The 52,942-nt window shown below is 70.2% G+C and carries 62 protein-coding genes, 2 tRNA genes and 2 pseudogenes (2 of these 66 cut by a window edge); 25 read left to right on the top strand and 41 right to left on the bottom strand.

Annotated features, from left to right (window positions below; genetic code table 11):
- Together ACWC2B_RS06390 and ACWC2B_RS06395 are read left to right on the top strand one after the other, a co-directional pair.
- Positions 1–186, top strand: partial view of a flavin reductase family protein gene (locus ACWC2B_RS06390; RefSeq protein WP_450715293.1) — the final stretch only. Its footprint begins 279 nt before the window's first position; the window shows 186 of its 465 coding nt (coding positions 280–465); the start codon falls outside the window, past its left edge; the stop codon is at positions 184–186.
- A gap of 5 nt (positions 187–191) precedes the next feature.
- Positions 192–1,166: a VlmB-like protein gene (locus ACWC2B_RS06395; RefSeq protein WP_450715294.1), complete on the top strand. Its 975-nt coding sequence runs from the start codon at positions 192–194 to the stop codon at positions 1,164–1,166.
- Between the two features lie 171 nt (positions 1,167–1,337).
- Here ACWC2B_RS06395 and ACWC2B_RS06400 read toward each other — a convergent pair whose 3' ends face one another.
- The 3 genes from ACWC2B_RS06400 to ACWC2B_RS06410 are packed head-to-tail and all read right to left on the bottom strand — an operon-like array spanning position 1,338 to position 5,793.
- Positions 1,338–2,108, bottom strand: a complete 771-nt coding sequence (locus tag ACWC2B_RS06400) for a hypothetical protein (protein WP_450715295.1) — start codon at positions 2,106–2,108, stop codon at positions 1,338–1,340.
- 41 nt (positions 2,109–2,149) lie between these two features.
- Positions 2,150–4,204, bottom strand: coding sequence for an MmgE/PrpD family protein (locus tag ACWC2B_RS06405; RefSeq protein ID WP_450715296.1), 2,055 nt, complete (start codon positions 4,202–4,204; stop codon positions 2,150–2,152).
- Positions 4,201–5,793 (bottom strand): MFS transporter, encoded by a 1,593-nt coding sequence (locus tag ACWC2B_RS06410; RefSeq protein ID WP_450715297.1) that lies wholly within the window; start codon positions 5,791–5,793, stop codon positions 4,201–4,203. Before ACWC2B_RS06410 ends, ACWC2B_RS06405 begins: the two co-directional genes overlap by 4 nt.
- Before the next feature lie 119 nt (positions 5,794–5,912).
- Between ACWC2B_RS06410 and ACWC2B_RS06415 the strand changes: the two genes are divergently transcribed.
- The 3 genes from ACWC2B_RS06415 (at position 5,913) to ACWC2B_RS06425 (ending at position 7,720) form a co-directional block, all read left to right on the top strand.
- Positions 5,913–6,575 (top strand): TetR/AcrR family transcriptional regulator, encoded by a 663-nt coding sequence (locus ACWC2B_RS06415; protein WP_450715298.1) that lies wholly within the window; start codon positions 5,913–5,915, stop codon positions 6,573–6,575.
- A 100-nt stretch (positions 6,576–6,675) separates the two neighbouring features.
- Positions 6,676–6,767: transfer RNA gene (locus ACWC2B_RS06420), tRNA-OTHER, on the top strand.
- A 38-nt stretch (positions 6,768–6,805) separates the two neighbouring features.
- Complete coding sequence (locus ACWC2B_RS06425; RefSeq protein ID WP_450715299.1) at positions 6,806–7,720, top strand: diacylglycerol/lipid kinase family protein; 915 nt, start codon at positions 6,806–6,808, stop codon at positions 7,718–7,720.
- Between the two features lie 66 nt (positions 7,721–7,786).
- Here the strand turns inward: ACWC2B_RS06425 and ACWC2B_RS06430 are convergent, their stop codons facing one another.
- Positions 7,787–8,740: a helix-turn-helix transcriptional regulator gene (locus ACWC2B_RS06430; protein ID WP_450715300.1), complete on the bottom strand. Its 954-nt coding sequence runs from the start codon at positions 8,738–8,740 to the stop codon at positions 7,787–7,789.
- Between the two features lie 90 nt (positions 8,741–8,830).
- Between ACWC2B_RS06430 and ACWC2B_RS06435 the strand changes: the two genes are divergently transcribed.
- Positions 8,831–9,550, top strand: coding sequence for an NADPH-dependent F420 reductase (locus tag ACWC2B_RS06435; RefSeq protein WP_450715301.1), 720 nt, complete (start codon positions 8,831–8,833; stop codon positions 9,548–9,550).
- 40 nt (positions 9,551–9,590) lie between these two features.
- Positions 9,591–9,995 carry a VOC family protein gene (locus ACWC2B_RS06440; RefSeq protein WP_450715302.1) on the top strand — a complete coding sequence of 135 codons (405 nt, stop codon included), beginning with the start codon at positions 9,591–9,593 and terminating at the stop codon, positions 9,993–9,995.
- Positions 9,996–10,167: 172 nt separating this feature from the next.
- Here ACWC2B_RS06440 and ACWC2B_RS06445 read toward each other — a convergent pair.
- Positions 10,168–10,241, bottom strand: a tRNA-Pro gene (locus tag ACWC2B_RS06445).
- Between the two features lie 224 nt (positions 10,242–10,465).
- Positions 10,466–11,659 (bottom strand): Gfo/Idh/MocA family protein, encoded by a 1,194-nt coding sequence (locus ACWC2B_RS06450; RefSeq protein ID WP_450715303.1) that lies wholly within the window; start codon positions 11,657–11,659, stop codon positions 10,466–10,468.
- A gap of 1,263 nt (positions 11,660–12,922) precedes the next feature.
- Here ACWC2B_RS06450 and ACWC2B_RS06455 point away from each other — a divergent pair.
- On the top strand, positions 12,923–14,128 hold the full coding sequence (locus ACWC2B_RS06455; protein WP_450715304.1) for an acyl-CoA dehydrogenase family protein: 1,206 nt from the start codon (positions 12,923–12,925) through the stop codon (positions 14,126–14,128).
- A gap of 22 nt (positions 14,129–14,150) precedes the next feature.
- Here ACWC2B_RS06455 and ACWC2B_RS06460 read toward each other — a convergent pair whose 3' ends face one another.
- The 8 genes from ACWC2B_RS06460 to ACWC2B_RS06495 form a co-directional block, all read right to left on the bottom strand.
- Entirely contained in the window at positions 14,151–14,714 is a 564-nt protein-coding gene (locus tag ACWC2B_RS06460; RefSeq protein WP_450715305.1) for a GAF domain-containing protein, read from the bottom strand.
- 1 nt (position 14,715) lies between these two features.
- A complete protein-coding gene (locus ACWC2B_RS06465; protein ID WP_450715306.1) occupies positions 14,716–15,333 on the bottom strand; it encodes a GTP-binding protein in 618 nt (205 codons plus the stop codon).
- Positions 15,311–15,682, bottom strand: coding sequence for a DUF742 domain-containing protein (locus ACWC2B_RS06470; protein ID WP_450715307.1), 372 nt, complete (start codon positions 15,680–15,682; stop codon positions 15,311–15,313). The genes ACWC2B_RS06465 and ACWC2B_RS06470 overlap by 23 nt, the downstream gene beginning before the upstream one ends.
- 2 nt (positions 15,683–15,684) lie before the next feature.
- The gene (locus ACWC2B_RS06475) at positions 15,685–16,119 is read right to left on the bottom strand and encodes a roadblock/LC7 domain-containing protein (RefSeq protein ID WP_053730984.1); all 435 of its coding nucleotides are present in this window, start codon (positions 16,117–16,119) and stop codon (positions 15,685–15,687) included.
- A gap of 7 nt (positions 16,120–16,126) precedes the next feature.
- Positions 16,127–18,046, bottom strand: coding sequence for an ATP-binding protein (locus tag ACWC2B_RS06480; RefSeq protein WP_450715308.1), 1,920 nt, complete (start codon positions 18,044–18,046; stop codon positions 16,127–16,129).
- 331 nt (positions 18,047–18,377) lie between these two features.
- Positions 18,378–20,450: a UvrD-helicase domain-containing protein gene (locus tag ACWC2B_RS06485; RefSeq protein WP_450715309.1), complete on the bottom strand. Its 2,073-nt coding sequence runs from the start codon at positions 20,448–20,450 to the stop codon at positions 18,378–18,380.
- A 91-nt stretch (positions 20,451–20,541) separates the two neighbouring features.
- Positions 20,542–20,700, bottom strand: a complete 159-nt coding sequence (locus tag ACWC2B_RS06490; RefSeq protein ID WP_450715310.1) for a hypothetical protein — start codon at positions 20,698–20,700, stop codon at positions 20,542–20,544.
- Positions 20,701–20,782: 82 nt separating this feature from the next.
- Positions 20,783–21,211 carry a hypothetical protein gene (locus tag ACWC2B_RS06495; protein WP_450715311.1) on the bottom strand — a complete coding sequence of 143 codons (429 nt, stop codon included), beginning with the start codon at positions 21,209–21,211 and terminating at the stop codon, positions 20,783–20,785.
- A 247-nt stretch (positions 21,212–21,458) separates the two neighbouring features.
- Here ACWC2B_RS06495 and ACWC2B_RS06500 point away from each other — a divergent pair, with 247 nt between their 5' ends.
- Both ACWC2B_RS06500 and ACWC2B_RS06505 read left to right on the top strand, forming a co-directional pair.
- Entirely contained in the window at positions 21,459–22,718 is a 1,260-nt protein-coding gene (locus ACWC2B_RS06500; protein ID WP_450715312.1) for a sensor histidine kinase, read from the top strand.
- A complete protein-coding gene (locus ACWC2B_RS06505) occupies positions 22,703–23,350 on the top strand; it encodes a response regulator transcription factor (RefSeq protein WP_450715313.1) in 648 nt (215 codons plus the stop codon). Before ACWC2B_RS06500 ends, ACWC2B_RS06505 begins: the two co-directional genes overlap by 16 nt.
- Positions 23,351–23,352: 2 nt before the next feature.
- On the opposite strand, the gene ACWC2B_RS06510 is transcribed toward ACWC2B_RS06505, so the two are convergent.
- The 6 genes from ACWC2B_RS06510 to ACWC2B_RS06535 all read right to left on the bottom strand — a co-directional run bounded on the left by ACWC2B_RS06510 (position 23,353) and on the right by ACWC2B_RS06535 (position 29,706).
- Positions 23,353–25,422, bottom strand: coding sequence for a transglycosylase domain-containing protein (locus ACWC2B_RS06510; protein WP_450715314.1), 2,070 nt, complete (start codon positions 25,420–25,422; stop codon positions 23,353–23,355).
- Positions 25,423–25,542: 120 nt separating this feature from the next.
- Positions 25,543–26,148, bottom strand: coding sequence for a nitroreductase family protein (locus tag ACWC2B_RS06515; protein ID WP_450715315.1), 606 nt, complete (start codon positions 26,146–26,148; stop codon positions 25,543–25,545).
- Positions 26,149–26,211: 63 nt separating this feature from the next.
- Entirely contained in the window at positions 26,212–27,288 is a 1,077-nt protein-coding gene (locus ACWC2B_RS06520) for a Leu/Phe/Val dehydrogenase (protein ID WP_450715316.1), read from the bottom strand.
- An 83-nt stretch (positions 27,289–27,371) separates the two neighbouring features.
- A complete protein-coding gene (locus ACWC2B_RS06525) occupies positions 27,372–28,166 on the bottom strand; it encodes a hypothetical protein (RefSeq protein WP_450715317.1) in 795 nt (264 codons plus the stop codon).
- 94 nt (positions 28,167–28,260) lie between these two features.
- On the bottom strand, positions 28,261–28,998 hold the full coding sequence (locus ACWC2B_RS06530) for a Phenylacetic acid catabolic protein (protein ID WP_450715318.1): 738 nt from the start codon (positions 28,996–28,998) through the stop codon (positions 28,261–28,263).
- Between the two features lie 294 nt (positions 28,999–29,292).
- Positions 29,293–29,706 (bottom strand): PaaI family thioesterase, encoded by a 414-nt coding sequence (locus ACWC2B_RS06535; protein WP_450715319.1) that lies wholly within the window; start codon positions 29,704–29,706, stop codon positions 29,293–29,295.
- Positions 29,707–29,730: 24 nt separating this feature from the next.
- Here ACWC2B_RS06535 and ACWC2B_RS06540 point away from each other — a divergent pair, with 24 nt between their 5' ends.
- Positions 29,731–30,345, top strand: coding sequence for a TetR/AcrR family transcriptional regulator (locus ACWC2B_RS06540; RefSeq protein WP_450715320.1), 615 nt, complete (start codon positions 29,731–29,733; stop codon positions 30,343–30,345).
- Positions 30,346–30,352: 7 nt separating this feature from the next.
- Here ACWC2B_RS06540 and ACWC2B_RS06545 read toward each other — a convergent pair whose 3' ends face one another.
- Positions 30,353–30,991: a response regulator transcription factor gene (locus ACWC2B_RS06545; RefSeq protein WP_450715321.1), complete on the bottom strand. Its 639-nt coding sequence runs from the start codon at positions 30,989–30,991 to the stop codon at positions 30,353–30,355.
- A gap of 653 nt (positions 30,992–31,644) precedes the next feature.
- Here ACWC2B_RS06545 and ACWC2B_RS06550 point away from each other — a divergent pair.
- Positions 31,645–32,667: an alpha/beta hydrolase gene (locus tag ACWC2B_RS06550; protein WP_450715322.1), complete on the top strand. Its 1,023-nt coding sequence runs from the start codon at positions 31,645–31,647 to the stop codon at positions 32,665–32,667.
- Positions 32,668–32,696: 29 nt separating this feature from the next.
- Here ACWC2B_RS06550 and ACWC2B_RS06555 read toward each other — a convergent pair whose 3' ends face one another.
- A complete protein-coding gene (locus ACWC2B_RS06555; protein ID WP_450715323.1) occupies positions 32,697–33,107 on the bottom strand; it encodes a hypothetical protein in 411 nt (136 codons plus the stop codon).
- Positions 33,108–33,340: 233 nt separating this feature from the next.
- Here ACWC2B_RS06555 and ACWC2B_RS06560 point away from each other — a divergent pair, with 233 nt between their 5' ends.
- Entirely contained in the window at positions 33,341–33,637 is a 297-nt protein-coding gene (locus ACWC2B_RS06560; RefSeq protein ID WP_450715324.1) for a hypothetical protein, read from the top strand.
- A 25-nt stretch (positions 33,638–33,662) separates the two neighbouring features.
- On the opposite strand, the gene ACWC2B_RS06565 is transcribed toward ACWC2B_RS06560, so the two are convergent.
- Positions 33,663–34,145 (bottom strand): cupin domain-containing protein, encoded by a 483-nt coding sequence (locus ACWC2B_RS06565; protein ID WP_450715325.1) that lies wholly within the window; start codon positions 34,143–34,145, stop codon positions 33,663–33,665.
- A gap of 280 nt (positions 34,146–34,425) precedes the next feature.
- Between ACWC2B_RS06565 and ACWC2B_RS06570 the strand changes: the two are divergent.
- The 4 genes and pseudogenes from ACWC2B_RS06570 to narI all read left to right on the top strand — a co-directional run.
- Positions 34,426–34,953 (top strand): annotated as a pseudogene (locus tag ACWC2B_RS06570) (nitrate reductase subunit alpha); the annotation flags it as partial.
- Between the two features lie 20 nt (positions 34,954–34,973).
- Positions 34,974–35,141, top strand: a complete 168-nt coding sequence (locus tag ACWC2B_RS06575) for a hypothetical protein (protein WP_450715581.1) — start codon at positions 34,974–34,976, stop codon at positions 35,139–35,141.
- Positions 35,138–35,761 carry a nitrate reductase molybdenum cofactor assembly chaperone gene (gene narJ, locus ACWC2B_RS06580; protein ID WP_450715326.1) on the top strand — a complete coding sequence of 208 codons (624 nt, stop codon included), beginning with the start codon at positions 35,138–35,140 and terminating at the stop codon, positions 35,759–35,761. The genes ACWC2B_RS06575 and narJ overlap by 4 nt, the downstream gene beginning before the upstream one ends.
- Positions 35,758–36,498 carry a respiratory nitrate reductase subunit gamma gene (gene narI, locus ACWC2B_RS06585; RefSeq protein WP_450715327.1) on the top strand — a complete coding sequence of 247 codons (741 nt, stop codon included), beginning with the start codon at positions 35,758–35,760 and terminating at the stop codon, positions 36,496–36,498. Before narJ ends, narI begins: the two co-directional genes overlap by 4 nt.
- A 7-nt stretch (positions 36,499–36,505) precedes the next feature.
- Here narI and ACWC2B_RS06590 read toward each other — a convergent pair whose 3' ends face one another.
- Together ACWC2B_RS06590 and ACWC2B_RS06595 are read right to left on the bottom strand one after the other, a co-directional pair.
- A complete protein-coding gene (locus ACWC2B_RS06590; protein WP_450715328.1) occupies positions 36,506–37,363 on the bottom strand; it encodes an SDR family oxidoreductase in 858 nt (285 codons plus the stop codon).
- 28 nt (positions 37,364–37,391) lie between these two features.
- Positions 37,392–38,003 carry a MarR family winged helix-turn-helix transcriptional regulator gene (locus ACWC2B_RS06595; protein WP_450715329.1) on the bottom strand — a complete coding sequence of 204 codons (612 nt, stop codon included), beginning with the start codon at positions 38,001–38,003 and terminating at the stop codon, positions 37,392–37,394.
- Between the two features lie 146 nt (positions 38,004–38,149).
- Between ACWC2B_RS06595 and ACWC2B_RS06600 the strand changes: the two genes are divergently transcribed.
- The 6 genes from ACWC2B_RS06600 (at position 38,150) to ACWC2B_RS06625 (ending at position 44,101) form a co-directional block, all read left to right on the top strand.
- On the top strand, positions 38,150–38,395 hold the full coding sequence (locus ACWC2B_RS06600; protein WP_450715330.1) for a hypothetical protein: 246 nt from the start codon (positions 38,150–38,152) through the stop codon (positions 38,393–38,395).
- A gap of 241 nt (positions 38,396–38,636) precedes the next feature.
- Positions 38,637–40,559: a chloride channel protein gene (locus ACWC2B_RS06605; RefSeq protein ID WP_450715331.1), complete on the top strand. Its 1,923-nt coding sequence runs from the start codon at positions 38,637–38,639 to the stop codon at positions 40,557–40,559.
- Positions 40,560–40,866: 307 nt separating this feature from the next.
- Positions 40,867–41,679: an SDR family NAD(P)-dependent oxidoreductase gene (locus ACWC2B_RS06610; RefSeq protein ID WP_450715332.1), complete on the top strand. Its 813-nt coding sequence runs from the start codon at positions 40,867–40,869 to the stop codon at positions 41,677–41,679.
- 46 nt (positions 41,680–41,725) lie between these two features.
- Entirely contained in the window at positions 41,726–41,800 is a 75-nt protein-coding gene (locus ACWC2B_RS06615; RefSeq protein ID WP_373300991.1) for a 50S ribosomal protein bL37, read from the top strand.
- Positions 41,801–42,474: 674 nt separating this feature from the next.
- Complete coding sequence (locus ACWC2B_RS06620) at positions 42,475–42,840, top strand: DUF4190 domain-containing protein (RefSeq protein ID WP_450715333.1); 366 nt, start codon at positions 42,475–42,477, stop codon at positions 42,838–42,840.
- Between the two features lie 406 nt (positions 42,841–43,246).
- Positions 43,247–44,101, top strand: a complete 855-nt coding sequence (locus tag ACWC2B_RS06625) for a poly-gamma-glutamate hydrolase family protein (protein WP_450715334.1) — start codon at positions 43,247–43,249, stop codon at positions 44,099–44,101.
- Here ACWC2B_RS06625 and ACWC2B_RS06630 read toward each other — a convergent pair.
- From ACWC2B_RS06630 to ACWC2B_RS06650, 5 genes are all read right to left on the bottom strand, one after another.
- Positions 44,091–44,594, bottom strand: coding sequence for an integrase core domain-containing protein (locus ACWC2B_RS06630; protein WP_450715335.1), 504 nt, complete (start codon positions 44,592–44,594; stop codon positions 44,091–44,093). The two genes, ACWC2B_RS06625 and ACWC2B_RS06630, sit on opposite strands and share 11 nt — an antisense overlap.
- A gap of 393 nt (positions 44,595–44,987) precedes the next feature.
- Complete coding sequence (locus ACWC2B_RS06635) at positions 44,988–45,149, bottom strand: hypothetical protein (RefSeq protein WP_450715336.1); 162 nt, start codon at positions 45,147–45,149, stop codon at positions 44,988–44,990.
- Between the two features lie 48 nt (positions 45,150–45,197).
- Positions 45,198–45,377, bottom strand: a complete 180-nt coding sequence (locus ACWC2B_RS06640) for a hypothetical protein (RefSeq protein ID WP_450715337.1) — start codon at positions 45,375–45,377, stop codon at positions 45,198–45,200.
- Positions 45,378–45,437: 60 nt separating this feature from the next.
- Positions 45,438–46,262: a protein transporter Sec31 gene (locus ACWC2B_RS06645; RefSeq protein ID WP_450715338.1), complete on the bottom strand. Its 825-nt coding sequence runs from the start codon at positions 46,260–46,262 to the stop codon at positions 45,438–45,440.
- Between the two features lie 37 nt (positions 46,263–46,299).
- Positions 46,300–46,533 carry a hypothetical protein gene (locus ACWC2B_RS06650; RefSeq protein WP_450715339.1) on the bottom strand — a complete coding sequence of 78 codons (234 nt, stop codon included), beginning with the start codon at positions 46,531–46,533 and terminating at the stop codon, positions 46,300–46,302.
- Between the two features lie 71 nt (positions 46,534–46,604).
- Here ACWC2B_RS06650 and ACWC2B_RS06655 point away from each other — a divergent pair, with 71 nt between their 5' ends.
- Positions 46,605–47,123, top strand: a complete 519-nt coding sequence (locus tag ACWC2B_RS06655; RefSeq protein ID WP_450715340.1) for a GIY-YIG nuclease family protein — start codon at positions 46,605–46,607, stop codon at positions 47,121–47,123.
- Between the two features lie 616 nt (positions 47,124–47,739).
- Here the strand turns inward: ACWC2B_RS06655 and ACWC2B_RS06660 are convergent.
- The 9 genes and pseudogenes from ACWC2B_RS06660 to ACWC2B_RS06700 all read right to left on the bottom strand — a co-directional run.
- Positions 47,740–48,426 (bottom strand): annotated as a pseudogene (locus ACWC2B_RS06660) (eCIS core domain-containing protein); the annotation flags it as partial.
- 236 nt (positions 48,427–48,662) lie between these two features.
- A complete protein-coding gene (locus ACWC2B_RS06665; protein ID WP_450715341.1) occupies positions 48,663–48,890 on the bottom strand; it encodes a hypothetical protein in 228 nt (75 codons plus the stop codon).
- 49 nt (positions 48,891–48,939) lie between these two features.
- Positions 48,940–49,233 carry a hypothetical protein gene (locus ACWC2B_RS06670; protein ID WP_450715342.1) on the bottom strand — a complete coding sequence of 98 codons (294 nt, stop codon included), beginning with the start codon at positions 49,231–49,233 and terminating at the stop codon, positions 48,940–48,942.
- Complete coding sequence (locus ACWC2B_RS06675) at positions 49,230–49,376, bottom strand: hypothetical protein (protein WP_450715343.1); 147 nt, start codon at positions 49,374–49,376, stop codon at positions 49,230–49,232. The genes ACWC2B_RS06670 and ACWC2B_RS06675 overlap by 4 nt, the downstream gene beginning before the upstream one ends.
- Positions 49,377–49,386: 10 nt before the next feature.
- The gene (locus ACWC2B_RS06680) at positions 49,387–49,725 is read right to left on the bottom strand and encodes a hypothetical protein (RefSeq protein WP_450715344.1); all 339 of its coding nucleotides are present in this window, start codon (positions 49,723–49,725) and stop codon (positions 49,387–49,389) included.
- Between the two features lie 90 nt (positions 49,726–49,815).
- Entirely contained in the window at positions 49,816–49,968 is a 153-nt protein-coding gene (locus ACWC2B_RS06685; protein ID WP_450715345.1) for a hypothetical protein, read from the bottom strand.
- Positions 49,969–50,406: 438 nt separating this feature from the next.
- Positions 50,407–50,628 (bottom strand): hypothetical protein, encoded by a 222-nt coding sequence (locus ACWC2B_RS06690; protein WP_450715346.1) that lies wholly within the window; start codon positions 50,626–50,628, stop codon positions 50,407–50,409.
- Between the two features lie 113 nt (positions 50,629–50,741).
- Positions 50,742–51,164 carry an IS3 family transposase gene (locus ACWC2B_RS06695; protein WP_450715347.1) on the bottom strand — a complete coding sequence of 141 codons (423 nt, stop codon included), beginning with the start codon at positions 51,162–51,164 and terminating at the stop codon, positions 50,742–50,744.
- Positions 51,165–51,217: 53 nt separating this feature from the next.
- Positions 51,218–51,493: a transposase gene (locus ACWC2B_RS06700; RefSeq protein WP_450715348.1), complete on the bottom strand. Its 276-nt coding sequence runs from the start codon at positions 51,491–51,493 to the stop codon at positions 51,218–51,220.
- Between the two features lie 210 nt (positions 51,494–51,703).
- On the opposite strand from ACWC2B_RS06700, the gene ACWC2B_RS06705 reads away from it, so the two are divergent.
- A complete protein-coding gene (locus ACWC2B_RS06705; protein ID WP_450715349.1) occupies positions 51,704–51,958 on the top strand; it encodes a peptidoglycan-binding protein in 255 nt (84 codons plus the stop codon).
- Between the two features lie 25 nt (positions 51,959–51,983).
- Here the strand turns inward: ACWC2B_RS06705 and ACWC2B_RS06710 are convergent, their stop codons facing one another.
- The gene (locus tag ACWC2B_RS06710) at positions 51,984–52,124 is read right to left on the bottom strand and encodes a hypothetical protein (RefSeq protein ID WP_450715350.1); all 141 of its coding nucleotides are present in this window, start codon (positions 52,122–52,124) and stop codon (positions 51,984–51,986) included.
- A 540-nt stretch (positions 52,125–52,664) separates the two neighbouring features.
- Positions 52,665–52,942, bottom strand: partial view of a hypothetical protein gene (locus ACWC2B_RS06715; RefSeq protein ID WP_450715351.1) — the 3' portion only. 10 nt of this gene lie beyond the right edge of the window; the window shows 278 of its 288 coding nt (coding positions 11–288); its start codon lies off the right edge, out of view; its stop codon occupies positions 52,665–52,667.

Raw genomic sequence — 52,942 nt, forward strand, 5'->3', positions numbered from 1 at the left:
GCCGAGTCGGCGTGGGAGACGTACACCGCCGACGGGGTGCCGCTGCTCACCGGAACCGTCGGCCGTCTGGAGTGCCGGATCGAGCGGACCGTGCCCGTCGGCGACCACGAACTGCTCATCGCCCGCGTGCTCGGCTCCCACCTCGGCTGCGGCACTCCCCTGCTCAACATCGACACCAGGAGCTGAATCCGATGACCGACACCGAGAGCGCTCTCAGCGCGTTTCCCACCGAGGCCGACCGGGAACGGGCGCCGTCCCTCGTGGACGGGGCGATGCGCCTTGAGCTGACGGCCGCCGACTGCGATCTGCGGTACTGGCTGCGGGCCGTCCCGCAGGGCACCCTGCGCGGCCAGGTACTGGGCCACGCCGACGACGTGCGTCCACTGGCGGTGACCAGCGAGCCGGGGCCGCTGAACGACGCCCTCACCCAGGAGCTGGCGTTCCGCTCGATCGCCGAGGAGAAGGCGACCCGCGCGATCTCGTATCTCGTGGCGCTGGCACCCGACATCGCCGTCATGGAGTTCTACGCCACCCAACTCCTCGACGAGGCACGGCACTCGATGGTGTTCCGCTCGCATCTGACGTCCCTCGGCGTGGCCGAGCGCGAGCTGTGGCCGACGGTGGAACGGCTGGCCGGCGCGGACCGCGAGCTCGTTCTGGCGCCGCTGGAGGAGCTCGGGCTGCGGGTGCTGCGCGACGAGAGCGACTTCATCGGGGGCGTGGTCGTCCTGACCATCCTGGTGGAGGGGGTGCTCGCACCGGCGGCGGAACTCAGCGAGCGCAAATGGCGGATCTTCGACCCGGCGGCCGCCGACATCGAGCGGGGCGCGGCCATCGACGAGATCCGGCATCTCACGGTGGGCAGCTCCATCGCCCGCGAGCACCTCTTGGCCCACCCCGAGGACAAGCCCCGCATCCTCGAACTGATCGCACAGGGCAGGGAGTTGTGGGGTTCACTGCCCGCCACGGACATGATCTTCCGTCGCGAGTCCCTGTTCCAGGAGGGGCTGCGCAAGCACGCCGAACTGGCCGGCGACTACGAGATCTGGCCGGGCCGACGCCTGGTGGACACCGATGTCGAGGAGCGCATGACGACCGCGCTGGGCTGGGCGGACACCATGCAGCGCCGCCGCCTGGAGTACATGGGCCTGGAGGGGGCACTGTGACGACCAGGCCACCGTTCCGGCCCGACCGGGACGCTGGACGAGGTCCCCCGCCGGACGGTCGCCCGCCGGAACGTCTCCGGATGCCTGGGCGCCATCAGCGCGGAGGTCGCCGAGCAGGAGGGGACGGCGACCTCCGCCACACCGCCGCCGCACTCAGGCCCGCTCTTCACCTCACCGGATTCGGGCCTGTTCAGCCAGGGCACGCACGACTGCCGCGGCGGCCACGGCGTGCCCTCGGCCGTTGAGCCGGCCCAGATGCGAGCTCCACAGCCGCTTGGAATCGATGCCTTTCTCGTGCGCCATCAGGTCGATGTGCAAGGCTCCATGACGAAGCGTCACCACGGTGACGCGCTCGACGAGAAGACGCTGTCGGGTGCGGATCCGGTCGCGCTGGGCGTCGGCCACCTGACCCGACCCGGCCCAGTCGAAGGGGCTGACCACGGCGGCGTCCCGGCAGGTCGCGCCCTTCAACGAGGCCAGGATCCGGCTGAGTTCCGACTCCACCACATCGGGGTCGAAGCTCCGGGCCCGCAGATCGGGCCCGCCGCAGGCCAATACCGCAAGGTCGGCCTCGAAGGCCAACGCCTGCGCCAACTGCCGGGACCGCACCTCGGACAGGACCAGATCGCGCCGGGGGCGCAGGGACAGACAGGCGAGTTCCGGCGGCCCGGCCTGCCTGAGCATGCGGGCCACCCGCTCGGGCCAGGGCGTTGCCCGGCGGTCGCGGGCCACGGCCACCGGCACCGGGCCGCCCTCGCAGCCGCCGAACACCACGGCCCTCCGCCACGGCAGGTCCGCGAGCAGCTCCTCGGCCTCGCCCGGCCGCAGAACGTACGGATCGGGGTCGTGCGGATCGGGACCGCGCGGATCCGAACCGTGCGCATCGGGGTCCTGCGCATCGACACCGCTCGGATCGACACCGTGCGGATCGTGATCCTCCATGGCGTTACCTCTGCCTCGCTCATCGCTCAACCGGCTTGCCCCTAGGGCGAGTTGATCCGAGCCGCGTGCCCCGGCAGTTGCTCCTCGGCCCGCATGCGGACGATCTCTCCCCATGGGACGGACCCGCTGAACAGTTCCTCCCCGGCTTCGTTCACGAGCCGCACCCGCACATCGGCGGTCTGTCGCCGGTCCGGGGTGCGGGCGAGCAGCCCGACGAACTCGGCTGCGTTCCGCCGGACGAGCTCGGCCAGAACGGCCCGGTCCGCCGCCATGACGAGCGCGTCGATCGCCGCGGGATCGGTGGCCGCCGCATTGTCGAGCACGGGCGCCCGCGCCCCGTCGAGCACCTGCCGTGCGACGCCCGCCAACAGGCGGTCGCTGAGGGCGAGATGTGCGAGCGTACGGTCGACGTCGCCCCGAGCCGCGCCGTCCACCGCGGCGCCGAGACGGCTCTGGGAAGCCGCGCGGAACAGCCCGTCGTAGGCCGCCTCCAGCCCGGCCGTATCCCACATGGCCTCGGGCTTCCGGAGCGGGGACGACTCGGCTTCCCCCGGCTCGGCAGCGGAGCTCGCGGGCGCCGGCCGCCCGGACTGAGGCCGCCGGATGGATACGCCCTCGCCCAGATCGCCCAGCGCCAGCTCGACGAGATGCGCCACCTCACGGGCGTCCAACTCCGTTAGATTCCTGGCGAGTTCGACGACTTCCGGGTGGCCGCCACAGCGCAGGAACTTGCGGCGCGCCAGTTCCTCGTGGCCCGGCCCGTCCGTGCTGCCGGCCGCGCCCACGGCGGTGCGGCGCTCGGCGCGGAGTTCGCGGCCGTCGTGCAGCCGTACGGTGACCCGGGCGCCCAGATCCTTCGTCGCCCAGCGGAAGTCGTCCGCCGGGGCCAGCCAGTCCGGCGGGAGCGCGTCGACGGCTTCCCGGCCGGCCGCCCCGGCCCAGCCTGCGGCCCGCTGCCCCGCGCGCCGCAGCGCCTGCCCGAGCGGGGCGGTGCCGAGGAGCGCGGCCCGGCTCAGTGCCGGGTCGTGGACCGTGCGTACCTTCGCGGCGAGCGCCCAGCGTTCCGGCCGGGTCACATAGGGGGGCGCGAGGTCGGCGGGCTCCAGGGACCCGGTGAGCAGGGCGGTCGCCACGTTATAGGGCACGGAGAAGTTGAGGGCGGCGACGCTGGAGCGGGGACCTACCTGTTCGGAGCGGGTGAGCCGGTCGAGGCCGCTGGTGAAGAGCGAGCCCTCTACCACGACCTCGGCGATGTCATCGACCGTCAACTCCCTTGATTGGGTGCCGATTTGGGCCGCACAGTCGATGGCCGCGCTGAGGTAGGCGCTGCCGGGGTGCACCTTGTACGAGAGGGTCTCCGTGTACCAGAGGGTGCCGAGCCCGCCGACCGCCTCCTCGGGCAGCGGCAGCGCGGCGAACCGGTTCAGGAAGCCCTGGGGGTGTTCGAGGACGTCCGCCGGGCCGCTGAGCCCCGCGCGGGCGCCGTCGCAGGCGCCGAGGCCGATGCGTACCGGAACGGCGGCCGTGCAGAGCTTGGCGTCGGTGGTGAAGAAGCCGCGCGGCAGCGTCCAGGTGGGGGTGGTGAAGGCGAGGCCCAGCGCGTTCACCCAAATGTCCGTGAGAGCGCTCTCGGCGCGCAGCCTGCCTGCCACCGCTCCGGCGAGGTGGGTGTGCCCGGCGGTCTGGCCCCGGAACGGGCCGAGCGTGGCGGCGGCGGTGATGCGGGCCGCGCATTCGTTGGCCGCCAGGATCGCGCTCGCGAGCCGCCGCCCGTCGAGGCCGAGCGGCCCGGCGTACACCAGGGGGACGTTGACGCAGGAGTGGGAGAGGTGGCCCGCGTACGCGGTGTCGTCGAAGTCCAGGCAGATGGTGGCCATGGCCAGGGAGTGCGCGGCGCGCTCGGGATCGTCCTGGAGAGCGCTCCCGTACGCCTGGGCGATCCTTTCGCCCAGCGGGTGTCCGTATCCGGCGCGGGCGGCGGCGAGCTGGCTGAGCAGCTGGCTCCTGAGGTGGGCGACCACCCGGTCCGGCGCGTCGGCTACATCCAACTTGCTTGCCCAGGAGGCGAGTTGAATCAGTAGCGCGGGCTCGCTCATCCCTGCCTCCGGCCCATGGCGGCCTCGGGCTGGGCCGACTCGGCCCGCTTCGGTGCGGCGTCGCCGCCTCGGCGGCGCAGGAAGACCAGCGCGCACAGCCCGCCGACGAGGGTGCCCGCGGCTGCGACCTCCATCACCAGGTGCATGCCGTCGAGGAAGACGGGGCTGACGGCGTCCATGACGGTCCCGCGCACGCCGGGTGGCAGCGTTCCGGCCTGCGACAGGTCGCCGCCGTTGAGCTGGTCGTAGGCGCGGTCGCGGACCTGCTGCGGGAGGGGGGCCGCTGAGAGCGCTCCCGGCAGGGCGTCGCTCAGGTGGCGAAGGAGCAGGGCGCCGGCGAGTGCGACGCCGAACACCGCGCCGACCTGCCGGAAGGTGTTGGAGATGCCGGAGGCCGTGCCCGCCTGCTCGGGCGGGACCGAGCCGAGCAGGGCGACCGTGGCCGGGGCGCCGGTGAAGGAGACACCGACGCCGAGCAGCGCCAGGGCCCACCAGTAGCCGCGGAAGCCGGTGTCCACGTCGAGCGCGGTCAGGCCGTAGAGCCCGGCCGCGGACAGGACGGAGCCGACGACGATGGGCCGGCGGGGGCCGGCCTTGGCGGCGACCACGCTCGCCGCGAACGAGGCGATCATGATGGGTACGGTCAGCGCGAGGAAGCGGACGCCGGTCTCCACGCTGCTCAGTCCCTGGAGGCTCTGCAGCACGAGGGTGAGCAGGAAGATCGCGGCGAACAGGCCGAAGAGGCTGAGGAAGTTGACGGCTCCGGCGACCGCGACGACCGGGCTGCGGAACAGTTTCAGGGGAAGCATCGGGTCGGGTCGGCGCAGTTCCCAGAACACGAAGAGGACCAGCGTCACCGCGGAGAGCGCGAACGATCCGACGATGAGCGCCGAGGCCCAGCCCCTGCTGTTGCCCTCGATGAGCGCGTACGCGAGGGCGGCGATCGCGACGATGAACAACGCCTGCCCCACCAGGTCGAGTTGGCGGGCGCGCGGGGAGCGGTTCTCGGTGAGCAGCCGGGCGAGCACGAGCGCGGCGAGCACCCCGATGGGCACGTTGATCCAGAAGATGCTCTGCCAGCCGACGTGGTCCACGAGCAGTCCGCCGGCCACCGGACCGGCGGAGAGCGCGACGCCGCCGATGCCCGCCCAGATGCCGATGGCCTTGGCCCGGGCGGCCGGTTCGGTGTAGGCGGCGGAGACCAGGGCGAGCGAGACCGGGATCATGACCGAGCCGCAGATGCCCTGGAGGGCCCGGCCCACGAGCAGCACGCCGATGGATCCGGCGAGCGCGCACATCACCGAGCTGAGGGTGAAGCCGGCGAGGCCGCCGAGAAAGAGCTTCTTGCGTCCGAGGATGTCCCCGAGGGTGCCCGAAGTGAGCAGCAGGCAGGCGAACGCGAGCGCGTAGGCGTCCACGATCCACTGCAACTGGGTTATTCCTGCGGTGAGTTCGTGCTGGATGTTCGGCAGCGCCACGTTCACGATCGTGGCGTCGAGGTACACCATGAACACGCCGAAGCAGAGGAAGGCGAGCAGCAGCCCCTTCCGGGGGGCATCCGCCGTGCCGGCGCCGATGGTCTCGCTCATGTACGGATCCTCACGTGAGGGGGTCCGGGTTCGGTCTGGCACTCGCAACATAATGACCGACGGTCAGTCAGTCAATGCGCAATGACTGGCGGTCAGTCACCAGGAGGGTAGATTGGGCCATGACCCAACTCCCCGCGACCGGAGGCGAGTTCATGGCCACCACCAGCCCCCCGAACCGCCCGCGCCGCAAGCGGGTCACCAGGAGTCCCGAGGACCGCCGCGCCGCACTACTGAGCGGCGCCGCCGAGGTCTTCCGCGAGAAGGGCTTCGCGGACGCCACCGTCGCCGAGCTAGCCGAGGCGGGCGAGGTCGCGAAGGGCACGTTCTACCTCTATTTCGACTCCAAGGACCATCTGCTCGGCGCCATGTGGGAGGAGTACGTCGACCGGTTCCTGGTGACGACCCGGGCGCTCCTCGACGAGGGCGGGGCCTGGTGGCCTACGCTCGACCGGCTGGTGCGCGCACTGGTGGCGCACGCCGTCGAGAACGCCGAGCTGCACCGCGTCGTCTACCGCTCGGCGAACGCCAAGTCCCTTGACCTGTGCCGGAGTTCGAACCAGCGGGTCATCGACCTGATGGCGGAGTTCATCGGCCGCGGCGCACTCGCGGGCGCCTTCCGGTCCGGGGACGTCGGGCTCACCTGCCGCATGCTGTTCCACGGTGCGCACGGGCTGCTCGACGACCTGATCAGCGGCGCGGAGCCCATCGACGTCGAGGCGGTAACGGCCGCCGTGCTCGGACTGGCCCACCGCGGCCTGGGCGCACCGGAGCCGGCCGCCTGAGAGCCTGTGTCTGAACCCCGCCCGCGGTCTCAGCGCCGTCTCAGCGAAATCTCAGCCCGCCCCCGCAGGATTGGAACGTACGCGGGAACGAGGCGTACGGGGAGAGGTACCCGAAGCGGTCCAACGGGGTTCCGGTGCTTTCCGGTCCGGGTGTGAAAGCCCTCGCAGGTTCGAATCCTGCCCTCTCCGCCACAGCCGAAGAGCCGCCTGTCGCGACGAGGTGTCCGCCGATGACTCCATCTCTCAAGTCCGTTCTGGTAGTGGCCAATCCGGCCGCGGGAACGTACACACGGGAGATGTCGGAGGCAGTCGTCCGGCGGATTGCGGGGGTCGGCGCGGCAGTCGAGCTGGCTGTGACCGAGCGGCCGGGCCATGCCCACAAGCTCGCCTTTGCGGTGGGCGAGCGGGGCGGCCCGGCCCTCGTGGTGTCCCTCGGCGGCGACGGCACCGCCCATGACCTCATGACCGGCCTGCACGAGGCAGCCCCCGCGGAGGGGCGGGTTCCGCTGCTTGTGCTGCCGTTCGGCACGGGCAACTCCTTCTACCGCGAGATCTGGTCCGACCGGCCCTGGCAGGAGGCCCTGGAGAGCGCTCTCTCGCGGCCGCGCGTGCGGCGGATCGACCTGGCTCGCGTCGCCGAGACCGACGGCCTCGTGCTGCTCGGCGCATCGTCCGGGCTCGCGGCCCAGACGCTGGTCACGGCGCGCACCGTCGCCGAGACGGGCCGGGCCCGCTACGAGGAGGCGCTGGCCCGCGCGGTCGAGGCGTTCCGCCCGTATCCGGGCCGGGTCACCGTCGACGGCGAGGTCGTCCACGCCGGCCCGACGGCTTCGGTCTGTGTGGGGGGCGGCCGCCACCGCGGCGGCCAGTTCATGATCCTTCCGCGGTCCGTCATGGACGACGGGCTGCTCGACGTCTGCGTCGCGGGCACGGCATTGCCCCTCCCCGAGCTCCTGCGGCTGTGTCGCGACGGCAGCCATGTCGGCGGCCCCGGAATCGTGTACGCGCGGGGCCGTCGCATCATGGTGGAGCGCACCGACGGGGAGCCGCTCGTCTTCGAGTACGACGGCGATCTGCTCCCCGGCGCTGCCGCCCGCTACACCCTGGACGTGGCCCCGCACGCACTCCCGGTGCTCGCCCCGTGACCGCCCCGCCTCTGCCCGACCGTACGAGCCTGCCCCCTGCTCAACTCCCCACCTCTGCCCGCTAGTTCAGCTCAGTGCGCGCAGGGCGTGGTGGGCGATGGCGCGGAGATGGTCGATCACCTCGGGGTCGGCGTCGAGGGTGTAGGCGGAGTCGAGGCCGGCGAGGGTCTGGGCGATACGGGGCAGGCGGTCGTCGGACGCGTCGAGGCGGCAGGTGCGCTCGTCGATGAGGGTCAGGCGAGTGGCCAGGCCGCGGGTGCGGACGTGGTCGGCGGGGGCGTGGATGGTGGCGATGGCGCGGTAGCGGGTGGGGACGGCGGAGAGTCGGCTCGCGACGAAGGCGGCGGGGTCGTCGCCGGGTACGGGGCGGGGCGGGACGCGTCGGCCGGTGGGCGTGGCGTCGGTGAGGCGGTCGAGCCGGAAGAGGCGCCAGTCGTCCTTGTCGATGTCGTGCGCGATCAGGTACCACAGGCCACCGGAGTCGACCAGGTGGCACGGCTCGACGCGGCGCCGGGTGGCGGCGCCCTGGCGGGTGGTGTAGTCGAAGGTGATGATCTCGTGGTCGCGGCAGGCGACGGCGAGGGCGGCCAGCAGGGCGGAATCGGCGCGTGGCCCCTGTTCCTCCCAGGTGATGCCGGCGAGTGAGCTCTGGAGGGCGGTGACCTGGCCGCGCAGACGGCTGGGCAGGACCTGTTCGAGCTTGGCCAGGGCCCGCAGGGCGGTCTCCTCGATGCCGGTCAGGCCGCCGGCGACGGTGCGCAGGGCGACGGCGATGGCGACCGCTTCCTCGTCGTCGAGGAGAAGGGGCGGCAGGTCGCTGCCGGAGGTGAGGCGGTAGCCACCGGCGTGCCCGCGTGCACTGTCGACGGGACAGCCGAGTTCGCGCAGTCGGTCGATGTCGCGGCGGACGGTGCGCACGGTCACGTCGAGGCGGTCGGCGAGATCGGCGCCGGACCATTCTCGCCGGGTCTGGAGCAGGGAAAGCAGTCGCAGCATGCGGGCGGTCATGTCGCTCGTCATGAATCCCATGATGCCCACGTCAAAGGACACGACTTGTCCTGAAAGGCCTCTACGGTGGAGACCACACGGGGCAAATCAGGAGGTTTCACCATGAAGGTCACTGTTCTCGGCACGGGCGGCGGTGCCCGCGCCCACATCGCCAAGCTCGCCGAGCTGGGCGAAGAGGTCCACGTCGGCACCCGCGACGTCCATGCCACCCTGGCCCGCACCGAGCCCGACATGATGGGCACCGCGCCCTTCAAGGACTTCCTCGCCGAGCACCCCGGCGTCGAGCTGCACTCCTTCGGCGACGCCGCGGCCGCCTCCGACGGACTGGTGATCAACGGCATCGACGGCCACAACGCCGTGGCGGCCCTGTCCGCCATCGCCGACCAGCTCGACGGCAAGACACTCATCGACTACGCCGTCCCGTTCATCTACCGGCACTCCCCTGAGCACCCCTGGGCCACGCCGTGGGGGATCATGCCGAAGCTGGACCCGTGCGACAGCGACAGCCTCGGCGAGCAGATCCAGCGCGCCCTGCCCCGCACCAGGGTCGTGAAGTCCTTCGTCACCCAGGAGCAGACCACCGTCGTCGACCCCGCGAGCGTCGGCGGAGGCGACCACACCATGTTCGTCGCCGGCGACGACCCGGACGCCAAGCAGCAGGCCACGGACCTCCTCAAGGCTTACGGCTGGACCGACATCCTCGACCTCGGCCCGCTCGTCTGCGCCCGCGGCATGGAGATGTACGCACACGTGCACTCCGCGATCGGCTTCGGCCCGGGCCATCAGTTCGGCGGCCACTTCGGCATCAAGGTCGTCCGCTGACCCGCTGCCCCACCCGCGCCACCACGCACAAGGAATCACCATGAGCGACGAGAACAACGGCACGACCGGCGCCCTGGCCGGAAAGATCATGTGCCATGCGATGTGGGCCCGCGACGGACGGCAGCTCGCCGACTTCTACGCCACCGCCCTCGGCACCGAGGTCTCTCAGACCTACCCCGGCGAAAACGGCGCCGAGGCCGCCTGCGCCTTCTACGTCAACGGCGCGATGTACCTCTTCTACACCTCCCCCTCCTATCGGGCCCCGCGCTGGCCCGAGGAGGAGCTGCCGTTCCACATGGACTTCTCTTTCCCCGACGTCACGGCGGCCGAGAAGCGCCTGGCGGAGCTCGGCGCCACCAAACCCGGCCACCAGCCCGGCGGAAAGCACTGGACGGTCCTCTTCGACCCGTCCGGCCAGCCCTTCTGCATCCACGGCACCCGCTGATCCGCGCCCATCACATGACGATCCCGCCGCGTGTCACCGCCGACCAGCGCCGCGCGCGCCTCATGCGCCGCCACCTCACCAATCGCTGAGCAGGGACGCCGCGCCCCAAAACGATCAAGGGCCGGTTTCGGATTTCTCCGAAACCGGCCCTGTGACCTGCGACTGTCTCCAGTCGGGACGACAGGATTTGAACCTGCGACCCCTTGACCCCCAGTCAAGTGCGCTACCAAGCTGCGCCACGTCCCGATGCCCGTCTGACCTGGGGTTTCCCCCGGCCGTTCGTGCATGAGAACAATACCGCACTTCCCTGGGTGGTCACGAACCCCTTTCCCGGGGCGCACACGGCGGCCCTCGGCGGCGTCCACCGACCGCCGGGCACGGAGTGCGCGTCCAGGATCTTGCTCGGAGCGACGAGTCGATCAGGATCACGGCCAGCCGCTCCTCGCCGTCGAGGGACGCGAGCCGCGCCCTCAGTCGGCGTCGTGCCGCTGCCCCCGCTCGAAGTACGCCACGAGCTCGGGGTCGAGCCGGGGCACCTCGCGCGGGGTGCCGCCGGCCCGCAGCGAGGCTGTGGCCTGGTAGCCCGCCGCGACCGCCATGCGGGCCGCGACCGGCGAAGTGTCGGTGACGCCCCCGACGCGCACGAAGCGCAGGAACTCGTCGATGATCAGCGGATCCGCCCCGGCGTGCCCCTGGTCGGCCTCGGCCTTGGGGATGTCGTACGTCTCGTCGGGCTCGGCGCGGTACTCGGAACGCCGGGAATTCCACACCTTCACCTGGCCGCCGGGACCGTCGCCGAAGTTCTCCAGCCGGCCCGCGTCTCCGATCACCGTGTAGTTGCGCCAGTAGTCGGGGGTGAAATGGCACTGCTGGTAGGAGGCGAGGACACCGTTGTCGAGGCGCATGTTGAGCAGGGAGACGTCCTCGATGTCGATGACCGGGTTGAGCGCGCGCTGGGTGTGCGGCGGCCAGTGGCCGTCCTCGGTGTACCAGTCCTCGGTCTTGGGCTCGCCGGGGGCCCGCCGGTGCGGGTTGTCCCCGTACACCATCAGGTCGCCCATGGCCTGGACGTCGCGCGTGTAGCCGCCGGACAGCCAGTGCAGTACGTCGATGTCGTGCGCCGCCTTCTGCAGGAGGAGGCCGGTGGTGTACTGCCGCTCGGCGTGCCAGTCCTTGAAGTACCAGTCGCCGCCGTAGCCCACGAAGTGGCGCACCCAGACCGTCTTGACGGTGCCGATGGCGCCCCGCCCGATGAGGTCGCGCATCATCCGGACTACGGGCATGTGCCGCATGTTGTGGCCCACGTACAGCCGGGTGCCGGTTTCGCGGGCGGTGTGCAGGATCTCGTCGCAGCGCTCCACCGTGATGTCCAGGGGTTTCTCGACGAAGGCCGGCTTCCCGGCGAGCAGGGCGGCGCAGGCGAGGTCGGCGTGGGTGTGGTCGGGGGTGAGGACGAGCACGGCGTCGAGGTCCTCGGCCTCGATCACCTTGCGGTGATCGGACGAGACGAGCGCGCCGGGGAAGGCCGCGGCGGCGGCCTCGCGGGCCCTCGGGTCGGGGTCCGCGACGGCGGCGACGACGGAGCCGCGACCGGGCCGGTGTGCGGTGCGCGCGATGGTGCCGCGCATGCCGTATCCGATGACGCCGATACGGAGGTCGGTCATGTCAACTTCCTTCACGTCGGGCGGTGTTGCGGTGGGGGCTGGCGGTGGAGCCGCGGGACGCCCGCGCCGCGCCGGTGCACGGGACGTACCGACCGGCGGGCCCTGTCGTCCAGGGGCATGCTGCGCATTGTTCTCGATGCCGGTGCCCAGGGCAGGTACATCGCGGCAGCCGCCTGCTTGCGTCGGCCCGGCGAACGTCTACCCGGCGAGCGTCCGCCCGGCCCACCGGGTGGCCGAATTCCTCACCACTTCCCCACACCTCAGGGGCCGCGAGGGCCCGTGCGGCAGCGGGGGCCGCTCGGTCAACCCCCGTTTCGCGTCGGGCGGCCGGTGTCCGGAAGCAGGCGCTCGCCGGCCGGACCGCGCCGGAGGCAGCAGACCCTGACCAGGGCGGCATCCGATTCCGCATCGCACGCTCCGGCACGCGCCGCGCACCACGTCCGCACACCGCATGCGCCGGGCCACACCCCAACGCGCCACACCCGAGCGCAACCGCCAGAGGGACGGATAGGTGTCGTCGGCTCTTTCAGAACCGATCAACTCACCGACAGAGAAGAGGAGTTGCGGATCAAGACACACGACCCGCAACTCCGTCGAGGACTCATGCGGGGCCACCGGCGTGACGCGCCACCTGGCGCGCCAAGATCCGCAGCCGCCTTCGCCGCCGCCGAGCCGAGCCCCGCCGGGCCGCTCTCCGTAGGGAACACCACCAGGTCAGCGCAGTGATCGAGGAGCCCGCGCGCGGTTCCCAGCCGGCCGCTCAACCCCGTCGCGTGCGGCACGGCACCCCCGCCTCGCCACCTGGTTCGCCACCCGACGCCACCCCAGCGAAGCGAGGACTGCCGCCCCTACGGCACTGCGGGCCTCGATCATTCACCCACATGCAGGAAGGGAAGGTCGTTTTCGTCGATGTCGAAGCCGAATCGGTTCTGCACTTGTCCTTGGATGTCATGACCGTGCCCATCTGATTCCGCTTCCTGGCCCTCAGTGCCACATGCCCACGAAACCTTTGCCGTTGGCATGTGGCAGATAGTTGCGTGAAGGGGATGCAATCGACTGGGACCGAACGGGCCGGCCCGCACACAACACATCGCCATTCAAACGTCAACCCGCCTGATTCCAGCCAAAGTTGACGGTGAATGTTGTACGAAGCGAAGGTGATCCACAGCATGAGGAGGTCGGCCTCTTCGGGACGGGACCACTGCCGATGCACCACCTGCCACGGCCTCCCGCGGCAGGCGTTTCGCGGAGGAGGGCTCGCGGATGGACGGATACTTCAACAGCCGACTGCACCAACAACTCAGGGAAGACGTACGGCACTTCGCGGAACGTGAGGTCCGGCCGCGGATCGCCGAGATGGAGACGGCGCGCACCGTCCAGCACGAGCTGTCGCGGCTCATCGCCCGGCAGGGCTGGATAGGAGCCACCGTGAGCCCCGCATACGGCGGGATGGGGGTCGGCCACCTCGGCAAGACCATCATCATCGAGGAGCTGTCCCGGGTGAGCGGCGCGATGGGCGCCATGGTGCAGGCCTCCCAGCTCGGCGTCGCCAAGATCGTGCACTTCGGCAGCGAGGAGCAGAAGAAGAGCTGGCTCCCGGCCGTTTCCGCAGGCGAGTGCCTGCCGACGATCGCCGTGACCGAGCCGGAGTCCGGCGGTCATGTCCTGGGAATGGCGGCGAGCGCGGTCCGCGACGGCGACGACTACCTGCTCAATGGCCGAAAAGTGTACGTCGGCAACAGCCACGTCGGCGATCTCCACGGGGTGATCCTGCGTACCGGACCGGGCTCGAAGGGGCTTTCGGCCTTCCTCGTGGAGTCGGACCGGCCGGGCTTCTCGCTGGGCGAGCACCGCGAGGCGATGGGCCTGCACGGCTTCAGTTTCGGCGAGGTCCGTTTCGACAACTGCCGTGTCCCCGTGGCCAATCGGCTCGGCGATGAGGGTGACGGGCTCGCCGTCGCGTACTCCTCCAGCGTGCTGTACGGGCGGGCCAACCTCACCGCCGTGTCGCTCGGCATCCACCAGGCGATCCTTGAGGAGACCGCCAGATTCTGCACGGAGCGGATCCGCTACGGCAAGCCTCTGCATGAACTCCCCAACATCAAAATCAAGTTGGGGCAGGTGAAGTCCCGCCTCATGACGGCCCGGCTCGTCGCCTACCACGCGGTCCATCTGCTCGACCAGGGGCTGCCCTGCGACGCGGAGCTCATGAACGCGAAGGTCGTCAACGTCGAGTCGGCGCTGGACTCCGCGCGCAACGCCATGGAGATCCACGCGGCGGCCGGGCTGTTCACCGACCGCCCCATCGAGCGCTACCTGCGCGACGCCCACCACATCTTCGCCCCGGCCGGCACCTCGGACGTACAGCTGCTGAGGCTGGCCGAGGTGGCCCTCGGCACGGCGAAGGGCCAGTGGTCGCAGCGGCTCTCCGATCTGGTGCGCATGGAGGAACTGGCCGCGGCCCACTGACCGTACGTGCGGCGGGGGCGGCTCAGATACGGCCGTCCTCGCGCCGGTGGATCTGCTCGATGAGTTCAGCGGCCATGGACTTGATGGTCTCCAGGCCGGCCCGGCCCCAGGGCCTCGGCTCGGTGTCCACGACGCAGATCGTGCCGAGCGCGATGCCCGTACGGTCGATGAGCGGCGCCCCGAGATAGGAGCGGATGCCGATCTCGTCCACGACCGGGTTGCCCGCGAACCGCGGGTAGTCGCACACGTCCTCCAGGACCAGCGCCTTGCGACGGACCACGACGTGCGGGCAGTACCCGTGGTCGCGGGCCATGATCCGGCTCACTCCGCCGGACGCGGCGGCCAGGTCCGAGCCGGTGTGCGCACCGTTCGGGGTGTGCAGGCCGGCGAAGAACTGCTGGTTCTCATCGATGAAGTTGACCATCGAGAAGGGCGCCTCGGTCACCTCGGCGAGCTTGCGCGCGAACTCGTCGAAGGCCGGGTCGGGCCACTCCCCCATGCCCAGCTGCCGCAGCCGCTGGACGCGGACCGGCGCCTCCCGGTCGACGGGGGTGAGCAGGAGGTGTCCGGTCGGGTCGTACGTCATGTCAAGCTCCATGGCTGGTGGCTGCCGGGATGGTGGCGAGCAGATGCTGGACGAGAGTGACCAGCGTCCGGATGCCGGAGCTGCCGATGCGGGCGTCGCACAGCACGACGGGGACCTCGGGCTTGAGGTCTATGGCGGCCCGCACCTCCTCCGGGTCGTAGCGGTAGGAACCGTCGAACTCGTTGACGGCGACGAGGAATCCGATGCCCCGCCGCTCGAAGAAGTCGACGGCGGAGAAGCATTCGTCGAGCCGCCGGGTGTCGGCGATGATCACCGCGCCCAGGGCCCCCTCGGACAGCTCGTCCCACATGAACCAGAAGCGCTCCTGCCCGGGCGTGCCGAACAGGTAGAGCACGTGGTGGTCGTCCAGGGTGATGCGGCCGAAGTCCATGGCGACCGTCGTGGTGGTCTTGGACTCGACTCCCGCGAGGCTGTCGTGGGCCACGCTGACGGTGGTGAGGAGCTCTTCGGTGGAGAGCGGTTCGATCTCGCTGACCGCCCCGACAAAGGTCGTCTTGCCGACCCCGAACCCTCCCGCGACGAGGATTTTCAACGCGGTCGGGAACTGGTCGACGGCGTCCCCGTCGGACGGGGCGTCAAAGCCGTCGTCGTAGGCCATCGAGCACTGCCTCCAGCAGAGATCGGTCGGTGGGTGTGTGGTGGAAGCGGGGGGCTCGTGCGGTCACCGCCCCGCAGTCCACCAGGTCGGACAGGAGCACTTTGGTGACGACGGCCGGCAGCCGTAAGTGCGCCGAGATCTCCGCCACCGAGGTGGGCCCCTTGCACAGGCCGAGGGCCTGCGAGTGCTCGGGGCCCAGGTGCGTCTGCGGGATCGCGCCGGTGGCCATCACCTGCGAGAGCAGGTCCAGGGTCGCGGTCGGCCGGGTGCGGCCGTTGCTCACCGTGTAGGGACGGATCAACCGCCCGGCCGCGTCGTCGAGCCACGGCCCGTCCTGTGGGGCCGCCACGGTCAACTCCTCAAGCCGCTCGGTGTCCCGGCTCCCTGCCTGGCCGGCGTCACGAGATAGGGCCGTACGCTCTTGACGAGCATGGCCATCTCGTAGCCGAGGACCGCCGCGTCGGCCTCCCGGCCGGCGAGGACGGCGAGACAGGTGCCCGATCCCGCCGTGGACACGAACAGCAGCGTGGAGTCGAGCTCCACCACGACCTGCCTGACCTCGCCCCCGTCACCGAAGCGGGCCCCCGCGCTCCGGCCGAGGGAGTAGAGGCCGGAGGCGAGTGCCGCCATGTGGTCGGCGCTGTCGGTGTCCAGGCCGTGAACGGATTTCACCAGACCGTCGGAGGAGAGCAGAACCGCATTGCGGGTGTAGGGCACCCGCTGGACCAGTCCGCTCAGCAGCCAGTCGAGGTCCGAGACGTGTCCGGTCGGCGCATCGCTCGCCATGGTGCATCTACTCCTTGGAGTGTTCGGCGTCAGTTTCCGACTGGAGCGCCTGGGGGGACTGGTGGGTCGGCTGTGCGGGGTGGCTCTGCTGTGCTTCGGCGAGGCCGATGCCCCGTTGGAAGGCGGCCATCAACCCCGGGTCGTGCAGGGCGTGTTCGTCTTCCTTGCGGGGTGCGGGCGCGTCCCGCAGCTGGGGTACGAGGTGTTCCTGGCTGCGGCGCCGGGGTAGATCGGGGCGGCCCATGGTGCCGCGCACGGCTCCGTTCTGGGCTCTCGGGGTGACGGGCACCCGTGCTTCGACGGGCTCGGGGGCCGCGCCGTGGTGGGTGCCGGGGGGTGCGGCGGCCGGGTTGGGCCGCTCGTCGTGCGCCCCGCGCACGGGCAGCGGGCCGCTGCCGTGTCCGGCCGCGGTGGGCTCGGCCAGGTGCTGGCGGGGCGGGGGCAGCAGATCGAAGGCGGGCCGGGCCTGGTGTGCGGGCTCCGGCTGTACGGGAGCGATGGCGGGCGCGGGGACGGCGGCCGGGAGAGGCACGCTCACCTCGGCGGGCTGGGTCACCTGAGGGGGCGACGGCACGACGGGGATCTGGCCGGTGCTCTCCCGCTCCACGCTCTGCGCCGCCTGCGGCTGGGGCCGTCCCTGCTGGTTGAGGCCCTCGGGCTCGGCGCCCAACAGGCCCTGCGGCAGCACCAGTACGGCCTGGACTCCGCCGTAGATGTTGGTCTGGAGGCGGACGGCGATGCCGTGCCTGCGGGCCAGCGCGGAGACCACGAACAGGCCGATGCGGCCGTCCTGGAGGAGGTGGGCGACGTTGACCTGGTCGGGGTCGGAGAGCAGCGCGTTCATCTTGTTCTGCTCGGTGACCGGCATGCCGAGGCCCCGGTCCTCCACCTCGACGGCCAGACCGGCCGTCACGAACTGGGCCCGCAGCAGGACTTGGGTGTGCGGGGCCGAGAACACCGTGGCGTTCTCGACGAGTTCGGCGAGGAGGTGGATGACGTCGGCGACGGCGTGGCCGCGCAGCGTCCCGTCGATCGGCGGTACCAGCTTGACGCGGGGGTACTGCTCGACCTCGGCGATCGAGGAGCGCAGGACCTCGGTCATGGTGACCGGGTGCGACCACTGGCGCCTGGAGATGGCGCCGCCGAGCACGGCGAGGTTCTCGGCGTGGCGGCGGATGCGGGTGGCCAGGTGGTCGACGTGGAAGAGGCCCTTGAGCAGCTCGGGGTCCTCCACCTCGTTCTCCAGCTCGTCGAGGAGCTGGATCTCGCGGTGGACGAGGGACTGCAGCCTGCGGGCGAGGTTGACGAAGACCTCGACCTTCTGCTCGTTGCCGACGCTGCTGGAGAGCTGGGAGGCCTGCACCACGGCGACCACGGCCGCGTCGTGCGAGCGGGTCAGCTCGTGCGCGAGCAGCTCGAACTCGTCGGCTCCGGCGGGCAGTTGAGCCGGTGCCCGGCGCGCGGGCGGCCCTTCGCCGCGCCGCAGGGCCTCGACGACCGTACGGAGGTCGGCGGCCGAGCGGGCGCTGCCCCGGCGCAGTCCGTTGGCGCGGCCGAGCACGGTCTTGGCCGCCCGGTCGGCGCCGATGCCGGCGGCGATCAGGGCGGCGATGGCGAGCACGGCGAGGCCCGCGAGCATGGCCCAGAGCCCCACGGTGGGGTGGCTGCCGGTGGAGTGCAGGGTGAAGGCGACGGCTGCCGCGCCGCACAGCACCGCCACGGTGGCGGGCAGTACCGCGGCGCGCAGCAGCTGCGGGCGTATGCGGGACTCGGGCGACGGGCGCGGCCCGGGGGGCGTCGGCGCCCGGCCTTCCGGGGCCGGATGCCCGGCGTCGGCGGTGGGCTGCTGCGGCCGGGTGGCGTTGCGGCCGTGCCGCCCGCCCTCGCGGCGGTCCGGCCGCGCGGCGGGTGCGCGGAGATGAGACATCGGTGTCCTCGGTGCGTGGGGTCCCATGGATCATTCTGGCAGGCCCAACTCGGCTGATGTAAGGCCCACTTTGATCGTCGACCACTCACCGTAGTCGTCAATACATCACCCTCGGTGCGCAGTTGGCAAAGTTCCACGCACAGCGTCAGGCTCTGGTATGACGCATCGTACGACAGACCGATAACGTGCGGGATCTTCAACTGTGCCCTGCGGAACGCTCGATGTCATTTCCCGCTCCCCCGGGTTCCGCTTCGCCGCATCGTTCCACTGGCTGCCGGGGGTGGGTTCGAGGGGCGTCACGGGGGCGTCGGGACGACCGCGACACCGGTCGCTATCGGGCCACGCTGCCCAGCCACAGCACATCGCGTGCGCGGGTCATCGCGACGAACAGCCGGCTGCGGACCAACTCGTCCCGCTCCCTCGCCGTTTCGGCCGCGTCCGCCCCACGGGTGTCACCGCCCTGCAGCAGGGTGTCGTACTGCGGCAGGTACACGTGTTTGAACTCCAGGCCCTTGGCCCTGCGGTACGACCCGAGTTTGACCGCGCCCACCGGGCGGCCGTCGTAGTGCTCCAGCAGACACACCGGGATCCCGGCCCGGGTGAGCAGGCGCTGGTAGCACTCGATGGTCCGCCCTGACGGGCACAGGACGGCGACATCGGCGAGCGCGTCCGCGGGCAGCGCCGCCAGAGCTTCCAGGAGGGCTTGGTCGTGTTCGGCGAGGGTGGGCTTGGTGACTCGCACGACGTGGCCGTCGTGGTAGGTCAGCTCGACTTCCCGGCGGCCCGGCGTGCGCAGGCCGTCGATGTCCTCGAAGGAGTCGTCGGCGACCACTTCGAGAGCCGCATCCAGGATCTGCTTGCTGTTGCGGTAGTTGGTACGCAGCACCTGCCCCCGGTCGCCGCGAATGTCGATACCGGCATCGGACAGGCGGAACCCGCCCGGGTAGACGGCCTGTTGGCCGTCACCGACCAGGAGCAGCCCGTTGGGCGCGTCGCCGACCAGGGCGTGCAGCAGGCGCACCCCGACGAGGGTGAGGTCCTGCACCTCGTCCACGACGACGGCCGCGTACGGCGGGCTCGGCGCACACCGCCGGGCCTCCGCCAGGGCGAGGGTGAGCACGTCGTTGAAGTCGTGCACCCTGCTCTTGACGCGCAGGGACTCATACGCCTCGTACAGGGCCCACACCGCCCGCCGGTGTGTCTCGCGCAGCGCGGTCCGGCGGCGTCGGCGGACCACGGCCGCGTATTCCTCGAAGGTCGTGATCCCGCGCCCTTTGATGACGTAGTCGATCTCGTCGTGCCAGTAGTCCGACGCCGGGTCTATCTCGGCCAGGCGGCTGTCGCGGCCTACGTGCATCCAGGCGAGGCTGAAGGCGGTCGTCGCCTTCTCCTTGTGCAACCGGACCGGGACGCCACGGCCGCGCAGGAACTCCTGGGCCCACGAATGCAGGCTGCTGAAATCCACCCGGTCCGCGACGGCGGGGGCCATGGTCTTCAGGAAGTGGCTCTGCACCCGGGGCAGGTTGTTGGCGAAGGTCACGTACAGGATCCGGCCGCCGACGCGCCGGGCGAGGTGGGCGGTGCGGTGCAGGGCGACGACTGTCTTGCCCGTGCCCGCCGGGCCGCTGATGCGCGCCGGGCCCGCCCAGTTGCGCCGTACGAGCGCGACCTGATCGGGGTGGAGGAACGTCATCCACTGCTCGATGGGCGCCCGTAACGCCTCGTCCAGGGCCGCGTCCCGCAGACCTTCGAGGTCGAACAGGCCGTCGGATTGGTCCTGTTGGGACTGAGCGGGGGCCTCGGGCCGGCCGACGGCCGATCCCTCGTAGTCCGGGAAGACCCGCTCCAGATGGTCGGCGATCGCGCGAACCGATTCGGGGCGCATCCCGCGGCGCTCCCGCATCAGCGCCGGCCCCACCTCCCCCTCCCCCAGCACCCGGATCCTGCCGAGCTCGGTGTCGATCCGCCGCCCCGCGAAGACCATGAGCGGCTGGACCGCCACCGGGGACAGGCCGAGGGAGGCGACCGCCCCCTCGGCCACCCTGGTCACGGCGAGCAGTTTGGCCGCGTGATCGTCGCGCGGCTCACCTCCGGCGCTGAGCCGGCCGCCCGAAGTCTCCGGCGGGGAACGCCAGTTCTTGACGTCGATGACGAAGACACCGCCCGGGCCGACGAGGAGCATGTCCACATTGGCGGCCCGCGTGCCCGGCCAGCGGCGGTCCACGAGCAACCGCCACCCGTACTCGGTGAGCATCAACAACTGGGCGTGGACCCGCTGTTCACCCTCACTGGCCGCCTCCCACCGATAGGCCTCCCGGCGGGCCGCGTGCCACTGCTCCCGCAGTAACCGCTCCTGCCGCCGCGCCTCCTGCGCCCGTCGCGCCGCCGACCCGCCTGCCGCCATGCCCCAGCCCCCCTCGTACACGGAGCAGCGATCATAAAACCGTGCGCCGCCCCTGCGTCAGGGTGGGTCGATGCCACGCGGGGCGCGTGCCCTAACTCCGGTCGGCCGCATGCTCCTTGAGGAAGGCGCCCGCGTGGGCTGCGGCCTCTTCCTTCGTGGCGTGGTGCGAGGCGGCGCCGGTCTCGCCGTGTGCGCCGTCGGCGGCCCGCCCCGCCCAGCGCCAGTGGCCCGAGGACGGGTCTCGCGACAACGTGGCGCTGCCGCCGCAGAGTTCGACGACGCTCTCCCCCGGTTCACCGACCTCGGCACAGGGACCACAGGCCGTTCGGGCGCTACTTGGCGAAGGCCGCGCGCAGTCCGGCTCCGTTGACGACGAACGCCGTCGCGCCGAGCGCGAGCGCGCATCCGACCTGCATCGCGACGAACCACCCCGGCAGGGCACCCGGGATCATGTCGACGGCGACGATCGCGATCGGCACGACGACCGAGATGACGCGCACCCGCACATACGCCCATCGCTTTCCGTGTGCCGCGAGCACAGTCAGCCAGTGAGTCACCGCGGCGCTCGCGAGCACTCCGCCCGACCGGCCCCACATGAACGAACTCACGGTGTGTCCGGTGAGGGCGCGGACAACCACGGTGAGCATGACCGCGGCACTCAGCGCACCATAGGCCGCGACGATCAACTTCGCTTTGCCGAAAGCTCGTTGGGAGTTGGTGAGGTGTGCTGCCCCGGGCGTGGTGCGGCTGGTGGTTTCCATGACCCTCGTCTTCCTTCGTGATGGCTGTGTCCGGCTTCGTGTCGACGTTAGGAAGCGCATCGATCCGCCGGTATGGGCCTGGACGCCGCGGTGGGTGGGTCCAGACCCACTCCTGGGCCGACCTGGGGCGTAACAGGCTCCGGCCGGTGCAGAGTGGAGATCGGCAAGGCGTACCGGCCCGGGGGCGCCGTGCGGGAACTGCCCGTGCCACGATTCCGGGTCGTGAGGGAGAGGGAGGAGCAAGGTCATGCGACGGCTGGGAGTGTGGGTGGTGGCTGTCTGTGTGGGGTTCGTCCGGGCCTGCGTCGTGGTGGCGGCCACCATGGTGATCCCGGCTGTGTGGGCCGGCGCCATAGCGCTGGGGATCTGGTGGGGAGCGGCGAACCCGTGGTCGTGGGTCGCGCCCGTCGTACTGGTCTGCGTGGGCACGCTCGGCCTGTCCCGCCCGGTGTGCCGGACGGTCCGCCACCTCGTAGCGCGGTGGACCGGGACCGTCATCCCCTCCGGATACCGGCAGCCCGGGCCGGTGACGCGGCTGTCCACCGGGTACTGGTGGAACGGCTTCAGTTACGAGCGCACCAGCCGCGACGCCGTCATCGACCAGAAGCTGCGGCTCCGGTGGAGCGACCCCGCCAACTGGCGCGACCTGCGGTTCGCGGCGATCGTGCCGGTCACCGCGGGCGTGGTCGCGGTCATCCCTCTCGCCGGGGTGGTCGCGGCGGTCCTGGGGTTCGGCCGGTCCGGTCTCGGAGCGCACCTCGTCGGAGCGCTCGGCATGGTCGTGGCCCTCGCCACCTCCCCGTACGCCTGGCGGCCCGTCGAGCCCGTGGCCGTACGGTTCCTGCGGGCGTCGGCGGCGATGGCGCTGGCCGACCGGGTGGATGAGCTGACCGCACAGCGCGCGGACACCACGGTCGCGCAGGCCGCCGAGATCCGCCGGATCGAGCGGGACCTCCACGACGGGGCCCAGGCGCGCCTGGTCGCGCTCGGGCTGTCGCTGGCGACAGCCGAGAAGCTGATGGACACCGACCCCGTCCGGGCCAGGGCTCTGATGCGGGAGGCGCGGGTCGGCGCCACCACCTCGCTGACCGAGCTGCGCGAACTCGTCCAGGGCATCAACCCGCCCGTCCTGAACGAGCGGGGACTCATCGATGCCGTACGCGCCTTCGCCCTGGACAGCCCGCTGGAGGTGGCGGTCGGCGCCGACATCGAGCTGCGCCTGGACCCACCCATCGAGTCCGCCCTGTACTTCGGCATCGCCGAACTCGTGACCAACGCGGTCAAGCACGCCCGCGCGAGCCGGGCCCGGATCTCCATCGCCTTCGACGGCACCGGCATCGTCGTGGAGGTCGAGGACGACGGTCGGGGCGGGGCCGGCGTACGGGCCGGCGGTGGCCTCGCGGGGCTGCGCCGCCGCCTCGCGGTCTTCGACGGCACGCTGGAAATCACCAGCCCGGCAGGCGGCCCCACGCGGGTGAGGATGATGGTGCCATGCGAATCGTCGTAGCCGAAGACCTCTACCTGCTGCGCGACGGGATGGTCCGCCTCATCGAGGCGTACGGACACGAGGTGGTGGCGACGGCGGCCACCGGCCCGGAGACCCTCGACGCCCTCCTGAAGTGGCGGCCTGACGTTGCCGTCGTCGACGTGCGGATGCCGCCGAGCCAGTCGGACGAGGGCCTGCGCGCGGCCCTCGCCGCGCGCCGCGAAGCGCCCGGCCTGCCCGTCCTGATCCTCTCCCAGCACGTGGAACAGCTCTACGCCCGCGAGCTGTTGGCCGACGGCGCCGGTGGCATCGGCTACTTCCTCAAGGAGAGCGTGTTCGACGCGGACCAGTTCATCGACGCCCTGGAGCGCGTCGCCGTCGGCGGGACCGCCATGGACCCGGCCGTCATCGCCAAACTGCTCGCCAGCGGGTCCTCGAACCGGCTGCTCGAAGGGCTCACCGAACGCGAGCACTCCGTGCTCGGCCTGATGGCCGAAGGCCTGTCCAACCAGGCCATCGGCCGGCGGCTCTTCCTCAGCGAGAGCGCGATCAGCAAGTACACGACGTCGATGTTCGGCAAGCTCGGCATCACCGACGACGACAGCAACAACCGCCGCGTTCTCGCCGTTCTCACGTACCTCAACAACCCCTGACCTCAGCCGTCCGACCTTGAGCCGCCGGGCAGCGTCGTCGTGGTGAGCGTTCCGGCGGGCTGTCCCGCGAGCGCTCCCTCGATGGAGTCGCGCCAGACGGGTCCCGCGAGGGTGCCGCCGAAGGCCTGGCCGATGGTTTCGCCGGCGATGCTCTGGCCGTCGAGGTCCTGCGGGCTCCTGGTGTCGCTGACGACGGCGGCGCCGGACAGTTCGGGGGTGTACCCGGCGAACCACACCTGCTTGCTCTCATCGGTGGTGCCGGTCTTGCCCGCGCTGTCGCGATCGGTGAGCCCCGCGGGCTTGCCGGTGCCGTCCTGGACGACACCCAGGAGCATGGTCGTCACGGTGTCGGCGGTCTCCGCGGACATCACCTGGTGGCAATTGGCCTGCGGCACCGGGACGTTGGACCCGTCCGGCTTGGTCACCGAGGTGACGGCGACCGGCGTGCAGTACGTACCGTGGTTGGCGAAGGTGGCGTACACGTTGGCCATCTCCAGCGGGGTCAGGTCGTTGCTGCCCAGCGTGAGCGAGGGGACCACCTGCAGCTTGGTGCCGCCCGCCTGCTCCGTGATGCCTAGCGCGTTGGCCATCTTCGACACGTCGCACAGCCCGGTGTCGGCCTCCAGCTGGGCGAAGTAGGTGTTGACGGACTGCGCCATCGCGTCCGGCATGGCGAACGGGCCGGTCAGCGACGGGCTGTCGTTGTGCACCTCGCCGTTCTCCGGATAGGTGTGGCCCGCGCAGTCGGACATGGCGGGCCAGGGCATGGAGTAGGGAGCCGGGTACTTCTGGTCCGGGGTCGTGCCCTTCTCCAGGGCGGCGGCCGCCACGATCGGTTTGAACGTGGAGCCGGTCGGGAAGCCCAGGCCGCCGCCCATGTCCGTGCCGACGTTGAGGTTGATCTCCGTCTGATGCGCGCCCAGGCCGTACTCCCGGCTCTGCCCCATGGCCACGATCCTGCCGGTGCCGGGTTGGACCAGGCTCATCACGGCGGCCGCATCGTCCGTGGTGTACGCGTGCGAGGTGACCGACTGCTGCAGGGCCTTCTGCGCCTTGGGCACCAGCGTCGTACGGATCTGCAGACCGCCCCTGCTCCACAGGGCCTGCCGCTCGGCGGCGGTCTTGCCGAACGCCGAATCGGTGACGACGACGTGGTGTACGTAGTCGCAGAAGAAGCCCTCGCCCTGCTGAGCGGTGATGCAGCCCTGGCGCGGCTTGCTGATCTTGAGCTTGATCGGCGCGCTGATCGCCTGCTGAGCCTGAGCGGCGGTGATCGAACCGTACTGGGCCATCTTGCTCAGGACCGTGTCGCGGCGCTGCTTGGCCAGGCGTGCGTTGGTCACCGGGTCGTACATGGACGGCGACTGGACGATCCCGGCCAGGAGGGCCGCCTGGGGCAGCGAGAGATCCTTGGCGTGCGCGCTGAAGTAGCGCTCGGCGGCGGCCTCGACGCCGTAGGCCTGCTCGCCGAAGAACGTGATGTTCAGGTAGTTGGTGAGGATCTGGTCCTTGGGCAGGGTCTGCTCCAGCTCGATGGCGTAGCGCAGCTCCTGGATCTTGCGGCCGAGGGTCTGGCGCTGGGCTTCGAGGACCGCCTTCTGGTCGCTGCCCGCCTGCTCGACGAATACGTTCTTCACGTACTGCTGGGTGAGGGTGGAGCCGCCCTGGGCCACGCCGCCGCTGGCCGCGTTCTTGTTCAGGGCGCGCAGTACGCCCTGCAGGTCCGCGGCTCCGTGCTGGTAGAACCGGTTGTCCTCGATGTCGACCAGCGCCTTGCGCATGACCGGGGCGATCTGGTCGCCGGGGATGACGGTGCGGTCCCGGTCATAGACCGTGGCGATGAGCCCGCCGTCGGCGTCGTAGATCTGGGACGCCTGGGACAGCGGCGGCGTCTTGAACACGTCGGGCAGATTGTTGAAGCTCCGCGCCGCGTTCTTGGCGCCCAGGCCCAGCGCGCCCACCGCGGGCAACGCGATCCCGGCGGCCAGCGCGCCCGCCAGAACGCTCACCCCGAGGAACCGCAGGGTGCGGGTGAGCGGGGATCCGGGCTGGCGGGGGCGCGTGGAGGACATACGGCGAAACATACGCAGCCGACCTGTGAATCACGTCAAATAATCGTCTATGGAGGGTAATTCCGGCCGCGTGGTACTGAGGCTGGTCGCGGTTGGTCTCCGCTGGTCATGCCGGGTCCCTCAGGGGCAAGATCTGATCATTTCGGCTCGCGGGTGCTCGGGCGGGGCCGGGTCGGGCGGGGCTGTGAACAGGGAGACGCGGTGGTCGACCGGTACCGGGGAGCGCGGGACGGTACGCCGGGTCGGGTCCGGGCTGCCGATGTACAGCCAGCCGATGAGCCGCTCGTGGGGTGCGAGCCCCAGCAGGCTCCGGGTGTCGGCGGAGTCGACGGCGGACCCGGTGCGCCACATGCTGCCGAAGCCCCTGCCGTGCAGGAGGAGCATCAGCGAGTTGACCATCGCGCTGCTCGCGGCGAGCTGCTCCCAGTCCGGTACGCGGTGGTTGCGCTGGGGCACGAGGACCAGGGTCGCGAGCAGCGGGGCGCGCAGTGGTTTGCGCCCCTCGCGCCGGACGGCTTCGGTGTCGGTGGCGCCGGACGCGAAGGCCTCGCCCAGCGCCGCCCGGCTGTCACCGCGTACGAGGATCCACCGCCAGGGGCGGAGATGGCCGTGATCGGGCGCGGTCGCCGCCCAGCCGAGCAGATCGATGAACTCCTCGTCGCTGGGGGCGGGTTCGATCAGCCGGTGCGCGCTGCGGCGGGTGCGGATGGCGGCCTCCAACTCCATCAGCGAACGCCCCTCTTCGCGGTCGGCGGCATCGGCACTTCCCTCCCCTTTCCTTGGTGGCCCTCACCCGCACCTCGGCGGGAGCCAGAACGAGCGGACGCCTCGTACTGCCGCGAGGCGGTCGCGGGCCATGCTGGTCGCGGCGGCCGCGGTGCTGATGTTCAGGTGCTTCGCCCTCGTGAAGATCTCGACGAGCCGTTCCGGGATCAGCTCGGCGCGCTGCCGCACCCGGTTCATGTCGTGCCCGGCGGGATGCAGTTCGTCGACCACCTGGATGAGGCCGAGCGCGTTGATCACGAAGTCCGGTGCGTAGAGGACGCCCCGCGCCGCGAGTCGATCCGCGATCGTGGGTGCGGCCAGCTGGTTGTTGGCGCCGCCCGCGACGATCCGGCAGCGCAGCTTGTCCACGAGGTCGGCGTCGATGACATTGCCGATCGCGTTGGGGCTGAGGACGTCGGCGTCGAGGAGGTAGAGCTTCTCGCGGCTGACGACCTCGGCCCCGCATGCCTCGGCCACCCGCTCGGCCTTCTCCTGGTCGATGTCGGCCACGGTCAGCCGTGCGCCGCCTTCGGCGAGATGGGCCGCGAGCCGTCCGCCCACCTTCCCCACACCGTCGATGGCGATGTGGCGGCCCTCGACGCTGTCGCTGCCGTCGAGGTGGTCCAGACAGGCGCGGATACCGAGGTTCACGCCGTACGCGGTCATCGCGCCGGATTCGCCGGAGCCGCCCTCCTCCACGTCCAGGCCGCGTATCCACCGGGACTCCTTGCTCATGATCCGGAGGTCGGCGGTGGTGATGCCCATGTCGCAGGCCGCGATGAACCGTCCCGAGAGGCTCTCGACCGCCTGGCCGAAGGCACGGAGCAGCGTTTCGGACTTCTCCACACCCGGGCCACCGAATATGACGGCTTTCCCGCCCCCGATATCCAGTCCGGCGCACGCCGCCTTGTAGGTCATCGCACGGGAGAGGCGTAACGCGTCACCGACCGCCTGGTCGTCATCGGCGTACGGAAGGAATCTCACCCCGCCGAGCGCGGGGCCCAGCAGGGTCGAATGAATGGCGATGACGCAGCGGAGCCCGCCGGGGCCGGAGCTGAACAGAACCTGCTCGTGCCCGTCCATTTCGTTGAACACACTCATAACCCACCCCAGGATCGTGTCCGGTGACAGCCGGGCCGGCGGCCCGCATGGAGGCGCGAACCGCCGGCCCGTCCGGCAGAGAATTATGCGGCCGGCTGCAATCCGGACGAGAGCAGTGCTGCGTCCAGGACGTCCCACAGCGCGCACAGCGATTCGAGGAAGTCCTCGACGCCCTGCTCTATTTGCTCACTGTTCGACGCGTCCATGACGGTCGAGACGGCGCGGATCACATTTGCTTCGTGCTGCTGCTCGGCACCGGCGTCACCCCAGTGCTCCGCCATGTAGTGCATTTCCGGCTCGTCGAGTTCGGCCTTGTAGTGACCGGAGTCGATCAGGGCGCGCTTTTCGCCGGGGATCAGGGACTGGTTGGAGATGATCTCCAGCGCGAGCGCGGTGCCGAGGTTGCGGACGGTGGTCTCGGCGTCGTTGGCGAACCGGCGCCGGAACACCTCGATGGCGGCCTTCGCCTGAGCCGTGAGGCCCGTCTCGCGGTCATAGCCGGGGAGGCCTGCGAGCAGCCGGTCCGAGGAGGTCTTGAGCCACTCCTCGACGCGCTCGGTGTCGTAGACGTCGTCGAAGACCTGGGAGCCGGTGCGGTTCACGATGTGGCCCGCCATGGTGGCGAGTTCGGGGCCGTGGCCGGACTCGCTGTCGACGATCTCTTCGATGAGGACCGCCTGCTCGTCCCACCCGAGGCCGCGCAGCGCGGTCGGGAACTCGCCGCCGGGCCGGGTGGAGGCGCAGAACGACTGCACCTGGTGGAAGAGCGCGCCGGTGACCTCGGCGGACGGGGGCTTCGCGGCCCAGTGGTCGTAGAGCGGGTGTGCGAAGACGCGGTGCGTCTTGATCCGGTCGATCAGCATGTCGGTCGTCGTCATCAATTCCTACTCCGGTGAGGTGGCTGGGGTTCCGAGGGAAGCGGATCGTTTCCGGGGAGGGCGGGGTCGTTCCGGGAGGGCGGCCCGGCGCCGCTCAGGCGAACTGGAGCTGCGAGGGGTCGACCTTGGGGACGGAGAAGCCGATCTTCTCGATGTGCTGGGCGATCGCGGTCTTGTAGAGCTCGCGGAGTTCGCCGTTGTCGTGCTTGCGCAGGCCCCACCTGACGGCGAGGCGTCCGCGCCGGGAGTCGGGCCGCCCGAACATGTCGAGCGCCATCGGGTAGAACCGGTCCAGCGCCCTCTGGGCCCGGTCGCGGGACTGTCCGCCGGCGTCGTACGCCTCCTGCATGAGGCGCTTGCCATAGCCGAAGTGCCGGGCCTCCTCCTTGAGGATGGCGTCGGCCTCGACGCGCAGGGGGGCGTACGTGCTCGTGGTCATTTCCTTGATCTGGAAATGCCCTTCGAGCTCGCAGAGGAAGCTGAACGCGGCGCGCTCTTCCCAGACGGTGAATTGCGTGGTCATGCTCTCGGCGGGGAAGTAACGCCGGTCTGCCACGGCCTGGTTCACCATGTGCGAGGTGTCGATGCCGAGCGGGGTGAGCAGTTTGGCGAAGCGCCGGAAGTGGTCCACTTCCTCCATGCCGAACTTGAGGCACATATAGCGCTCGTCGGCGTTGGGAGCGAGCGGATAGAACGAGTCGACATAGGTGTCGCCGGCGCTCAGCTCGCCCTCACCATTGGCGAGCATCTGATGAGTCAGTACCTCCCGGTATTCCTCGGGGAGTTCACCGACACTCTCCAGGCTCACATTCTCCGAATAGACAGCAGCCATACGAATCTCCTCCGGTAGCCGAGGAAATTGAGCCTATCCGGCTGGTTCGCGCCGTCGGTAGGCCACGATGGACCCATCTCGTCCCGAACCATGGGGGTAACCATGGGGCTCGTAAGAGGTACTTCGGAGGTACGTTTCTCAGGCTCGGGGGCCACACAAGCAACCCCCGCACCACCTGCCGCTCAGGCGTGATGCGGGGGATCTTTTGGGGGTACGGGGCTGTGACATGGCGCGGCTCAGCCGCGCGTGACCGGCCGCGGGCGGCCCGCGGCCGGAAATCAGGACGCGGGAGCGTCAGACCGCGTTCCGCTGCGGCGGCCGGATGTACGTAAGGGTGTGGTGGGAGACCAGCTTCCCCGCCGTGTCCGTCGTCTCTGCGGTCCCGTACACGATCAGCCTCCCGGGCCGGACGATCGTCGACTCGCAGACCAGATCCGTACGGGCGGGCCCGAGGAAGCTGGTCGTCATCTGCTGGGTCACCGAGGGGTCGTCCTCGCCGAACAGCGACATGATCGCGATCCAGCAGGTCACATCGGCGAGGGTCATCGCGCACCCGCCCTGGAGTACGCCGCCCGGGCGGAAGAGTTCGGGGCGCTGCGGCAGCGAGACTCTGGCTCGCCCTTCCTTGACGGCTTCCACTCTGAATCCCCACCAGGGGCCGAACGGGCTGTTATCGAGGACGGCCTGCGCTGCGTCGACATCCATCATCGAAGGAACATAGCATCGTTCGGTATGTCACCGCGCAGAACCAACGCAGAGCGAACCGAGGCCACCCGAGCCCAACTGACCGGTACCGCACGGCAGTTGTTCAGTGAGCGCGGGTACTCCTCGACGACGATCGCGGAGATCGCGGAGCGCTGCGGGCTCACGACGGGTGCGCTGTACCACCACTGGGCGGGCAAGGAGGCGCTCCTGGTGGATGTCGTGCACGACATCCACCGCGAACTCGCCGTACGCATCCGCGCCCTCGGTGTCGAGGACGAACCGGTGGCTCAACTCCTGCTCTCGGGACGTGAGTTCATCGCGTTCTGCGCGGATCCGGCCGTCGCCCGTCTGCTCCTCCTGGAGGCTCCCGCTGTGCTCGGCTACGAGCGTTGGCGGCGGATCGACGAGCAGTGGTGGCTGTCGACGACGATCCGGCTCGTGGAGCGGGCGCGCGCCACGGCTCCCGGAACCGGGCTCGGCGGAGACGGCACGGAGGCGGGTCCCGAGAGTTCCCGCCAACTCGCGCTCGCCCTCCTGGGCGCGCTGACCTATCTCGGGCACGAGGTGGCGATGAAGGGGGAACCGGCGGTCGCCGGCGCGGTCCGGACCTATGAGGTGCTGCTCACGTCGCTCTTCCGTTGAGCGGGGCTCACGACATCGGACCGAGCCGGGAAACGAGCAGCGCCGCTTCCACCCGACTGGAGGCCGATAACTTGATCATGACGCGATGGACATGTTTCTTGACCGTGTTCTCGGCGATATGGAGAGAGGATCCGATCTGTTTGTTCGTCATACCGTCGGCCAGCAGTCGCAGAACGTCGTTCTCGCGTGAGGTGAGATTCGATATCGTCCCCGCGGGCGAAGACATCGGGCAGCCGTCACCCATACCGGAAATCCGTTCTCGCGGGACGAGATAGGCGGCACAGCCGCGGCCGACCAGAGCGATCATGCCGGCGAATTCCTCTTGCAGGATCTCCAGGTCCATGAATCCGGCGACCTTGGCCCGTAACGCGTCCTGGATCGTGACGGCGGAGTCGTGGCACCACAGGACGATGATCGAAACGTGTGCGCCGATCAGCTGGACAAGATGGCGAAGACTGTCGCCCGTCAGTTTGCGCAGATTGAGCAGGACGATATCGGGTTTTGCACAGTCGACGGCGGTCAGAACGCCGGCCACGTCCTGCGCCACTCCGACGACGTCGAGCCCGGGCGCCTCTCTGCTCATGGCCACGAGACCGGATCGGGTCACGACCTGGTCGTCAGCTATCAGCACGTTGATCGGTGCCATGTACGGCGTTCCCTTTCCCCCGTGCGACCGCCTGCGGGCCTCTGTGGAGGCCGGGCGCCAGTGCGGCCACTTGATCGAATAAGGTCTGAATGCCGGTCCGCCATTGAGCCGCATTTGTCGGGGGCCAATGGGAAATACGGTGATGAGGCGGGCCTCCGCACCGTCGGCGACGCACACTTCTTCGTGGATCGGCTCTCCTGGATCAAATCGATCCACTGCGATCCGGCACGGGCGGGGACGGGGACGCCCCGGAACAAGGCTCAAGTACGGGTTGTCCGACTTGCCGCCCTTACCGAGGTAGGGCTTTGTCCGAATCCCGCAACACGGGATCGCTCCAGCTTCACTGAGGCCGACGGGGAAAATCAGCCATGCGCGCGAACATCTCCTGCACATCCAAGGCGTACCCCCCTCTGCCTGGTGTCGGGCTCACGGCGAGCGTACCTCACGGTCACTCCTGTGGGGAGATCTGAATGAAATCTTCCGCATGAGAGCATTGACCACGGCCCAACTCGCCTGAATCAGCCATTCTTTCCGATATCAATCGGCCATTCGGCTCCGGGAAGAAGCCCCGGGCGCGCACGGAAAATCGGCCATAAACACAGTCCGGGGGGCGACCGACTGGCTTCCGCCCGGCGGGTGGTTGACTACGCCGTATGGATCTCGCACCAGGGTTCGCAGGGCCGCCGGAGCCCACCCCGGCCTCGACGCCTGGAGCCGCGCCCCCGCTCGACCCTGAACTGAGCCTGTCTCTGGGGACGTTGAGAGCCGAGCCCTTCACCCCGGAGAACCTCGCGGCTCGGCAGGAGCGGGATGCCACCACCCGGGCCCGGCCGACCGCCGAGGATCTGCGGGCCGACGGCCGCTTCGAGGTGGCCGAGCTACGGGTGCCGGGGGCGTCGGGCGGCCAGGACGTCACGCTGGTGAGCGCTCGGCCCGGCGGGGTCAGCGGCCCGCTGCCGATGCTCTACTACCTCCACGGCGGCGGAATGATCATGGGCAACGCCTGGTCCGTACTCCCGCGCCTGCTGCGCGAATTGGCCCTTCCGTTGGAGTTGGCCGTCGTCTCGGTCGAGTACCCGTTGGCTCCGCAGGCTCGGTACCCCGCCCCGATCGAGGCCTGCTACGCCGGTTTCGTCTGGGCGGCGGCGCACGCGGCCGGTCTGGGCATCGACGCGGACCGCATCATCGTCGGAGGAAAGAGCGCCGGCGGCGGTCTCGCGGCGGCTCTCGCCCTGCTCACCCGTGACCGGGGCGGCCCCGCACCGATCGGCCAGCTGCTCCTGTCCCCGATGCTCGACGACCGCGGCACGACTTGCTCCAGCCATCAGATGGCGGGCATCGACACCTGGGACCGGACCTCCAACTCCACGGCGTGGCAAGCCCTGTTGGGGGATCGGTACGGCGCTGCGGACCTGCCGCCCTACGCGGCCCCCGCCCGCGCCACGGATCTGTCAAGGCTGCCCCCGGCGTACATCGAGGTCGGGTCGGCCGAGACCTTCCGCGACGAGGACGTGGCCTACGCCAATGCGCTCTGGCAGGCCGGCGGCCAAGCCGAACTGCACGTATGGCCCGGCGCCTTCCACGGCTTCGACACCTTCGCGCCCCGGGCGGCCCTCAGCCAGGACGCCCGCGACGCCCGCTCCCGCTGGCTCCGTCGCGTTCTCACGGAACGGTAGTTGAAGCCACAGCCCTCGCGAACAGCGCCTCACATCTGCCGAATCACCACGAGCACCACAAGCAGCACGGTGGCTCCCGCGCTCATGCCGTGGGCGGCGACCGCCGCGAAGGGGAAATGACGCTCGGCCGTGGTGCTGCCCTGGGAGTGGCGGCCGGAGCTGGGCAGCCAGCGCAGCAGCATCGTGAAGCCGAACGCGGCCACGACCAGGACGCCCGCGCACGCCGCCCAGGCCAGGCTCCGGAGGTTGCCCATGAGGTATCCGCTCCAGGCGGCCAGCCCCGCGACGGCGAAGAAGACATGGCCTCCGATCAGCCACAGCGGGAGGCGCGTCACACCGGGGGCGCGTTGCCTCAGGCCGCCGTGGCGGATCCATACGGTGCCGAGGTAGCCGCCCAGGGCGGCGGTCAGCAGCCATGCGCACAGCACGAAGACACCCATGCACTCCCCCAAAAGTCCCGTCACGGCATGTCGTGCCCCCAGGACACCGCATGGAGCGGAAGCAGCCCGGACATCCATTCCCTGATTCACCCGTTGGCGTGAACAGAAGTGCAAGCCCCCCACGCAGTGCCTCGCTGCTGTGCCATGGCGCGGCGACGGGGGGCGGCCGCGTTCCGTGAGCTCATGGCTTCTCCGCGTAGCCGGGTAGCGCCCAGCGCAGCACCCGGCGGGCCGTGACCCCGCGCCGCCCTGGGCCGCCCGGAAAGGTCCGCCGCGACCCGCTCGTCGAGGTGGAACAGGCGGAACGCGAGGTGGAACAACTGTCCTTCGGGATTCTGGTGGCCGTGGCCGTGCTGGGGTTCACCATGTTCGGGCGCTGGCCGCCGGTGCGCAGCGTGCCGATCGGGACGCCGGAAGCCACACCGGCCGAACGTCACTTCCCCCTCCCCGTCGTCGCCGCTCACGGCCTCGTCGGGGCCACCACGCTCGTCCTGGTCCTCCTCGCCGCCCTGGGTATCGGAGGCAGCTGAGCCAAGGGGCGCGCGGGACCCGGCCTCACCCCTCCAGCGCCGTACCGCAGTTCCAGCAGAACCGGGCCGCGCGCTCCGTCGCGAGCCGGCCGCATTCCGGGCACACCCGCCCGAGCAGGCAGGCCGCCTCTCCGCCCGCGTCGCCCTGCGGGCGCGTGATGGCGAGCCCGGGCCTTCGCGCGTGTACGGAGAGGTACCCCATCCCGTCGACCCCGGCGGCCAGGGAACGCCGCGAGCCCTTGGGCAGCCAGAGCGCGCAGACCGGGCGCAGCTCCTGGGTCCCGGCCTCCGTACGGAGTTCGCCGCCGCCTTCGAGGACGATCAGCAGGACGTCGAGCTGAAGGTCCGTGTGCTCGCTGATGGTGCGGCGCGGCGGCAGCCGCAGCAGGTTCGCGTCCAGGCCGCGCCCGCTCTCGGCGAGCCGCCACAGTGCGCCGCCCGTGTGCAACGACGCTGCCGCGAGTTCCTGGCCGAGGTCGACCACCACCCGAGCGCTTTCCTGTCCCATCTGTACGCCACCCTCCCCTGCCTGCACGGTTCGCTTCGGCCGCCCCGCCGACCAGCCATACTCATGCTCACTGCAAGTATTGCAAAGAGCAAGACAAAAAGCGTATAGCTCGCATCAACTCTGCGGAGTCGCTCCCTCAGGCATCGCATCCCGGATGCAGTCTGAAGGCGAAGCGGAACGCCGGTCGTGTGTGTCAGATCCTAGGGCCGGCGTGTTCGGGGCAGCCGTGAAAGGAGCGACGGTGTCGGTACGGCGTAGTGCGCGCGAGGAAGCGGAACGGGTGGCGGCGAACGCCACGGACCAGCTTCTGCGGGCCGGGCGGATACTGCGGCGGACCACGACGACACCGGATCTGCGGGCCGTCTACCGCGCCGACCAGAAGGTCAACGACGCCCCGTACAGGGAGCGTTGGGCGCATGACAAGGTGGTGCGCTCCACGCACGGGGTGAACTGCACCGGGTCGTGTTCCTGGAAGGTGTACGTCAAGGACGGCCTGATCACCTGGGAGACGCAGGAGACGGACTACCCGTCGGTGGGCCCCGACCGGCCGGAGTACGAGCCCCGCGGCTGCCCCCGAGGCGCCTCCTTCTCCTGGTACACGTACTCGCCGACACGGGTGCGCCATCCGCTGGCCCGGGGTGTGCTGGTGGAGATGTACCGGGAGGCGAGGGCGCGCCTGAAGGATCCGGTGGCCGCCTGGGCCGAGGTCACCGGGGATCCCGAGCGGCGCCGCCGTTACCAGGCCGCGCGCGGCAAGGGCGGTCTGGTGCGCGTCGGCTGGGACGAGGCGCTGGAGATCGCGGCCGCGACGGCGACGGCGGGCCGGGCATGTACGAGGCCGGGCTGCCCGGCATGGAGACCTTCCACGCCCCGCCCGTACCCGCCGGTGCCTCCGCGAGCACGGGGCTGCGCGGCCGGGTCAACTTCCTCAACTGGGACGGCCGCGGCACCCCGGGCGGCCTCTTCCCGCGCCGCCGGAAGGACGAAAGCCGATGACGCGCCGCGCAGTTCACCAGGCCGCGTCCGTCCTGCTCACCTTTCCGGACTCCGACTGGCCCGCCTACCTGAACACCGTACGGACCGCACTCTCCCAACTGCCCGCATCCGACGGCACGTTGGCGCTGCTGCGATTCTGTGACGCCGTTACAGAGGTGGCTCCGCTAGAGCTGGCGGCCCGCTATGTGGCCACCTTCGACCGCAGCAGGCGCCGCGCCCTGCATCTGACGTACTACACGGACGGCGGCACCCGGCGTCGGGGCGCGTCCCTTGCCCGCCTCAAGGGGCTCTTCCGCGCGCACGGCTGGGAGCTGGACGACGGAGAGCTGCCCGACTTCCTGCCCGCCGTCCTGGAGTTCGCCGCCCGCTGCCCGGAGCCGGGCCTGAGCGTTCTCGTCGAGCACCGGGCCGCACTGGAACTGCTCGGCCACGCCCTGGAGAAGTACCGCAGCCCGTACGCCGATGTCGTGCGCGCGGTGTGCCGCACGCTGCCCGGTGCCGCGCCCGCCGATCACGCGGCCGCCCTCCGGCTCGCCCGCAACGGGCCGCCCACCGAGACCGTCGAACTCGCCCCCTTCCCGCCCCGAGGTTCCCGGCCCACCGAAGGAGCCCGCCGGTGACGCATCTGAACATCGCCCTGTGGGGCGTCCTGCCCTACCTCGCCCTGACCGTCCTGGTCGCCGGCACGGCCTGGCGCTACCGCTACGACCGCTTCGGCTTCACGACCCGCTCCAGTCAGCTCCACGAGTCCCGCCTGCTGCGGGTGGGCGGCCCGCTGTTCCACTACGCGCTGTTCCTCGTCATCGGCGGGCACGTGACCGGCCTGCTGGTCCCGGAGGCGGTCACCCAACGCCTGCACGTGAGCGAGGAGATGTACCACGCTTCCGCCCTGGCCATGGGCGGCGCGGCGGGCATCGCCGCCGTCACGGGCCTGGGCATCCTGCTCGTGCGGCGTCTGCGCACCCCCGCCGTGCGCGGCGCCACCAGCCGCATTGACCGGGCCGTCTACCCCCTGCTGGTTCTGGTGCTGCTGGCCGGGCTCACCGCCACCGCGACCAGCGCCTCCAACCCGTACGACTACCGCCTGGGCGTCTCCGTCCGGTTCCGCAGCCTGTTCGCCCTTGATCCCGACGTGAACGCCATGGCCGACGCGCCCCTGGTGTACCAGCTGCACGCGCTTCTCGCGATGTCCCTGTTCGCCGCCTGGCCGTTCAGCCGCCTCATCCACGCGTTCACCGCGCCGGTGGGCTATCTCGTCCGGCCGTACGTCGTCTACCGCTCGCGAGCCCGTTCCACCCCATATCGCCATCCGGCGGCGGGAGTTCGTCCCGTGGAGAAGAGGCACGTGCCGCGTTGAGCGGCGCTCAGGCGTCCGCCGCCGCCTCGCGGAAGTAGTCGGCGAGGCGGCGGTGACCGGTGGTGGGGGCGATGACGTCCTGGATGAGGACGGTCAGCGGGAACTCGACCACCCCGTGGACCCGCAGCGGGGTGACCCGCCGCAGTACTGCCAGCGATGCCCTGAGCACCCGGACGGGAATGCGTGTGATGCGTGCCGGTCGGCCCACGGCCCGGAAGGCCTCGCGTGCGATGCGTTCGTGGGTGAGCACGTCGGGCCCGCCGAGGTCGATCTCCTCGGCGGTCCCGGCCCCGGTGACGGCATCGGCCGCCGCGCTCGCCACATCGGCCCCGTCGACGGGGTTGATGCGGAACTGCCCCTTGCCGAAGACGACGGCACGCCCTCTGCGAGCCATCGTCAGGTACTCGTCCATGTCGGAGAAGAACCCGTTCGGGTACAGGACGGTGTACGCGAGCCCGGAACTCCTCAGCTCCGCCTCGAACGCCCGCTTGGCGCGCACGAGTTGGACGTGTTCCAGGCCGGGCGCGCGCACCACCGAGATGTACACGAACTTGCCGACCCCGGCCCGCCGAGCCTCTTCGAGGAGTTGCCGGTTCGCGCCGTAGTCCACGTCCCAGCAGGTGAGCCGACCGCGCTTCCCGACGAGCCCGATGGAGCTCACCACGACATCGACGCCATCACAAGATCCGGTCAGCGTACGGGAGTTGGTGGCATCGGCGATATGCACCTCGTCCACCAGCTCACGGATCGGCGCCAGGTTTCCGGGGGTGCGTACGAGCGCCCGCACCTGGTGGCCGCGCAGCGCCAGTTCGCGTACGACCCGACTGCCCAGGTAGCCGGTCGCACCGGCCACCAACACCTTCATCTCGCCCACCCTTCCCAGGCGGCCGCGTCTACCGGCCGGGCGCGAGCGGGTCAGCGACGAGGCCGCCCATGCGGCGCACCTCGTCGAACGGGTCGACGGCCAGCTCTCCGGCGGCCCGGGTCAGGGCACGCAGGGCGGGCACGAGCCCGGCCCGCTCCTCGGCCGGGACCCGGGCGACGAGCTCGCCGACCTCGGCCCGCCGGTGCGCCATCACCCGGGCCACCAGGTCACGGCCCGCGTCGGTCAGGTTCAGGACGACCTCGCGCCGACTGGCGGGGTTGGTCCTGCGGTCCACCAGGCCCGCCGCCTCCAGACGGTCGACCATGCGCATGGCGGTGGACGGATTGACGCCCAGCGTCGCCGCCATGGCGGCCAGCTTCAGCGGCTCACAGCTTTCGAGGACCACCAGGGCACGCAGCTGCGGAAGCGTCATGGAGTCGTCGATCGACGAGAGGGCGCGGGCGGAGATCGCGACCAGGAGCCGCGAGGCCGCCATGACGGCGACGGCCACTTCGTCGGCCTCCTGATCAAGGGACCGCTTCCGCGCCGCGGCTTCGCCGTGCGCCGAGTCGTGCGCCGCGCCATGCGTCCTGCCGTGCGTCGCGTCCTGCGCTGTGTCGTGCGCCGTGTCGTGCGCCATGGAGATCGATACACCCCACTTGTTCAAGGCTGTCCCAAGACGGGCAGGCGGCCCTTGCAATCATTGCAGTATGCAATGTTAGCCTGTGTTCGGACGACCGGACCTGCGCGGGCGCGACGGGAACGGCCAGCAAGGAGTGATTGACGATGCCGGTGGAGCCGATACGCGAAGCCTATTCGTTCGTGTGCCTGCACTGCGGGCACGCCTGGGAAGGCGCGTACGAGATACAGCACTCGATCGACGCGCACGGCACCCTGCGCGCGGACTACTACGTGCGTGGCGTCAAGCAGCCCTCTCCGCTGACCCAGAACACCTGCCGGATCTGCCACAGCACGACGATCCGCATCCTGCGCCCCGGCCGCGTCGCCTCGGCCCGCCCGGTCCTCGACTGACCGAGCCGTACCCGGGGACGCGGCGTCCGACGAAGCACGCGGCGCCCCGGGTACCAGCCGAATGCCCCCTTCGCCCCTTGTTCCCTCCTGCTCCCCTTCCCCCTGCTCCCCTGCTCTCCTGACGGGCGGCGCCGCCCGTTCCCTCCCCGCCGCGCCACGCCCGCGTGCACGTAACCGTGCCCGGGCCCGCGACTCCCTGCCTGCTCCCGCACCTGCTCGTGCCCGAATATGGAGACCTGCCATGCCCTTCTCCCGCGCTGCCCAGTCCCATCCACCGGCGCCGACCGCGCAGAGGCACGGCGTGAAGATCCCGCACCTGGGGGACTTCCATGTGCCGCCGCGCGTCGCCGCCATCACCGCGCTCGCCATCCCGATCGGCGCCGCGGCCGCGCTGGTCGCCGTCGCGCTGCTCAAGCTGATCGCGCTGTTCACCAACCTCTGCTTCTACGGCAGGTTCGCCTTCTCGACGACGGCGCCGCACGGCACCCCGCACCGCTGGCTCCTGGTGGTCATGCCCATCGTCGGCGGCCTGGTCATCGGCGTCATGGCGCGGTACGGCTCGGAGAAGATCCGCGGCCACGGCATGCCGGAGGCCATCGAGTCGATCCTGATCGGCGGCAGCCGCGTCCAGCCCCGCGTCGCCGCGCTCAAGCCCCTGTCGGCGGCGATATCCATAGGCACCGGCGGGCCCTTCGGCGCCGAAGGGCCGATCATCATGACCGGCGGCGCGGTCGGCTCGCTCATCTCCCAGCACCTGCGCGTCACCACCGACGAACGCAAGGCCCTGCTCGTAGCGGGCTCGGCGGCCGGCATGGCGGCCACCTTCAACGCGCCGCTGGCCGCGATCCTGCTGGCCGTGGAACTGCTGCTCTTCGAGTGGCGCCCGCGCTCCTACCTCCCGGTCGCCGCGGCCGCCGCCACCGCCACCCTCGTACGCGGTCCCCTGCTCGGCACCGAGCCCCTCTTCGGCGGCGCCCACGTCCCCGCACACCTCCCCACGTCCGCGTACGGGCTGTGCGTCGTCGCGGGCGTGACCGCCGGACTGCTCGCCCTCGGCGCGACCTGGCTCGTCTACTTCTCCGAGGACCTCTTCGCGAAGCTGCCCTTCCACTGGATGTGGTGGCCCGCGATCGGCGGCGCGATCATCGGCATCGGCGGCCTCTTCGAGCCCCGCGCACTCGGTGTCGGCTACGACGTCATCGACCAGCTGCTCACCGGCCGCGCCACCACCGGCCTGATCATCGGCATCCTCGTCGTCAAGACCCTCATCTGGGGCCTGTCGCTCGGCTCGGGCACCTCGGGTGGTGTGCTCGCCCCCATGTTCATGATCGGCGGCGCGCTCGGAGCGGCCGAAGGGCTCGTCTTCCCGCAGGTCAGCCCGGGCTTCTGGGCACTGGTCTCACTCGCGGGCGTGCTCGGCGGCGTCATGCGCTCGCCGCTCACCGGCATCGTCTTCTGCCTGGAACTGACCCATGAGATGAACGCCCTCATCCCGATGGTCATCACCGCGTCGGCCGCGTACCTGCTGTCGGTCATCGTCCTCAAGCGTTCGGTACTCACGGAGAAGCTCGCCCGGCGCGGCATGCATCTGACCCGCGAGTACTCGGTCGACCCGCTGGAGGTCCATCTCGTACGGCAGTTGGAGACCCCGATCCGGCTCACCCTGCGCGCCGAGCAGACGGCGGGCGAGGCGGCCGAGGTGCTGCGTGCGGCGTACGAGGCGGGCGACCCCGATGGGCTGCTTGCTCAGCGCCTCTACCCCGTCCTCGACGGCGAGACCCTGACCGGGGTCGTGACCCGGCACCAGCTGGTCCACGGCGCGGCCGACGACACCCCCTTGTCGCGCCTCGCCGGCTCCGCCGTGACCGCCCACGCCGACGAGACCCTGCGCACCCTGGCCAACCGCATGGCCGAGCACGACATCACCCGCATCCTCATCGTCAGCCGCGACGAACTCCCACGCCTGGAGGGTCTATTGACACTCCGTCAGCTCCTGCACGCCCGCCGCGTCGACCTGCACGAGGAGCAGCACGTTGAGCGCCACCTGACCCTACGGCCCCGCCGCAAGCGGTCGATCGTGGTGGCGTCCGGCACGGGAGTTTGGCCGGCCGTGCCCCGGTCCGCCGAGGAGGAGGGGGACCCCTCGCCGGTCTCCGTCACCTGACGGCCTGGGAGGGGGAGGCAGAGAGCATCAGAACCTCGTTAGGGACGGGCCGGTCCTCTTGAGCCGCCGCCCGGGGGCCAGTTGGATGGAGGGCATGAACAGCGGCCTGCGGCACGACGACCGGCCACCGAATCCGGTGCGGCCGACTGTGCGCGCTGTTCGTATGCCGGCTTTCTAGAGCCGCGCCTCCCTGACGCCGTACGCCGTCGCCGGTCCCACGCCGCGACGGCGTACGCGCGCTCTCGTTCCCGCATGACCAGCCCGCCCCAGGCGCGCAGCCCCGTCATGCCATCACTTGGGATTTCACATGCCTTCCACATCGCTTTCCGGCAGCACCGTCCTGGTCACCGGCGCCACCGCGGGGATCGGTTTCGAGACCGCCCGCAGGCTCGCCCAACAGGGTGCGACGGTTCTCGTCCACGGCCGCACCGCCGAAGAGGCCCAGGCCGCCGTCGACGCGCTCATCGCCACCACCACCGACATCGAGACGGCCCAACTCTGCGCCATCGCATCCGACTTCACCCACCTCGACGAGGTCGAGGCCATGGCCCACCGGGTCATCGAGACCCACCCGCGCCTGGACGTCCTCGTCAACAACGCCGGCATGGCAGCCCCCGAACGGCACACCCTCACAGCCGACGGCAACGAGGTCGCCTTCCAGGTCAACTTCCTCGCCCACCACCTGCTGACCTGCCTCCTGGAACCGGCGCTCACCAGCGACCCCGGCGGCCGCGTCGTCAACGTCTCCTCCACCCTGCACCGCACCGGCAACATCCAGTGGAGCGACCCCAACCGGGTCCGCCGCTACTCCCGCCTCGCCGCCTACGCCCAGTCCCAGCTCGCCCTGACCGTCTTCGCCGCCGACCCGCGCGTTACCGCCGTCTCCATCCACCCCGGCATCTGCGACACCGCACTGCTCCCGCTGTACGCACACGAAGGTGCCACGCCCGCCGAGGGCGCAGCCCACGTGGCGCGCCTCTGCGACCCGGCCGTCGAGATCGTCAACGGCGCCTACTACGACCGCGACCAGCGCGTCGACCCGGCCCCCGCCGCCACCGAGAACCGCTCCCTGCAGCGCCTCAACAAGCTCGCGTCCCAGCTCACCGGCCACACCGCCTGAAGAACACCACCTGCCGCAACAACAGCACCTGAAGGAGCACCGCCGCATGTCGAAGCGCGCCCGCAAGAAGAGGGACCGCCGCAAGAAGAAGGCCAACCACGGCAGCAAGGCGTCCTGCTAGCTGCACCGAGTGCCCTGAGGGGCGGACTGCTCCGGCGGGCAGTCCGCCCCTTCGTGGTACCCCGGTGAGACTTCAGCAACTGCCAGAATGCATACCGCAGTTGGCACTGCCTCGGCGGAACTCCGCGAGCCTCGGCCGCAGGCCCAGCGCAAGGAGCAGGGCCGCCAGGAGGAGGGCGCCGGCGGAAGGTGCGGTCGTCCTTCTGGTAGACGGCGTACGCCTCGACGGTCTTCTCAGCGGCCTCCCGCTGGCAGGGGAACAGGTGCTGGACAGGCCGGTGGCGGTGACCGCCAGGAGCGCGAGCAGTGCGGCGCCCAGCAGGGAGCAGACAGTGCGGGCGAGCCGCAGCCGGCCGGGGGTGGCGTCCCAGTAACACTCGGCGTGCCGCAGCAGGCGGACGAGCCGGGCGACGGTGACGGTTGACCGTCGCCTCGGCCGTCCTTGTCCCGGCCCCCCTCTGGCCTGGGACGACGGGATCCCCCCGTGACGAACGGCCGACGCGGGGTCTGGTTCGGCAGTCGTTGTCGGGCCCCCACTCCCTGACGCTGCCCGGCACCAGCGAAGCCCCCTTCGTCTCGACGGAACCCCGAGGTCGCCCGGGCAGGACCGCCGAGGGGGCGTTCCGCGCAGGTCAGCCGGTTAGGGTGGGTGGATCTGACAGGGGGAGATCCGCCGTGACCAGCAGCACTCAGGAGACCACCGCGCCGACCGCGGAAGTCCGCCGCAATACGCCTGCCCGGATCGCCTTCTGGTCGGCCGCCCTGGGGGTCAGCCTGATTGTCGCGATGTTCGCGACACCGATGTTCTGGTTGTGGTGGGGGCAGTACTACACGTTCTTCATGGCCGTGTTCGGCATCGTCGCCATCCCGATGGGGCACATCGGCCGCATCCGGGGCAAGCGCCTGGGAGGCCGGGACCGCGGCCTCGCCCTGCTGGCCATCGTGACCGGGTGGCTGCTGCTCCTGTGTGTGTTGTTGATTCTGGTGGCGTACGGTGGGCTGATCGTCGGGTTGACGGCCCTTTTCGGCGCGGCGAGTTGATGGCTCGGGCCCTGGGGGCCACGCGCCCTAGATCGCCAGGCCGCCGACAACGACAGCACCATCGCCGGTCCCCCACCCGGAGTGCCCACCGGGGTCAACGTGCCAGACATCGCCTCCGTCAGGCCGCGGGCAGCCAGGGTGTGCGGGTGCTGGTGGCACTCGACGTATGCCGCCCCCATCATGCCGCGCCACTCGGCCGGGGCTCGGCCCGACCCCCGGTACCCCGAAATTCGCCAACTGGCAGCTTCTGTAGGTGAGTTGACCCGCCTCATCCTGCACACGCAGGTCATCCGCACGCATGCCGGTTATGATCCCCGGCGTTGATGTGGGGCCGGGTGGCGCCTGCCTCTCCTGTCCGCGAAATCCTGGCCGGCAAGGCCGCCGCCTCCAACGAAGGGAATCTGCCATGGAGACTCCGTACGCCAGCAGACGCCGCGTACTGTCCGCCCTGGCCGCCGCCTCGGCCGCCCCGCTCATTTCCGCCTCGTGGGGCGCCGGAGTCGCCCGGGCCGCCACGAACGCCGACATGTACAGCTCCAGCACCGACCTCTACACCCGGCTGCCCAACGGCGAGGGCACCGACTACGCGCGTCGGTACAAGCGGCACGCGATGTCCGACAACAGCACGGCGCAGAAGTACCCCTACAACCGCACGATGATCATGGCCATGCACGGCGGCGGCATTGAAGTGGGAACGTCCGAGCTGTGTCTGGGCGTCGCCGGATACCACCCCGCCACCCTGGCTGCCATGCCCGCCGACGGGCCCGCCTACGACTACTGGATGTTCGAGGCCATCAGGTCGTCGAACAACTCCGAACTGCACGTCACGGCGGCGCACTGCAACGACCATGTCGCCCTGTCCATGGCGGCGAGCAACCTCAACGTCCTGAGCCTGCACGGCTGTACGGCCGCCACCGCCGACGCCCCCGCCGGCCGGCCCGAGGCGGTCGTCATCGGCGGCCGCAACGCGACCTTCAAGCGCTACCTCACCGAGGAGCTGAGCGGCGCGGGCTTCCAGACCATCGACGGGGCGTCCAATCCGGCGCTCGGCGGCGACAGCCCCGACAACATCTGCAACCGCACCATGCTCGGCATGGGCGGCCAACTGGAGCTGACGACGGAGCTGCGCAAGAGCATGTTCGGCACCTTCACCCGGAACGGGTGCGCCGCCAGCACCAATCAGACGTTCTGGTCCTTCACCGCGGCCTGCCGGGCGGCGATCGCCAGGCTGGAGGCCGGGCCGGACCAGGTCATTCTGTAGCGCGTCGGGCGCCCGGGGGCCCGCCTCTCACCGCTCTCCCGCCAGATCCAGCTCCCCCACGGGAACCGGCGCGACAGCCGGTGAACCGTTCCGGGCTCGACAGAGATCTCAGATGTTGGCTGTGACCTGGGGTTTCGCGGTTGATCGGTAGTAGTTGGCTTCGCATTCGACGGGCGGGATGTGCCCCTTTTTCACCGTGGAGTCGGCGGTGGTTGTACCAGTCGATCCGTTCCGTGGTGGCCAGTTCGACATGCGAGAGCGTCTTCCACGGTCGCTGCGGCTTGATGACCTCGGTCTTCAATAGGCCGATCGTCGACTCCATCAGCGCATTGTCATAGGCGTCGCCGACCGACCCGATCGAGGCCGCGATCTGCGCTGCGTCGAGGTGTTCGGCGAGGCGAAATGACGTGTATTGCGACCCGGCATCGGAGTGGTGGACCAACTCGCCGGCAACGGGCGAACGTCCGTCTCGGTCACGCTGCCGCAGGCTCATGCCCAAGGCATCCAGGACGAGTTGGGTCTGTCTTGACAGCCACGCGGATCAGCCGACGATGCGACGGGAGAACGTGTCCACGACGAAGGCGACGTAGACGACGCCCGCCCAGGCGGCGACGTGCGTGAAGTCCGCAACCCAGTCCGGTTCGGCGCCGGTGCGACGAACTCCCGGTCGAGCAGGTCCGGGGCCCTGGCCCCGGCCGGGTCCGGCATGGTCGTGATGACCTTCTTGCCGCGGACTGCGCCGGCGATACCGATCTCGCACATGAGGCGCTCAATGGTGCAGCGGGCCACTTTTTGGCCCGCTGCACGGCCGGGAGCGGCACCGGGATGTGTACCCCAGGCGGAATGATCCGCGTCGGGATGATCGGGCTGTCGGGCATAGCGGGACTCACAGGAGGTAGGCCGAGACGGCGGCGGTTCTCACCGTGGTCGCGGCGAGCGTGGCGGCTGACCGGTAGTGGCCGGCGTGCCAGGCGGCGACGACGAGGAGCGCGGCGGCTGCGTCGGTGAGGTGGGCTGCGGTGGGGGTGGTGAGGCCGAGGGCGAGCACCGGTGCCAGCCGTCGGCGACATCACCGAGTTCGAGGTGGGTCACGGCGCTACCACCCGCGCCAGGTGAGGGCGAGGCACAGGGCGCCGGTGATGACGCAGGACGCGGCGACGAGCAGTACGGCGTGTACGAGGGTGCGGTGGGGGACGTCGTCGCGGTAGGTGCCGAGGGCGAGACCGAGGGCGGCGATGATCGCCACGGTGGGGAAGCCGATGAGCGCGAGGATCACGACGTCCGCCTCCGCTGCGCCCGCAGGTAGCGATCCACGGTGTCCGGCCGGGCGCCCGGGTCAGCCGCCTCGCGGACGTACGCGAGGACGCGTTCCGGATCCGTGGATCCCATGGGACACGGCCGTCCGGACGGCATCCGCAACGCTCATGCGGCCGGGCTGCATCGGCAGGACCACCCCGACCGGACCATCCGTGGACTCCTCCTCGCCGTCCGGATCCGCATCCGGATTCGTCCGGAGCGCGATCCGCTCGGCCTCGATCGCGGCCTGCGTGCGCTGGAGTTCACGGCGCACCGCGGTCATCGCGAGGCGGCCGCCGGCCTTGGCGCGCTGCGCGTCGACCCACTGCTGAGTGCGCGGGTCCAGTGGCTTGGCGTGGTGGCGCAGGACGACGGTCCATGCACCCTTGGCGATGCCGGACACACACACGCCGATGATGCCGATGGCGGTCTGTCCGGCGAACCAGCCGTGAACGCCGACCGCGGCCATGGCGATAGCGAGCGCCCAATGGCCAGCCTGGCGCGGGAGCTTGGCGCGGCGAGTGTCGTAGCGGGCCAGCCACTCGACCGCCATGCACATGATCCATGCGAGGTCGAAGACACTGGCTGCGCCGTACGCCGCCGCGGCGATGGTGACGGAGGTCAGGAGGTCGCCGATGCTCGCGGTCGACCAGACCACGGACGCGGTGACGAGGAGGCCGGCCGCCGCGGTGACGGCGTTGAGGACGATGCGGTCCCAGTCGGCGGGCGGCTGGGGCACGAGGACGTTGTACGGCTCGTCGACAAGGACGGTCTCGTCGTCGATGGTGTGAGGTACCTGTCGGATGCGGGTCTCGGTGGCGGGTGCGCACGGCGTAGCTCCAGGAACGAAGGGGGCCGGGCTCATCGGAGGGGAAGCGGCGGGCCCGGCCGGTCGGAGGGGGTCAGCTGCGGTCGGCGATGGTCTGCCAGCGCTGCGCCTCTGCCCTGCACGCGGCGGCCGCACGGGCGGGTGGGATCCAGGCGATGCCTTCGCCGGGGTCGTCGCCGTCCTCGCGGGCGATGTAGCACTCGATGAGTGAGGTGACCTCGTCGAACAGATCGGCGCCCGGGGTGTTGTCGACGTACGGCATGTCGTACCGCAACATCGCAGCCGAGATCAGCGTGTCCCTCGGCACCGTCCAAGACATCCTGCGCGGGCACTCCGGGTCATGGGCCGATCGTCCTAAGGCAGCATCCAAGGAGAGCGATGGAGCCAGTGATCGGCCAGACGACCCGACCACCGACGGGAGTTGAGCGCGGCAGCGCCACGGCTCTCTACCGCCTGTACGACAGCGCCGACCGGATGCTCTACGTCGGTGTGACCAAGGACCCGCCCGCCCGGTTCGCTGCTCACCGCAGGGGCAAGCCGTGGTGGCCCAACGTGGCACGCCGCGAGGTGACATGGTGGCCCACCCGGCACAAGGCGTGCGAGGCGGAGTCGGCAGCGATCTGGAACGAGGCGCCGCTCCACAACGAGGCTGGCACGCCGCGTGACAACGCCAAGAGGTCAGTGCGGCAGCAGGGCAACCGGGAACCGGCCCGGATCAAGGGGAAGGTGTCGCGCCGCGCAAACGAGTTGCGGTGGCTCGTCAAGGCCAGGCTCCTCCGCGGGGGCGTGCCGGCCGCGGCGGCGCACCAGGCCGGGTGCATGGCTGAGCGGGCTTACAAGGAAGCATCGGGGGCGTTCCCCGACGGGGTCGCGTATCCGCCCCTTGGCTGGCTGTAACTCGATACGCGTGAGCGCCCACCCTCCACGGAGTGGGCGCTTCGTTCTTGGATGCTTGATCGACCGCGGGTAGCCGGATCGCCCTTCCTTCTATCGGAACTCAGAGGAGACCTGCATTCCTGAGTCCGGTCCGGGCGGCATCCAGGCGGCTGCTCAACGCGGGGGTCGGGTTGATCGGCTCGTCAATTGCTGTGCCTCCACGGTCTCCCGTGTTCTGCCACCGGAAGAGGTTAGCGGGCCAGTCGGCGATGTTGCATATTTTTTCGTCCACCCAAGTGTCGAAGCTTACCCTGCTCGCCCAAGGGTTTTGGCCGAATTCGTTCGCAGGGACGGCCTCGATCTGACTGAGGGTTGCACTCGCCTGATTCAGGGTTCCGACAATTTGGTCTCGCGACTTGAAATTCAAGCCGGCCACGATCCTATTGACGATTGCAGAGTGAGGGACATGATGGTTGTAAACCCCCTGACCCGATCCATCGCCGTAGGTCTCCATAATGTTTTTAATTCTTGGGCTGATGCTTTCGCGGGTGTGTGACACGTTAGTGATCTCTTCGCCGCGGAACTGGGGATCCTGAGACCTGTCCTGCTGAGACTCAGCCCTGCTGTAGAGCTTAGTGACGCGCTGAACATGGGGTTCCTCGGTGACGGCTCTCGCCGACGCCGGAGCATCCCGAGGCTCTCCACCCACGTCGCTGTGCCCCGGCGGCGCATTCATGACCCGCGTCGCATTGGCTTCAGCCTCGCGTTCGAAGTGGTCTGTGGGATCGGAGACCTTCAGCCCCGAGCCGTTGTCGGTGCCGGCTACGGGGCCTTGGCGTTGCTGGATGACGTGAGTGAGTTCGTGAGCAAGGGTGTGCTTGTCGGCACCGCCTTCGCCAATGACGACGTGGTTGCCAGAGGTGTACGCGCGGGCGCCAACCTCTGCGGCTGACGCCCGCGCGGCACTGTCGTTGTGGATGCGGACATCGCCGAAGTCGGCACCGAGCCGGGATTCCATGTCCGCGCGGGTGGTGCTGTCCAAGGGGCGACCGTCGGTGCGCAGGACGTCATGGACGGCGGAACGCTGCACGGGGGGCTGCTCGGCTGATTGTTGGTGGCCGCAGCCAGCTCCGTGCTGATGCTGTTCTGGCTGGGCCCAGTGGTGACCGGCCGCGCGAAGCATTTGCACCACGGCCGCGTTGCCAGCACTCGCCTGGAGTGCGAGGAGGCCCATTGGGGCACTACCACCAGGGGTCCGATGAGCCCGGGGGGCTTGGTCGGGCCGCTTGCTGCTGGGTGTCGGGGCCTTGTCGTGGGGATGCATCGCATCACTTCCTGTGGCTGGCAGATTTCCAGTTGGGCGTTGGCCCAGCTTGTGAGGGTGGGGCGAAGACGTGCGGGTGAGGCTTCCGAATGGCGCTAACACCTCGCTAACTGACCGGCGGACATGGCGTTAGGGGAGCTTGGGCATGGGACGCGATAGGGACGGCCCGTGGAGGAGAGGCGCTGCGCACGCGTCAGCCCCTGCCAGCGTGGGGCGGGGGCTCGCGCATGCACAGCTCACGCCGTGTGGGCGGCGATCCAATCGGGCAGCGTCTCCGCCATGACGAGCGGCACCTCACGCTGCGTGATGCGAGGGTGGCCCTGCTGGCTGGCGCTGATCAGACCGTCACCGGCGCGGACGTACGCCGTGTACCGGATGGTGCGTGAGCCGTCGGGGCCGGAGACGGTGACGAGCTCGCTGTTGCAGGGCACGTCGCGCGGGTCTATGCCGTGGCGGTGAGCCATGCGCAGATGATCGCGATCTGTTCCGGGGCTGGGGTGAGGTCGGCCATGATCAGTTCTCCTTCGGTGGATAGAGGGTGGCGCGCCAGTGGGCGACGGTCCGCTCGCTGATCCAGCCGACGCCGAGGCAGGGCTCGCCGGGGTGCCCCTTGTGCATGAAGCGCCGGAGGATCTCGTCGAGGGTTGTGCGCAGCCGGTCGCGTTCGGCCTCCAGACCGCGCACCTTCGCGGCGTGGCGGTCGCTGGCGCAGACGAGCGGGACGCTCGCGGCCAGCCGGTCGAGCTCGGCGTACAGGACGTCGAGCTGGTCACTGGTCAGTGAGTCCAGCGGAATGCGGTCGGTCACAGGTAACTCCCAGTAGGCACAGTGGTGATGGGGCGCGGCGGCGGCCCGTCGTACTCGTCCTCGTCCTCGTCGTCGTCGACCACGTCCCGGCACAGGCACGAGGACGGGCACCCGGACACTCCTCGTCCGGATCGTCGGAGCACAGGCAGACGCTCACGGCTCACTCCCTTCCTGCGTCCGGCAGTCGGACGTGTGCGCCCGGCCGCAGCTCGGCCACCACGCCTCGCGGCACTCACCCGCCCGGGCCACCGCGAGGACCGCGTCGCTCATGTCGATGGGCCCGGAGTGCGGCGGCGCGTCCCGCAGGAGACGGCGGATGGTGCCGGCGTGGATGAACTCCCGTACGGCGGCGACGTAGGCGCACAGCGCGGCGAGGAGCAACAGCGCGGCGGTGTCGTGCCGGGCGTGGTCGGCTGCGTCGGCGGCGAGTGAGCCGAGGATGGCAGCGGCGACGACGTGGGTGACGATGAGCGCGAGCGCGGGGCGGGTCACCACACCTCCCCGTCAAGGCCGCGGGCGTCGAGGTCCTGCCGTGCCAGCCGGACGCACGCAGCGTGCAGCTCCCTGGCTTCTCCTCGACGTTCAGGGCGGCGTCGCCGCACACCCACCACCCCCCACCCCCAACAGGCCGGCCACGGGCCACACAGCGGCTTGGGCGTAGACGCACGCCACGGCGAGAAGCAGCAGCCCGGTGAGGAACAGCAGCACCATGCGGGCGCGTTCGAGTCGATTCACGACGTACATCTCCTGGTCTCGATGTGAGCGGGCTCGGCGGCCGGGCTGGTGTCGGTCATCGCTGCGCCTCCCGCAGCTTGCGGGCCGCCTCGCGCTCGCGGTACGGCGGGCGCGGGCCACGTGGACGCGGTTCTCCTTGAGTCGGCCGCCGCGGGTGTTCAGGCACGGGGCGCCAGGCACGCAGCCGCAGCGCGGGCAATGGATCATGAGGGCGCGGTTGTAGATCGTGGGCTCACGACGGGTCATCGGTGGTCCTTCCGGGGTGGGTTGAGGTCGACGGCGAGGAGCGCCGTGGCGATCGAGACGAGTGCGATGTACGCGCCGAGGTAGAGGTAGCTCACGACGGCTGCTCCATCGGCGCACGACTGCCGGTGAGGCGATAGCGGCGGTCAGCCGCGGCATTGGCCGCGCGGCAGATGTCGCAGGGTTCGCCGTTCTTCAGGTGGCGGCGGTACATGCGGGGTTCACCGAGACCGGGGCGGGCCGTAGGGCACGAACACGTCTCTTGGGGTGGGTACCGCCGGGCTTCCACCCGTTGCTCTTCCATCCTTGGACAGTGGTCGGGTCGGAGCCGATGCGTTCGCCGATGGTCTTCAGGGTGGCGCCGTGGCTGTCGAGGATCTTGGCGGCGTGGATCTTCTCGGCGCGGGTGAGGTTCACGGGTTCGCCGTTGAGGGCTTACTCGATTGCGATGAGGTCGAGGTCGCCGTCGCTGGTCTCTGTAGTGGAGGCGTACACCCGCGGTCGAGCCGTGGCGCCTACGCGGTTCGCGATCACTTCGGCCCTCCCTGTTCGGCTGGGTCGTCCCACACGATCTCGGTGGCGCCGCCGTGTCCGTGGACGTGCTCGGCGTCCTCGAAGCTGTCCCAGTGCACCGACGACGGCTTGTCGCCGAGCCAGCGCACTGACGCGCTCCCGTCGGGCCGGCGGACGCCGCGGGCGACCACACCGGTGCCAGAGATCCCGGACACGTCGCGATGGCGCAGGAGATGGAAGCGGCGGGGCAACTCGGTCTGGCGGTTGAGCTGGCGCCAGACCTTCCTCGCACCACAGACGCGGTAGTTGGCCTCGTAGACCTCCTTGATCTGTCCCTTGAGTTCCTCGTCCCGCACCGATCGCGGTGAGGGCGCCGACTGGCGTTTCTTGACTGCGTAGTAGGTGGAGGGGGCGATCTTGCAACCGTGCTGGTTGAGCACGTGGCAGATCGGCTCGACACCGCCGAAGCGGTCCCGGTGCTCGTCGATGAACGCTACGAGCGTGTGTGTGGCCGGTCGACCTCGGCCGCGAAGAAACTCGCGGCGGCCTTCAGGATCTCGTTCGCCCGCTTGAGTTCGGCGATCTCCCTCTTCATCGCTTTGATCTGCGCGGACTCCTCCCTGGCCGTTCCCGGCCGGGACCCGTCGTCGGTCTGGTCCTGGCGGACCCACTTGCGCAGCGTCTCGGTCGTCCCGATCCCCAGCTTGGCGGCGACCGCCTTCATCGCGGACCACTCGGTGTCGTACTCCGGCCGGACCTCGGCGACCATGCGGACCGCTCGTTTGCGCAGCTCAAGGGGGGCAAGGGAAAGGGCGTGCCATGACTCGATCCCCTCAAATGATCGAGCCCCTATCGAACCCGGAACGGTTCCTCGCCGCCTTCCCCGAGGGCGTGGTTGTGGCTGACCCGGCGTGGAAGGGCCGCAAGGGCGTCGTGTACTTCGGGCACGAGGCAAGCACGTCCGACATCCCGAGCGACGGTGGCACCCCGAGCGGCTACGCCGCATTTCCCGGGCCTGCACGGTTCCACAGCGCTCCGAGCTGGTTACCGCCATGGGTCAGCGCTTGGTGCCGAAGGCTGCTCGGCCCACTCCGATGGCCCGGGACCGCAGTGGACAAGCGCCGACCGGGACTCGTTCCGCCTGTGGCAGCGCAAGCTCGGCGACGCTCCCGAGTATTGCGATGGATGGCCCGGTCCGCGCCAGTGGGCCGCGCTCAAGGTCCCGGCGGCTTGAGGTACGAGACCCCATAGAAGGGCCGTCACTTCTGTGACAGCTTCTGCCAGGCCTGACGTATCTCCGCCAGAGCGTTGATGACGGCGAGCGCTGCCGCAGAAGCGCGGCGAGAGAAGGAAGGCACCTGCTCCAGCAGGTAATTGAGAATCCAGAAGATCGCGCCCACTACGGAGGCTGCTGCGGCAGCCCAACCGAAGTTACTCAACGGAACCCACACCCTGTCTGTCTTTCAGGCGGTTGGTTCCGGGCGCAGGGCAGGCTCGGCTCCAACCACACACTGTGGTCTGGAAAGCCGACTCCTGTCCCCGACGGGTCGCGAAATCAGGTCTAGCCTCGATCTTTCGTGACGGCTCATCAGTTCAACTGGTGGGCCGTCACGAAAGATCGAGGCTAGGTACCGGTGAATCAGTCCAGCGGACCGAGGACACCAAGACCGCCACTGCCGGACTGGAGGCCACGCCCACCGAGTAACACCAGGTCATTCAAAACCACAGAAGCCCCCAAGCCACGTCACATCGACGCGGCTTGGGGGCCCTTCTGCGTTTAACGATCAGCCACGGCAGCCGCTGCAGCCGCCCTAAGGCGCTCTACTGCTAACGCCCTTTCGGACTCGTTCCCAAGGAGATTCGCGCGCGCCTGGTGCTCGGCGGCGTCATCCACCTACTGGTCGTACTCGTCCGTGATCCACTTAGGCAGGCGTCTGCGCTCACTTGTCTAGGGCGCTGTTGTTGCAGCCCATGCTCGAACCCATGTGGGTGTTCTGGGCACCCGGGTTGCCCTCGCCGTTGAGCGCGTTGCCCAGCAGGCCGTTGAGGATGCCGACCTGGCCGAGGACGTCCACGTTCAGGTCGTGCGACCGGCAGTTGCTGCTCTGCCCGATGCCGAAGCGGTCGCCGCCCTTCTCCCCGTCGTGCGCCTGCGCCGTGCCAGCGGCCAGCATTCCGAAGCTGCCGAGGGCAACGACCAGGACGGCCGCCTTGCGAA

It is taken from the genome of Streptomyces sp. NPDC001415 (assembly GCF_053597395.1).

What these genes read in the sequence shown, in the direction of transcription:
- ACWC2B_RS06665 (WP_450715341.1), bottom strand. Translation starts at nt 48,890, where the DNA reads ATGGCTCACCGCCACGGCATAGACCCGCGCGACGTGCCCTGCAACAGC.
- ACWC2B_RS06520 (WP_450715316.1), bottom strand. Translation starts at nt 27,288, where the DNA reads ATGAGTGTGTTCAACGAAATGGACGGGCACGAGCAGGTTCTGTTCAGC.
- ACWC2B_RS06500 (WP_450715312.1), top strand. Translation starts at nt 21,459, where the DNA reads ATGCGACGGCTGGGAGTGTGGGTGGTGGCTGTCTGTGTGGGGTTCGTC.
- ACWC2B_RS06465 (WP_450715306.1), bottom strand. Translation starts at nt 15,333, where the DNA reads ATGGCCTACGACGACGGCTTTGACGCCCCGTCCGACGGGGACGCCGTC.
- ACWC2B_RS06540 (WP_450715320.1), top strand. Translation starts at nt 29,731, where the DNA reads ATGTCACCGCGCAGAACCAACGCAGAGCGAACCGAGGCCACCCGAGCC.
- ACWC2B_RS06645 (WP_450715338.1), bottom strand. Translation starts at nt 46,262, where the DNA reads ATGAGCCCGGCCCCCTTCGTTCCTGGAGCTACGCCGTGCGCACCCGCC.
- ACWC2B_RS06565 (WP_450715325.1), bottom strand. Translation starts at nt 34,145, where the DNA reads ATGGGACAGGAAAGCGCTCGGGTGGTGGTCGACCTCGGCCAGGAACTC.
- ACWC2B_RS06525 (WP_450715317.1), bottom strand. Translation starts at nt 28,166, where the DNA reads ATGACGACGACCGACATGCTGATCGACCGGATCAAGACGCACCGCGTC.
- ACWC2B_RS06530 (WP_450715318.1), bottom strand. Translation starts at nt 28,998, where the DNA reads ATGGCTGCTGTCTATTCGGAGAATGTGAGCCTGGAGAGTGTCGGTGAA.
- ACWC2B_RS06605 (WP_450715331.1), top strand. Translation starts at nt 38,637, where the DNA reads ATGCCCTTCTCCCGCGCTGCCCAGTCCCATCCACCGGCGCCGACCGCG.
- ACWC2B_RS06545 (WP_450715321.1), bottom strand. Translation starts at nt 30,991, where the DNA reads ATGGCACCGATCAACGTGCTGATAGCTGACGACCAGGTCGTGACCCGA.
- ACWC2B_RS06430 (WP_450715300.1), bottom strand. Translation starts at nt 8,740, where the DNA reads ATGACGAGCGACATGACCGCCCGCATGCTGCGACTGCTTTCCCTGCTC.
- ACWC2B_RS06475 (WP_053730984.1), bottom strand. Translation starts at nt 16,119, where the DNA reads ATGGCGAGCGATGCGCCGACCGGACACGTCTCGGACCTCGACTGGCTG.
- ACWC2B_RS06555 (WP_450715323.1), bottom strand. Translation starts at nt 33,107, where the DNA reads ATGGGTGTCTTCGTGCTGTGCGCATGGCTGCTGACCGCCGCCCTGGGC.
- narJ (WP_450715326.1), top strand. Translation starts at nt 35,138, where the DNA reads ATGACGCGCCGCGCAGTTCACCAGGCCGCGTCCGTCCTGCTCACCTTT.
- ACWC2B_RS06485 (WP_450715309.1), bottom strand. Translation starts at nt 20,450, where the DNA reads ATGGCGGCAGGCGGGTCGGCGGCGCGACGGGCGCAGGAGGCGCGGCGG.
- ACWC2B_RS06395 (WP_450715294.1), top strand. Translation starts at nt 192, where the DNA reads ATGACCGACACCGAGAGCGCTCTCAGCGCGTTTCCCACCGAGGCCGAC.
- ACWC2B_RS06655 (WP_450715340.1), top strand. Translation starts at nt 46,605, where the DNA reads ATGGAGCCAGTGATCGGCCAGACGACCCGACCACCGACGGGAGTTGAG.
- ACWC2B_RS06575 (WP_450715581.1), top strand. Translation starts at nt 34,974, where the DNA reads ATGTACGAGGCCGGGCTGCCCGGCATGGAGACCTTCCACGCCCCGCCC.
- ACWC2B_RS06415 (WP_450715298.1), top strand. Translation starts at nt 5,913, where the DNA reads ATGACCCAACTCCCCGCGACCGGAGGCGAGTTCATGGCCACCACCAGC.
- ACWC2B_RS06455 (WP_450715304.1), top strand. Translation starts at nt 12,923, where the DNA reads ATGGACGGATACTTCAACAGCCGACTGCACCAACAACTCAGGGAAGAC.
- ACWC2B_RS06625 (WP_450715334.1), top strand. Translation starts at nt 43,247, where the DNA reads ATGGAGACTCCGTACGCCAGCAGACGCCGCGTACTGTCCGCCCTGGCC.
- ACWC2B_RS06510 (WP_450715314.1), bottom strand. Translation starts at nt 25,422, where the DNA reads ATGTCCTCCACGCGCCCCCGCCAGCCCGGATCCCCGCTCACCCGCACC.
- ACWC2B_RS06435 (WP_450715301.1), top strand. Translation starts at nt 8,831, where the DNA reads ATGAAGGTCACTGTTCTCGGCACGGGCGGCGGTGCCCGCGCCCACATC.
- ACWC2B_RS06515 (WP_450715315.1), bottom strand. Translation starts at nt 26,148, where the DNA reads ATGGAGTTGGAGGCCGCCATCCGCACCCGCCGCAGCGCGCACCGGCTG.
- ACWC2B_RS06630 (WP_450715335.1), bottom strand. Translation starts at nt 44,594, where the DNA reads ATGAGCCTGCGGCAGCGTGACCGAGACGGACGTTCGCCCGTTGCCGGC.
- ACWC2B_RS06590 (WP_450715328.1), bottom strand. Translation starts at nt 37,363, where the DNA reads ATGAAGGTGTTGGTGGCCGGTGCGACCGGCTACCTGGGCAGTCGGGTC.
- ACWC2B_RS06600 (WP_450715330.1), top strand. Translation starts at nt 38,150, where the DNA reads ATGCCGGTGGAGCCGATACGCGAAGCCTATTCGTTCGTGTGCCTGCAC.
- ACWC2B_RS06535 (WP_450715319.1), bottom strand. Translation starts at nt 29,706, where the DNA reads ATGATGGATGTCGACGCAGCGCAGGCCGTCCTCGATAACAGCCCGTTC.
- ACWC2B_RS06595 (WP_450715329.1), bottom strand. Translation starts at nt 38,003, where the DNA reads ATGGCGCACGACACGGCGCACGACACAGCGCAGGACGCGACGCACGGC.
- ACWC2B_RS06400 (WP_450715295.1), bottom strand. Translation starts at nt 2,108, where the DNA reads ATGGAGGATCACGATCCGCACGGTGTCGATCCGAGCGGTGTCGATGCG.
- ACWC2B_RS06440 (WP_450715302.1), top strand. Translation starts at nt 9,591, where the DNA reads ATGAGCGACGAGAACAACGGCACGACCGGCGCCCTGGCCGGAAAGATC.
- ACWC2B_RS06550 (WP_450715322.1), top strand. Translation starts at nt 31,645, where the DNA reads ATGGATCTCGCACCAGGGTTCGCAGGGCCGCCGGAGCCCACCCCGGCC.
- ACWC2B_RS06610 (WP_450715332.1), top strand. Translation starts at nt 40,867, where the DNA reads ATGCCTTCCACATCGCTTTCCGGCAGCACCGTCCTGGTCACCGGCGCC.
- ACWC2B_RS06425 (WP_450715299.1), top strand. Translation starts at nt 6,806, where the DNA reads ATGACTCCATCTCTCAAGTCCGTTCTGGTAGTGGCCAATCCGGCCGCG.
- ACWC2B_RS06460 (WP_450715305.1), bottom strand. Translation starts at nt 14,714, where the DNA reads ATGACGTACGACCCGACCGGACACCTCCTGCTCACCCCCGTCGACCGG.
- ACWC2B_RS06505 (WP_450715313.1), top strand. Translation starts at nt 22,703, where the DNA reads ATGCGAATCGTCGTAGCCGAAGACCTCTACCTGCTGCGCGACGGGATG.
- ACWC2B_RS06480 (WP_450715308.1), bottom strand. Translation starts at nt 18,046, where the DNA reads ATGTCTCATCTCCGCGCACCCGCCGCGCGGCCGGACCGCCGCGAGGGC.
- ACWC2B_RS06450 (WP_450715303.1), bottom strand. Translation starts at nt 11,659, where the DNA reads ATGACCGACCTCCGTATCGGCGTCATCGGATACGGCATGCGCGGCACC.
- ACWC2B_RS06410 (WP_450715297.1), bottom strand. Translation starts at nt 5,793, where the DNA reads ATGAGCGAGACCATCGGCGCCGGCACGGCGGATGCCCCCCGGAAGGGG.
- ACWC2B_RS06700 (WP_450715348.1), bottom strand. Translation starts at nt 51,493, where the DNA reads ATGGTCGCCGAGGTCCGGCCGGAGTACGACACCGAGTGGTCCGCGATG.
- ACWC2B_RS06495 (WP_450715311.1), bottom strand. Translation starts at nt 21,211, where the DNA reads ATGGAAACCACCAGCCGCACCACGCCCGGGGCAGCACACCTCACCAAC.
- ACWC2B_RS06405 (WP_450715296.1), bottom strand. Translation starts at nt 4,204, where the DNA reads ATGAGCGAGCCCGCGCTACTGATTCAACTCGCCTCCTGGGCAAGCAAG.